The organism is Serratia sp. CY47280 (assembly GCF_052168655.1).
GTDB classification, from domain to species: domain Bacteria; phylum Pseudomonadota; class Gammaproteobacteria; order Enterobacterales; family Enterobacteriaceae; genus Serratia; species Serratia bockelmannii.
On the sequence record NZ_JBJNMG010000007.1, the window covers coordinates 170,330 to 226,533 of the forward strand.

Annotated in this window: 53 protein-coding genes and 1 other RNA gene (2 of these 54 running past the window's edge); 25 read left to right on the forward strand and 29 right to left on the reverse strand. The window is 61.1% G+C overall.

Annotation, left to right across the window (positions count from 1 at the left end):
• The 6 genes from mlaE to murA form a co-directional block, all read left to right on the forward strand.
• On the forward strand, positions 1 to 94 hold the 3' portion of the coding sequence (gene mlaE, locus ACJ8J4_RS21575; protein ID WP_004937059.1) for a lipid asymmetry maintenance ABC transporter permease subunit MlaE. It extends 689 nt beyond the left edge of the window; 94 of the gene's 783 nt are visible here — the last part of the coding sequence; its start codon lies off the left edge, out of view; it ends in the stop codon at positions 92 to 94.
• 4 nt (positions 95 to 98) lie between these two features.
• Positions 99 to 647 (forward strand): outer membrane lipid asymmetry maintenance protein MlaD, encoded by a 549-nt coding sequence (gene mlaD / locus ACJ8J4_RS21580; protein WP_025304373.1) that lies wholly within the window; start codon positions 99 to 101, stop codon positions 645 to 647.
• Between the two features lie 14 nt (positions 648 to 661).
• A complete protein-coding gene (gene mlaC, locus ACJ8J4_RS21585) occupies positions 662 to 1,291 on the forward strand; it encodes a phospholipid-binding protein MlaC (protein ID WP_025304372.1) in 630 nt (209 codons plus the stop codon).
• Positions 1,291 to 1,593 carry a lipid asymmetry maintenance protein MlaB gene (mlaB, locus tag ACJ8J4_RS21590; RefSeq protein WP_025304371.1) on the forward strand — a complete coding sequence of 101 codons (303 nt, stop codon included), beginning with the start codon at positions 1,291 to 1,293 and terminating at the stop codon, positions 1,591 to 1,593. The genes mlaC and mlaB overlap by 1 nt, the downstream gene beginning before the upstream one ends.
• Positions 1,594 to 1,733: 140 nt before the next feature.
• A complete protein-coding gene (ibaG, locus tag ACJ8J4_RS21595) occupies positions 1,734 to 1,988 on the forward strand; it encodes a BolA family iron metabolism protein IbaG (RefSeq protein ID WP_025304370.1) in 255 nt (84 codons plus the stop codon).
• A gap of 55 nt (positions 1,989 to 2,043) precedes the next feature.
• Positions 2,044 to 3,303, forward strand: a complete 1,260-nt coding sequence (murA, locus tag ACJ8J4_RS21600; protein WP_004937068.1) for a UDP-N-acetylglucosamine 1-carboxyvinyltransferase — start codon at positions 2,044 to 2,046, stop codon at positions 3,301 to 3,303.
• Between the two features lie 71 nt (positions 3,304 to 3,374).
• Here murA and degS read toward each other — a convergent pair whose 3' ends face one another.
• The 3 genes from degS to zapG all read right to left on the reverse strand — a co-directional run bounded on the left by degS (position 3,375) and on the right by zapG (position 6,468).
• Positions 3,375 to 4,433, reverse strand: a complete 1,059-nt coding sequence (gene degS / locus ACJ8J4_RS21605) for an outer membrane-stress sensor serine endopeptidase DegS (protein ID WP_025304369.1) — start codon at positions 4,431 to 4,433, stop codon at positions 3,375 to 3,377.
• Positions 4,434 to 4,521: 88 nt separating this feature from the next.
• Positions 4,522 to 5,892 (reverse strand): serine endoprotease DegQ, encoded by a 1,371-nt coding sequence (gene degQ / locus ACJ8J4_RS21610; protein WP_025304368.1) that lies wholly within the window; start codon positions 5,890 to 5,892, stop codon positions 4,522 to 4,524.
• A gap of 174 nt (positions 5,893 to 6,066) precedes the next feature.
• Positions 6,067 to 6,468, reverse strand: a complete 402-nt coding sequence (gene zapG, locus ACJ8J4_RS21615) for a Z-ring associated protein ZapG (RefSeq protein ID WP_004937074.1) — start codon at positions 6,466 to 6,468, stop codon at positions 6,067 to 6,069.
• Between the two features lie 231 nt (positions 6,469 to 6,699).
• Here zapG and zapE point away from each other — a divergent pair, with 231 nt between their 5' ends.
• From zapE to sspB, 5 genes are all read left to right on the forward strand, one after another.
• On the forward strand, positions 6,700 to 7,827 hold the full coding sequence (gene zapE / locus ACJ8J4_RS21620; protein ID WP_264383754.1) for a cell division protein ZapE: 1,128 nt from the start codon (positions 6,700 to 6,702) through the stop codon (positions 7,825 to 7,827).
• Between the two features lie 275 nt (positions 7,828 to 8,102).
• The gene (gene rplM / locus ACJ8J4_RS21625) at positions 8,103 to 8,531 is read left to right on the forward strand and encodes a 50S ribosomal protein L13 (protein ID WP_004937079.1); all 429 of its coding nucleotides are present in this window, start codon (positions 8,103 to 8,105) and stop codon (positions 8,529 to 8,531) included.
• Between the two features lie 15 nt (positions 8,532 to 8,546).
• Positions 8,547 to 8,939, forward strand: coding sequence for a 30S ribosomal protein S9 (rpsI, locus tag ACJ8J4_RS21630; protein WP_004937080.1), 393 nt, complete (start codon positions 8,547 to 8,549; stop codon positions 8,937 to 8,939).
• A gap of 325 nt (positions 8,940 to 9,264) precedes the next feature.
• Positions 9,265 to 9,906 (forward strand): stringent starvation protein SspA, encoded by a 642-nt coding sequence (sspA, locus tag ACJ8J4_RS21635; protein WP_025304366.1) that lies wholly within the window; start codon positions 9,265 to 9,267, stop codon positions 9,904 to 9,906.
• Between the two features lie 5 nt (positions 9,907 to 9,911).
• Positions 9,912 to 10,412 carry a ClpXP protease specificity-enhancing factor gene (gene sspB / locus ACJ8J4_RS21640; RefSeq protein WP_025304365.1) on the forward strand — a complete coding sequence of 167 codons (501 nt, stop codon included), beginning with the start codon at positions 9,912 to 9,914 and terminating at the stop codon, positions 10,410 to 10,412.
• A gap of 62 nt (positions 10,413 to 10,474) precedes the next feature.
• Here the strand turns inward: sspB and ACJ8J4_RS21645 are convergent, their stop codons facing one another.
• The 3 genes from ACJ8J4_RS21645 to gltB form a co-directional block, all read right to left on the reverse strand.
• On the reverse strand, positions 10,475 to 10,954 hold the full coding sequence (locus ACJ8J4_RS21645; RefSeq protein WP_025304364.1) for a hypothetical protein: 480 nt from the start codon (positions 10,952 to 10,954) through the stop codon (positions 10,475 to 10,477).
• A gap of 164 nt (positions 10,955 to 11,118) precedes the next feature.
• Complete coding sequence (locus ACJ8J4_RS21650) at positions 11,119 to 12,537, reverse strand: glutamate synthase small subunit (RefSeq protein ID WP_043141970.1); 1,419 nt, start codon at positions 12,535 to 12,537, stop codon at positions 11,119 to 11,121.
• 14 nt (positions 12,538 to 12,551) lie between these two features.
• Positions 12,552 to 17,012 (reverse strand): glutamate synthase large subunit, encoded by a 4,461-nt coding sequence (gene gltB, locus ACJ8J4_RS21655; RefSeq protein WP_025304362.1) that lies wholly within the window; start codon positions 17,010 to 17,012, stop codon positions 12,552 to 12,554.
• 691 nt (positions 17,013 to 17,703) lie between these two features.
• Between gltB and ACJ8J4_RS21660 the strand changes: the two genes are divergently transcribed.
• The 4 genes from ACJ8J4_RS21660 (at position 17,704) to mtgA (ending at position 22,693) form a co-directional block, all read left to right on the forward strand.
• Positions 17,704 to 18,642 (forward strand): TIGR01212 family radical SAM protein, encoded by a 939-nt coding sequence (locus ACJ8J4_RS21660; RefSeq protein ID WP_060434639.1) that lies wholly within the window; start codon positions 17,704 to 17,706, stop codon positions 18,640 to 18,642.
• A gap of 92 nt (positions 18,643 to 18,734) precedes the next feature.
• Complete coding sequence (gene arcB / locus ACJ8J4_RS21665) at positions 18,735 to 21,074, forward strand: aerobic respiration two-component sensor histidine kinase ArcB (RefSeq protein WP_025304360.1); 2,340 nt, start codon at positions 18,735 to 18,737, stop codon at positions 21,072 to 21,074.
• A gap of 237 nt (positions 21,075 to 21,311) precedes the next feature.
• Complete coding sequence (gene elbB, locus ACJ8J4_RS21670; protein WP_193402403.1) at positions 21,312 to 21,965, forward strand: isoprenoid biosynthesis glyoxalase ElbB; 654 nt, start codon at positions 21,312 to 21,314, stop codon at positions 21,963 to 21,965.
• Entirely contained in the window at positions 21,962 to 22,693 is a 732-nt protein-coding gene (gene mtgA / locus ACJ8J4_RS21675) for a monofunctional biosynthetic peptidoglycan transglycosylase (RefSeq protein WP_025304358.1), read from the forward strand. Before elbB ends, mtgA begins: the two co-directional genes overlap by 4 nt.
• Positions 22,694 to 22,732: 39 nt before the next feature.
• On the opposite strand, the gene dolP is transcribed toward mtgA, so the two are convergent.
• The 4 genes from dolP to ACJ8J4_RS21695 are packed head-to-tail and all read right to left on the reverse strand — an operon-like array spanning position 22,733 to position 26,349.
• The gene (dolP, locus tag ACJ8J4_RS21680; RefSeq protein WP_197836058.1) at positions 22,733 to 23,308 is read right to left on the reverse strand and encodes a division/outer membrane stress-associated lipid-binding lipoprotein; all 576 of its coding nucleotides are present in this window, start codon (positions 23,306 to 23,308) and stop codon (positions 22,733 to 22,735) included.
• 9 nt (positions 23,309 to 23,317) lie between these two features.
• Complete coding sequence (gene diaA, locus ACJ8J4_RS21685) at positions 23,318 to 23,908, reverse strand: DnaA initiator-associating protein DiaA (protein ID WP_004937103.1); 591 nt, start codon at positions 23,906 to 23,908, stop codon at positions 23,318 to 23,320.
• A gap of 51 nt (positions 23,909 to 23,959) precedes the next feature.
• Positions 23,960 to 24,313 carry a YraN family protein gene (locus ACJ8J4_RS21690; protein ID WP_015379164.1) on the reverse strand — a complete coding sequence of 118 codons (354 nt, stop codon included), beginning with the start codon at positions 24,311 to 24,313 and terminating at the stop codon, positions 23,960 to 23,962.
• Positions 24,310 to 26,349: a penicillin-binding protein activator gene (locus tag ACJ8J4_RS21695; protein ID WP_043141990.1), complete on the reverse strand. Its 2,040-nt coding sequence runs from the start codon at positions 26,347 to 26,349 to the stop codon at positions 24,310 to 24,312. The genes ACJ8J4_RS21690 and ACJ8J4_RS21695 overlap by 4 nt, the downstream gene beginning before the upstream one ends.
• A 62-nt stretch (positions 26,350 to 26,411) precedes the next feature.
• Here ACJ8J4_RS21695 and rsmI point away from each other — a divergent pair, with 62 nt between their 5' ends.
• Positions 26,412 to 27,275 carry a 16S rRNA (cytidine(1402)-2'-O)-methyltransferase gene (gene rsmI, locus ACJ8J4_RS21700; protein ID WP_264383752.1) on the forward strand — a complete coding sequence of 288 codons (864 nt, stop codon included), beginning with the start codon at positions 26,412 to 26,414 and terminating at the stop codon, positions 27,273 to 27,275.
• A gap of 41 nt (positions 27,276 to 27,316) precedes the next feature.
• Positions 27,317 to 27,694: RNase P RNA component class A (gene rnpB, locus ACJ8J4_RS21705), an RNA gene on the forward strand.
• Between the two features lie 58 nt (positions 27,695 to 27,752).
• Here the strand turns inward: rnpB and ACJ8J4_RS21710 are convergent.
• On the reverse strand, positions 27,753 to 28,454 hold the full coding sequence (locus ACJ8J4_RS21710; RefSeq protein WP_049204376.1) for a pirin family protein: 702 nt from the start codon (positions 28,452 to 28,454) through the stop codon (positions 27,753 to 27,755).
• A 107-nt stretch (positions 28,455 to 28,561) separates the two neighbouring features.
• Between ACJ8J4_RS21710 and ACJ8J4_RS21715 the strand changes: the two genes are divergently transcribed.
• A complete protein-coding gene (locus tag ACJ8J4_RS21715) occupies positions 28,562 to 29,458 on the forward strand; it encodes a LysR family transcriptional regulator (protein ID WP_025304355.1) in 897 nt (298 codons plus the stop codon).
• A 50-nt stretch (positions 29,459 to 29,508) separates the two neighbouring features.
• On the opposite strand, the gene ACJ8J4_RS21720 is transcribed toward ACJ8J4_RS21715, so the two are convergent.
• The 11 genes from ACJ8J4_RS21720 to ACJ8J4_RS21770 form a co-directional block, all read right to left on the reverse strand.
• Positions 29,509 to 30,495 (reverse strand): glutathione S-transferase family protein, encoded by a 987-nt coding sequence (locus ACJ8J4_RS21720; protein WP_049208330.1) that lies wholly within the window; start codon positions 30,493 to 30,495, stop codon positions 29,509 to 29,511.
• Between the two features lie 71 nt (positions 30,496 to 30,566).
• Complete coding sequence (locus ACJ8J4_RS21725; protein WP_004937119.1) at positions 30,567 to 30,962, reverse strand: DoxX family protein; 396 nt, start codon at positions 30,960 to 30,962, stop codon at positions 30,567 to 30,569.
• 295 nt (positions 30,963 to 31,257) lie between these two features.
• Positions 31,258 to 31,545, reverse strand: a complete 288-nt coding sequence (locus tag ACJ8J4_RS21730; RefSeq protein WP_004937121.1) for a YqjK-like family protein — start codon at positions 31,543 to 31,545, stop codon at positions 31,258 to 31,260.
• Positions 31,542 to 31,943 carry a phage holin family protein gene (locus tag ACJ8J4_RS21735; protein WP_015379160.1) on the reverse strand — a complete coding sequence of 134 codons (402 nt, stop codon included), beginning with the start codon at positions 31,941 to 31,943 and terminating at the stop codon, positions 31,542 to 31,544. Before ACJ8J4_RS21735 ends, ACJ8J4_RS21730 begins: the two co-directional genes overlap by 4 nt.
• Positions 31,944 to 31,945: 2 nt before the next feature.
• The gene (locus ACJ8J4_RS21740) at positions 31,946 to 32,251 is read right to left on the reverse strand and encodes a DUF883 family protein (RefSeq protein ID WP_004937125.1); all 306 of its coding nucleotides are present in this window, start codon (positions 32,249 to 32,251) and stop codon (positions 31,946 to 31,948) included.
• Between the two features lie 164 nt (positions 32,252 to 32,415).
• The gene (locus tag ACJ8J4_RS21745; protein WP_025304353.1) at positions 32,416 to 32,787 is read right to left on the reverse strand and encodes a DUF1090 domain-containing protein; all 372 of its coding nucleotides are present in this window, start codon (positions 32,785 to 32,787) and stop codon (positions 32,416 to 32,418) included.
• Positions 32,788 to 33,029: 242 nt separating this feature from the next.
• On the reverse strand, positions 33,030 to 33,404 hold the full coding sequence (gene mzrA / locus ACJ8J4_RS21750; protein WP_004937130.1) for an EnvZ/OmpR regulon moderator MzrA: 375 nt from the start codon (positions 33,402 to 33,404) through the stop codon (positions 33,030 to 33,032).
• Positions 33,401 to 34,081, reverse strand: coding sequence for a DedA family protein (locus ACJ8J4_RS21755; protein WP_025304352.1), 681 nt, complete (start codon positions 34,079 to 34,081; stop codon positions 33,401 to 33,403). The genes mzrA and ACJ8J4_RS21755 overlap by 4 nt, the downstream gene beginning before the upstream one ends.
• 136 nt (positions 34,082 to 34,217) lie before the next feature.
• The gene (locus ACJ8J4_RS21760) at positions 34,218 to 34,664 is read right to left on the reverse strand and encodes a hypothetical protein (protein ID WP_025304351.1); all 447 of its coding nucleotides are present in this window, start codon (positions 34,662 to 34,664) and stop codon (positions 34,218 to 34,220) included.
• 186 nt (positions 34,665 to 34,850) lie between these two features.
• The gene (gene exuR / locus ACJ8J4_RS21765) at positions 34,851 to 35,627 is read right to left on the reverse strand and encodes a transcriptional regulator ExuR (RefSeq protein ID WP_025304350.1); all 777 of its coding nucleotides are present in this window, start codon (positions 35,625 to 35,627) and stop codon (positions 34,851 to 34,853) included.
• A 118-nt stretch (positions 35,628 to 35,745) separates the two neighbouring features.
• The gene (locus ACJ8J4_RS21770) at positions 35,746 to 37,044 is read right to left on the reverse strand and encodes an MFS transporter (RefSeq protein WP_264383751.1); all 1,299 of its coding nucleotides are present in this window, start codon (positions 37,042 to 37,044) and stop codon (positions 35,746 to 35,748) included.
• A 284-nt stretch (positions 37,045 to 37,328) separates the two neighbouring features.
• Here ACJ8J4_RS21770 and uxaC point away from each other — a divergent pair, with 284 nt between their 5' ends.
• Entirely contained in the window at positions 37,329 to 38,741 is a 1,413-nt protein-coding gene (gene uxaC, locus ACJ8J4_RS21775; RefSeq protein ID WP_089181367.1) for a glucuronate isomerase, read from the forward strand.
• 20 nt (positions 38,742 to 38,761) lie between these two features.
• Positions 38,762 to 40,249, forward strand: coding sequence for a UxaA family hydrolase (locus ACJ8J4_RS21780; protein ID WP_025304347.1), 1,488 nt, complete (start codon positions 38,762 to 38,764; stop codon positions 40,247 to 40,249).
• A gap of 52 nt (positions 40,250 to 40,301) precedes the next feature.
• Here the strand turns inward: ACJ8J4_RS21780 and sstT are convergent, their stop codons facing one another.
• The 5 genes from sstT to ACJ8J4_RS21805 form a co-directional block, all read right to left on the reverse strand.
• Complete coding sequence (sstT, locus tag ACJ8J4_RS21785; protein ID WP_025304346.1) at positions 40,302 to 41,537, reverse strand: serine/threonine transporter SstT; 1,236 nt, start codon at positions 41,535 to 41,537, stop codon at positions 40,302 to 40,304.
• A 262-nt stretch (positions 41,538 to 41,799) separates the two neighbouring features.
• Positions 41,800 to 42,768, reverse strand: coding sequence for a TerC family protein (locus ACJ8J4_RS21790; protein WP_025304345.1), 969 nt, complete (start codon positions 42,766 to 42,768; stop codon positions 41,800 to 41,802).
• 252 nt (positions 42,769 to 43,020) lie between these two features.
• The gene (locus tag ACJ8J4_RS21795; RefSeq protein WP_060434620.1) at positions 43,021 to 43,752 is read right to left on the reverse strand and encodes a glutamine amidotransferase; all 732 of its coding nucleotides are present in this window, start codon (positions 43,750 to 43,752) and stop codon (positions 43,021 to 43,023) included.
• Between the two features lies 1 nt (position 43,753).
• Positions 43,754 to 44,734 (reverse strand): Gfo/Idh/MocA family protein, encoded by a 981-nt coding sequence (locus ACJ8J4_RS21800; protein ID WP_197836052.1) that lies wholly within the window; start codon positions 44,732 to 44,734, stop codon positions 43,754 to 43,756.
• Between the two features lie 50 nt (positions 44,735 to 44,784).
• Positions 44,785 to 45,291: a M48 metallopeptidase family protein gene (locus ACJ8J4_RS21805; RefSeq protein ID WP_004937154.1), complete on the reverse strand. Its 507-nt coding sequence runs from the start codon at positions 45,289 to 45,291 to the stop codon at positions 44,785 to 44,787.
• Between the two features lie 149 nt (positions 45,292 to 45,440).
• On the opposite strand from ACJ8J4_RS21805, the gene rlmG reads away from it, so the two are divergent.
• A complete protein-coding gene (gene rlmG, locus ACJ8J4_RS21810; protein ID WP_060434619.1) occupies positions 45,441 to 46,580 on the forward strand; it encodes a 23S rRNA (guanine(1835)-N(2))-methyltransferase RlmG in 1,140 nt (379 codons plus the stop codon).
• Positions 46,581 to 46,772: 192 nt separating this feature from the next.
• Here rlmG and ACJ8J4_RS21815 read toward each other — a convergent pair whose 3' ends face one another.
• A complete protein-coding gene (locus tag ACJ8J4_RS21815; protein WP_197836050.1) occupies positions 46,773 to 48,794 on the reverse strand; it encodes an oxidoreductase in 2,022 nt (673 codons plus the stop codon).
• Positions 48,795 to 49,101: 307 nt separating this feature from the next.
• Between ACJ8J4_RS21815 and ACJ8J4_RS21820 the strand changes: the two genes are divergently transcribed.
• Positions 49,102 to 50,721, forward strand: coding sequence for an ABC-F family ATP-binding cassette domain-containing protein (locus ACJ8J4_RS21820; RefSeq protein ID WP_197836048.1), 1,620 nt, complete (start codon positions 49,102 to 49,104; stop codon positions 50,719 to 50,721).
• 13 nt (positions 50,722 to 50,734) lie between these two features.
• Here the strand turns inward: ACJ8J4_RS21820 and pdxR are convergent, their stop codons facing one another.
• Positions 50,735 to 52,225 (reverse strand): MocR-like pyridoxine biosynthesis transcription factor PdxR, encoded by a 1,491-nt coding sequence (pdxR, locus tag ACJ8J4_RS21825; protein WP_197836046.1) that lies wholly within the window; start codon positions 52,223 to 52,225, stop codon positions 50,735 to 50,737.
• A gap of 121 nt (positions 52,226 to 52,346) precedes the next feature.
• On the opposite strand from pdxR, the gene ACJ8J4_RS21830 reads away from it, so the two are divergent.
• The 3 genes in view from ACJ8J4_RS21830 to ACJ8J4_RS21840 are tightly spaced (at most 58 nt apart) and all read left to right on the forward strand, a layout consistent with a single transcriptional unit that may run on beyond the window.
• Positions 52,347 to 53,612 carry a 4-aminobutyrate--2-oxoglutarate transaminase gene (locus ACJ8J4_RS21830; protein WP_197836044.1) on the forward strand — a complete coding sequence of 422 codons (1,266 nt, stop codon included), beginning with the start codon at positions 52,347 to 52,349 and terminating at the stop codon, positions 53,610 to 53,612.
• Between the two features lie 12 nt (positions 53,613 to 53,624).
• The gene (locus ACJ8J4_RS21835; protein WP_264383750.1) at positions 53,625 to 55,079 is read left to right on the forward strand and encodes an NAD-dependent succinate-semialdehyde dehydrogenase; all 1,455 of its coding nucleotides are present in this window, start codon (positions 53,625 to 53,627) and stop codon (positions 55,077 to 55,079) included.
• 58 nt (positions 55,080 to 55,137) lie between these two features.
• Positions 55,138 to 56,204 carry the 5' portion of an aromatic amino acid transport family protein gene (locus ACJ8J4_RS21840; protein WP_197836040.1) on the forward strand. Its footprint extends 175 nt past the window's final position, so 1,067 of the gene's 1,242 nt are visible here — the first part of the coding sequence; it begins with the start codon at positions 55,138 to 55,140; its stop codon lies off the right edge, out of view.

Below are 56,204 nucleotides of genomic sequence, written 5' to 3' on the forward strand. Positions count from 1 at the left end.
GATTAGCCGGGCGACGACGCGTACCGTGGTGCATTCGTCACTGGCGGTGTTGGGATTGGATTTCGTGCTGACAGCACTGATGTTTGGGAATTGATTCGATGCAAACGAAGAAGAGTGAAATCTGGGTTGGGGCATTTATGCTGATCGCGCTGTGCGCCATCGTGTTTATCTGCCTGCAGGTGGCGAACCTTAAATCGATCGGCAGCGAGCCGACCTACCGCATTTACGCAACGTTCGACAACATCGGCGGCCTGAAACCGCGTTCGCCGGTGAAGATTGGCGGCGTGGTGATCGGCCGCGTGGCTGACATCGAACTCGATTCGAAAACCTACACGCCGCGCGTGGCGCTGGATATCCAGAAAAAGTACGACCAAATCCCAGATACCAGCTCGCTGGCGATCCGCACCTCCGGCCTGCTGGGCGAGCAATACCTGGCGCTTAACGTGGGCTTTGAAGATCCTGAGATGGGTACCACCATCCTGAAAGACGGGGGTACCATTCAGGACACCAAATCAGCCATGGTTCTGGAAGACCTGATCGGCCAGTTCCTGTATAAAAGCGGCGGTCAGGACAGCGCCAAATCGGGAGACGCGGCCGCTGAGCCGGCTGCCGGCGCCGCACCGCAACCCGCTGTTCCAAATCATTAAGAGAGGATACCTGCATGTTTAAACGTTTACTGATGGTGGCTCTGCTGGTGGTTGCACCGCTGGCGAGCGCAGCCGACCAAACCAATCCTTACAGCATGATGCAAGACGCGGCGCAGAAGACTTTCAGCCGTTTGAAGAACGAACAGCCGAAGATCAAGCAGGACCCGAACTACCTGCGTGCCATCGTGCATCAGGAACTGATGCCGTTCGTGCAGGTGAAATACGCCGGCGCGCTGGTGCTGGGGCGTTACTACAAAGAGGCAACGCCTGCGCAGCGCGAAGCTTACTTCACCGCCTTCCAGGCTTACCTGGAGCAGGCTTACGGCCAGGCGCTGGCGATGTATCACGGCCAGACTTACCAGATCGCGCCTGAACAACCGCTGGGCAATGCCGACATCGTGGCTATTCGCGTCACCATCATCGACAACGGCGGCCGTCCGCCGGTGCGTCTGGATTTCCAATGGCGCAAGAACAGCAAAACCGGCTACTGGCAGGCGTATGACATGATCGCCGAAGGCGTCAGCATGATCACTACCAAGCAGAACGAGTGGGCGTCTACGCTGCGTACTCAGGGCATCGACGGCCTGACCAAACAGCTGCAGGCCGCCGCCGCGCAGCCTATCACGCTGGACAAGAAAAACTGATGTCGGCAGCGCTCAGCTTCGAATCAGAGCAGCAGACGCTGATCCTGCGCGGTGAACTGGATCGGGAAACGCTGCAGCCGCTGTGGCGGCAGCGCGACGCGCTGATGGCGGATAAAACCGCGATCGACGTGGCGCAACTGCAGCGCGTGGACTCCGCCGGGCTGGCGCTGTTGCTGCATCTGCAGGAAGAGCAGCGCCAACGCGGCGTAGCGCTGAAAATTTTCGGCGCCACCGAGCGCCTGAAAACGCTGATCGCGCTCTACAACCTGCAGGCGATAATGCCTGTCGATACCGTCGGTTAGCGGCGTTTTACGCCGCCATTGCGTGGTAAAACGATACAAAGCCCCTGTTATGCAGGGGCTTTTTCTTTAGTTTAAGAAAACATCGTATTCCACTAAGATACTAGGCTGTTTATGATCCTTTAGCGGCAGAACTGGATACTATGGAAACCAACGAGATTAAAGACGTGCTGATGCAGGCATTGGCACTGGATGAAGCACATGTGACGGGCGACGGCAGCCATTTTCAAGCGATCGTGGTCGGTGAACTGTTCGCCGGCATGAGCCGCGTCAAAAAACAGCAGACGGTTTACGCACCGCTGATGGAATACATTGCTGACAACCGCATTCATGCCTTGTCTATCAAGGCGTACACCCCTGAAGAGTGGCAGCGAGACCGCAAACTCAACGGATTTTAAGGCTGTTTGCCCTGCTGGGCGGGCAGCTTCAGATTAGATAACAGAGAGTAGTCAGATGGATAAATTTCGTGTGCAGGGTCGGACCCGCCTGAGCGGTGAAGTGTCTATTTCCGGGGCCAAAAACGCCGCCCTGCCGATCCTGTTCGCCGCCCTGTTGGCGGAAGAGCCGGTCGAGCTGCAGAATGTCCCGAAGCTGAAGGACATCGACACCACCATTAAACTACTCAACCAGTTGGGTACCAAGATTGAGCGTAACGGTTCGGTCTTCGTGGACGCCAGCGGCGTGAACGAGTTCTGCGCCCCTTACGATCTGGTGAAAACCATGCGCGCTTCCATCTGGGCGCTGGGGCCGCTGGTGGCGCGCTTCGGCCGCGGTCAGGTTTCCCTGCCGGGGGGCTGCGCGATCGGCGCGCGTCCGGTCGATCTGCACATCACCGGCCTGGAGCAATTGGGTGCCGAGATCAAGCTGGAAGAAGGCTACGTTAAGGCGTCCGTCGAGGGCCGTCTGAAGGGCGCGCACATCGTCATGGATAAGGTGAGCGTGGGCGCGACCGTAACCATCATGAGCGCCGCGACTCTGGCGACCGGCACCACCGTTATCGAGAACGCCGCACGTGAGCCGGAAATTGTCGATACCGCCAACTTCCTCAATACGCTGGGCGCGAAGATCAGCGGCGCCGGTAGCGACAAGATCACCATCGAAGGCGTCGAGCGTCTGGGCGGCGGCGTGTATCGCGTGCTGCCTGACCGCATCGAGACCGGGACCTTCCTGATCGCCGCCGCGGTTTCCGGTGGCAAAGTGATGTGCCGCAACACCCGCCCGGATACGCTGGATGCGGTGCTGGCCAAGCTGCGCGAAGCCGGTGCCGATATCGAAGTGGGTGAAGACTGGATCAGCCTGGACATGCACGGTAAACGCCCGAAAGCGGTCACCGTGCGCACCGCGCCGCACCCGGGCTTCCCGACCGACATGCAGGCCCAGTTCAGCCTGTTGAACCTGGTGGCGGAAGGCACCGGCGTTATCACCGAGACCATCTTCGAAAACCGCTTCATGCACGTGCCGGAATTGATCCGCATGGGCGCACACGCGGAAATCGAGAGCAATACCGTGATCTGCCATGGCGTTGAGCAGCTGTCCGGTGCTCAGGTGATGGCGACCGATCTGCGCGCTTCCGCTAGCCTGGTGATCGCCGGCTGTATCGCCGACGGCGTTACCGTCGTCGATCGCATCTATCACATCGATCGCGGCTATGAGCGTATTGAAGACAAGCTGCGCGCGCTGGGTGCGAACATCGAGCGTGTGAAAGGCGAGTAAGGCATTAGCGCCGGCGCGGCTGCGTCGGCAGGATGAAAATCAAAGGGCCGGCTATCAATGCCGGCCCTTTTTTAATTGCTGTCTTCCGGGAATTCACCCACCGTCATTTTCAGCGTAATGCGTTTGCCGTCGCGCAGCACGATGACCGGTATCTCGGTGCCCGGTCTGATCTCCGCTACCTGATCCATGGTTTCCAGCACGGACACCGCCGGTTTGTTATCCACGTTGATGATGATGTCGTTGATCTGGAAACCGGCGCTGCTCGCCGGGCCGTTCGGCGTAATTTCGGTCACGATGATGCCCTGCAGGCGATCGATGCCGGAATTGGAGGAGCGCAGCGGAATGATCTCTTTGCCCTGAATGCCGAAATAGCCACGGATCACGCGGCCGTCGCGGATCAGCTTGTCCATGATTTTGGTGGCCAGCTCGATCGGAATGGCAAAACCGAGCCCCTCCGGCGTTTCGCCGTCGGTGATTTTGTCATAGGTCAGGGTATTGATGCCGATCAGCTCACCCAGCGAGTTGACCAGCGCGCCGCCGGAGTTGCCGCGGTTGATTGAGGCGTCGGTCTGCAGGAACGTCTGGCGGCCGGTGGTGCTCATACTGATGCGCCCGGTAGCGCTGAGAATGCCCTGAGTCACGGTTTGCCCCAGGTTATACGGGTTGCCGATTGCCAGCACCACGTCGCCGACGTGGGCAACGCGATTTTTATTGGTCGGGATCACCGGTAAATTGCCGGGATCGATCTTCAGCACCGCCAAATCGGTCAGGCCGTCGGAGCCGACCAACAGCGCTTCGTAGCGGCGGCCATCCTGCAACACCACGGTGATCTGCTGAGCGTCTTTGATCACGTGGCGGTTGGTGATGATATAGCCGCGTTCGTTCATGATCACGCCGGAACCGAGCGACAGCACGTTGGCGGCGCCGTTCAGATTGCGGTTGTAGATGTTCACCACGGCGGGCGCGGCGCGGCGCACCGCCTTGTTGTAGCTCACCGGCGTTTCGTCGCTGGTATTCTCGGTTTTCTCTGCAAACAGGCCGTTGGAAGAGCGCAGCATGGGCAGAGCGACCAACAGCAGGCCGGCAACGATGAGACCGATAACGACAGAACGCAAGAGCTTAGCAAACATGGAGTTTTCGTGGTGTGGTGAACGATGTTCGGAGGATAGCATGAGTTAACCGGGCGCAGTATGTCACCGAGCCCGGTTTTTGCACAAATTAACGCAGTAGCAGATAAATGGTTTCGTTACCGCGCACGATATTGAGCGCCATCACCGGTGGCTTGGCCTCCAGCACTTTGCGCAGCGTAGTGATGTTGTCCACGCGCTGACGGTTGACGCCGATGATCACGTCGCCTTTCTGCAGGCCGATCTGCGCCGCCGTTGACCCTTTATCCACGTTCTCCACCTTCACACCCTTGTCACCGCTCGGCAACGCGCCGTTACTGAGGGAGACGCCCTGCAGCGCCGGCGACAGCGTTTCGGCATTGGTCGAGGCGCTCTCGCTGTTGTCCAGCGTGACCGAGACTTCCTGCGGTTTGCCATCGCGCAGCAGGCCCACCTTGAGGGTTTTGCCCGGCGCGGTGGTGCCCACCTTGGCGCGCAGTTCGGCGAAGCTGCTCACCGGTTTACCGTCGACGGAGACCAGGATATCCCCAGCCTTGATGCCCGCCTTGGCGGCGGCGGATTTCGGCAGCACTTCGCTGACGAAGGCGCCGCGCTGCGCGTCGGTGTTAAAGGCTTTGGCCATATCCGGGGTCATTTCGCTGCCCTTGATGCCCAGCAGGCCGCGTTTCACTTCGCCGAATTCAATCAGCTGCTGGCTCAGGTTCTGCGCCATATTGCTCGGAATGGCGAAGCCGATGCCGACGTTGCCGCCGCTCGGCGCCAAAATGGCGGTATTGATGCCGATCAGCTCGCCATTCAGATTAACCAGCGCGCCGCCGGAGTTACCGCGGTTGATGGAGGCGTCGGTCTGAATGAAGTTTTCCAGCCCTTCCAGATTCAGGCCGGAACGCCCCAGCGCCGAGATAATGCCGGAGGTGGCGGTTTGGCCCAGGCCGAACGGGTTGCCGACCGCGACGGCAAAGTCGCCGACGCGCAGCTGATCGGAGTCGGCCATCTTGATGGCGGTCAGATTCTTGGTGTCACTGAGCTGCAGCAGGGCGATGTCGGATTGCTCATCGCGGCCAACCAGCTTGGCGTCCAACTCGCGCCCGTCGTTCAACTGCACGCGAATTTTATCGGCGTTGTTGATGACGTGGTTGTTGGTCAGCACGTAGCCTTTGGCGGCGTCGATGATCACGCCGGAACCCAGCCCCTCAAACGGGCGGGAGCTCTGCTGTTGGCCGGGGAAGTTAGGGCCGAAGAAGCGTCTGAACTCTTCCGGCAGCTGTTGACGCTGCACCTGAGTGCCGGCGACATGCACGCTCACTACGGCCGGCAAGACTTTTTCTAGCATCGGCGCCAGGCTCGGCAGCGGCTGCCCCTGAACGGCGACGGGCAGGGCCGCGTTGGCCACCGGTACGGAGCTGAGCGTCAGGCCGAGGCTCATTGCCAATGCACTAAGAATTAACGACTTTTTCTTCATTGATTATAACTCTCTCAATACCTGCCGATGAAAATTTGATGATAAGGCAATCACCTTGTCATAGTGAAGGGTAAGACCGTGAATTTGCGTGCAAAGTTCAGTAAAGGTAATGCGAGGGAAGGTCAAGACGGTAAACGCGAGGAAGCCCGCGGGTGGCCCCGCGGGCGAAGGGGATCAGTCGCGGCGCGCGCTTTGCCCGCGCAGCAGGCCGGAGGCACCTTCCGAATAGTCGCGCGGCATTTCCACCGGCGCTTGATCGTTGTCTGCTTCCGCTTCGGTCAGGCGATAGCGGAACGGATTTTCCTGCATCGGCAGATCCGGCAGCAGGTTGTTCGAGCTTTTCGCCATGTGCTGATACAGCTGACGATAATCGCGCGCCATGTTGTCCAGCAGCTCGGCGCTGCGGGCAAAGTGGCCGACCAGCTCCTGACGGTACTCTTCCAGCTCGGTTTTGCTCTTGTCCAGCTCGTTCTGCAGGACTTGTTGTTGACGTAATTTACGGTTGCCAAAACGCATCGCCACCGCACCAATCACGATACCGACGACCAAACCAATCAGCGCATACTCCCAGGTCATGATGACTCCTATTTTGACTTCGTTGTTCCGCAGGGATTTTTCACTTAATAATATCCACTATAACCGTTAACCTTGTCCGAGTGGAATCCTGATGCGCTTCCACCTAATTTTTACAGGGTTTTCAGCGGCGCCCGCAGCGGGTATTTGTGGCGATAACGGTGCGAATCGGCATCAACTTGCCGCCAACGTTGGCTAAATAATTTCTAAGCGTTCTTAGGGAACATCGAACAGATGCAGGCACTATCACCGTTATCTCGCTACCAGCAGGCGCTGGATGCGGGTGAATATCAGGCCGATGAGGTTCAACGCCGGGCCGTGACTCAACTGGATCGCATTTATCAGGCTCTGCTGCAAAAGCCGGCGGCGAGCGCGCCTGCCGGCGGGCTGCGCGGCAAGCTCAGCCGCTTGCTGGGCAAGGGCGGCGACACGGCGCCACAGCGCCCGGTGCAGGGGCTGTATATGTGGGGCGGCGTCGGGCGCGGCAAAACCTGGTTGATGGATATGTTCTTCCACAGTTTGCCGGGCGATCGCAAAATGCGTCTGCACTTCCATCGCTTCATGCTGCGGGTGCATGAAGAACTGACCGAGTTGCAAGGGCGGGAAAACCCGCTGGAAATCGTCGCCGACGGCTTCAAGGCCGAGACCGATGTGTTGTGCTTCGACGAATTCTTCGTGTCCGACATCACCGACGCCATGCTGCTGGCCACGCTGCTGCAGGCGCTGTTCGCGCGCGGCATCACGCTGGTGGCCACGTCGAACATCCCGCCGGACGATCTGTACCACAACGGTCTGCAGCGGGCGCGTTTCCTGCCGGCTATCGATCTGATCAATGAGTACTGCGACGTGATGAACGTTGACGCCGGTATCGATTATCGTCTGCGTACTCTGACCCAGGCGCACCTCTACCTGACGCCGCTGAGCGACCAGACGCGCGAAACGCTGGACCGGATGTTCGTCAAGCTGGCGGGCAAGGCGGGGGAGGAGGCGCCGATGCTGCAGATCAACCATCGGCCGCTGCAGGCGATCCGTTCGGTGGACGGCGTGCTGGCGGTGGATTTCCACACGCTGTGCGAAGAGGCGCGCAGCCAACTGGACTACATCGCGCTGTCGCGGCTGTATCACAGCGTGATCCTGTATAATGTGCAGGTGATGGGGCCGCTGAAAGAGAATACCGCGCGCCGTTTCCTGGCGTTGGTGGACGAATTCTACGAACGGCACATCAAGCTGGTGATCGGCGCCGAAGCGTCGATGTTCGAGATCTATCAGGGGGTGCAGCTGAAATTTGAATTCCAGCGCTGCCTGTCGCGCCTGCAGGAAATGCAGAGCGAAGAGTACCTCAAGCTGCCGCATCTGCCCTGAGTCTGCCGGGCTTGCCGCCGCCATATCGCCGGTTGTCCGCCGCCGGCGATAAATTTATTTTCCATTCAAAAACCGTTCGATCTTTGTGAGCGACTTCTCTATAATCTTGCGACCCCACGTTACAACAAAGTTTTTTTTCCCAAAAACTTTATAGTGCCGGCAATGGCTATTCGAAGGGGTAGGTTTGCTGGACTTGTATGGTCGTGTGAGCCTCAACTGTTTTCGAGCGTTTGGGTGTTCACCAACGTGTAACTAATTATTGGGTAAGCTTTCTAATGAAAACTTTTACAGCTAAACCAGAAACCGTAAAACGCGACTGGTACGTTGTTGATGCAGATGGTAAAACTTTAGGCCGTCTCGCTACTGAACTGGCTCGTCGCCTGCGCGGCAAGCATAAAGCGGAATACACCCCGCACGTGGATACCGGTGATTACATCATCGTTCTGAACGCTGACAAAGTTGCTGTAACCGGCAACAAGCGTACAGACAAAGTGTACTACCACCACACCGGCCACATCGGTGGTATCAAGCAAGCGACCTTTGAAGAGATGATTGCCCGCCGTCCTGAGCGCGTGATTGAAATCGCGGTTAAAGGCATGCTGCCAAAGGGCCCGCTGGGTCGTGCTATGTTCCGTAAACTGAAAGTTTACGCGGGCACCGAGCACAATCACGCGGCACAGCAACCGCAAGTTCTGGACATTTAATCGGGATTAATGGCAATGGCTGAAAATCAATACTACGGCACTGGTCGCCGCAAAAGCTCCGCCGCTCGCGTCTTCATCAAGCCGGGCAACGGTAACATCGTTATCAACCAGCGCAGCCTGGAACAGTACTTCGGTCGCGAAACTGCCCGCATGGTAGTTCGTCAGCCGCTGGAACTGGTCGACATGGTTGGCAAACTGGATCTGTACATCACCGTTAAAGGTGGTGGTATCTCCGGTCAAGCTGGCGCTATCCGTCACGGTATCACCCGTGCACTGATGGAGTACGATGAGACTCTGCGTTCTGAACTGCGTAAAGCTGGCTTCGTCACCCGTGACGCTCGTCAGGTTGAACGTAAGAAAGTCGGTCTGCGTAAAGCACGTCGTCGTCCGCAGTTCTCCAAGCGTTAATTTTCGCTGCTTCGGCAGTGCGATTTACGCAAAAAACCCGGTGCTTCACCGGGTTTTTTTATGCCTGAAATCCGCCGTCCCCGACTAAAATCTGTGGCATATCAGACAATTCAACATGAATTCGCCGCACTGCCCCCACAAAACAAGCAAAATCTGGTAAACTATCACCCACTTTTGCGCCTGTTCGCCGTGCAGTTGACCTCCTGGGCCGGTTTTTTATGGGTTCGGGTCGCGCTGCGTGCTGCCGGCCTGCGGCAAGATTATTCAGGATAGCAGCCTGTCAGTTGGCTATTCGCAGTATTTTCTAGATAACTTGGAGGTTTTCATGGCTGTCGCTGCCAACAAACGTTCGGTAATGACGCTGTTCTCTGGCCCGACCGACATTTTTAGCCATCAAGTACGTATCGTACTGGCGGAGAAAGGTGTCAGCGTCGAGATCGAGCAGGTCGAAATGGATAACCTGCCGCAAGATCTGATTGACCTCAACCCTTACCAGACGGTGCCTACGCTGGTCGATCGCGAACTGACCCTGTATGAATCCCGCATCATCATGGAATATCTGGATGAGCGCTTCCCGCACCCGCCGCTGATGCCGGTTTACCCGGTTGCCCGTGGTGAGAGCCGTCTGATGATGCTGCGCATCGAGAAGAACTGGTACTCGCTGATGGACAAGATCGAGAAGAGCAGCGGTCAGGAAGCGGAATCCGCCCGTCGTCAGCTGCGTGAAGAGCTGTTGGCGATCGCGCCTATCTTCGGCCAGACGCCGTATTTCATGAGCGAAGAGTTCAGCCTGGTGGATTGCTACCTGGCACCGCTGTTGTGGCGTCTGCCGCAGCTGGGCATCGAATTGAGCGGCGCCGGCTCTAAAGAGCTGAAAGGCTACATGACCCGCGTCTTCGAACGCGACGCTTTCCTGGCTTCCCTGACCGAAGCCGAGCGTGAAATGCGCCTGCAAACCCGGGGCTAAGCGCGATGGACATGTCTCAGATGACGCCGCGTCGCCCGTATCTGCTGCGGGCGTTCTACGACTGGCTGCTGGATAACCAGCTGACGCCGCACCTGGTGGTCGACGTGACTCGCCCGGATGTTCAGGTGCCGATGGAGTTCGCGCGTGATGGCCAGATCGTGTTGAATATCGCGCCGCGCGCGGTAGGCAACCTGGCGTTGGGCAACGAAGACGTGCAGTTTAACGCACGTTTCGGCGGCGTGCCGCGTCAGGTTTCGGTGCCGATGGCAGCCGTACTGGCGATTTATGCGCGTGAAAACGGCGCCGGCACGATGTTCGAACCGGAAGCCGCCTACGACGAGAGCGAAGGCGTGTTCGAAGGTCTGGACAATGAGACGATCCCGTCGGAAACCCTGATGTCAGTGATCGACGGCGATCGCCCGGATACCGCGGAAGATGACGGCCCGGACGACGAACCGCCGCAGCCGCCACGCGGTGGCCGACCGGCGCTGCGTGTGGTGAAATAAGCCCGCGTGAACAAACGAAAAAGCACCCCGTGGGGTGCTTTTTTTTGCCCGGACGAAGCGGATCAGCCTTTCAAGGCGGCAATGCAGGCATCGCGCGGCGCGCTGAGATCGCCTACGCGCACGGTGGACAGCGCGTGGGCTGCACGCTCACGGAAGCTGGTGATGGCGGTGTCGCCTTGCACTTCCGGTGGCGCGGTGCAGATGTCATTGAGCGGCAGATCGTTGCCTTTGTTGAGCGCCTGCAATACCGCCGCCGGGTTGTAGATCAGGGCCGCGGAGAGGGCAGATTTAATGCCGGCGGTAAATCCGGCATTGCCGCCGCCGGCCAGCTTGGGCGCCAGAGCAATCCAGTTGTCGTCCCCCAACCGGATGCTGTTTTCCACGGCGCTGAACTGCCCGGCCTTGCCCAACTGCGCCACGACCGGCCGCGCGCCGCGCGCTTCGATATTGTAACCGACCTCCTGCGAATCCAGCGCCAGGGCTGAGGCGCTGAAACTGACGGCCAGCAGCGCGCCGGCCAACAGGGAAATGGAGCATTTCATGTTCGCTATCCTTATCTCGGTGTCAGGCGCAGCCGCGCCCTGCAATGGTGCTAACTCAATACTATAGCGCGTTGAGGCAGTGAGGAGAGGGGCGGTTGTTACAAAGCGTGGCCGGTTAAAACAAAGGCCCGGCAACGTGCCGGGCCTTTGGCGGTACGGAAGGTTTACACTTCCAGGTAGTTCATGATGCCGTCTGCCGCTTTGCGGCCTTCGGCGATCGCCGTCACCACCAGGTCGGAGCCGCGGACCGCGTCGCCACCGGCGAAGATTTTCGGGTTGCTGGTCTGGAATGCGTTGTCGCTGCCTTCCGGCGCCACGATGCGGCCCTGTTTATCGAGCTGCACGTCGTGCGCCGCCAGCCAGTCCATACGGTGTGGGCGGAAGCCGAACGCCATCACCACCGCGTCGGCGTCGATAACGTGTTCGGAACCCGGTACCTGCTCCGCCGCCTGACGGCCGTTGGCATCCGGTGCGCCCAGCTGAGTGCGCACCATTTTCACCCCGGCCACGCGGCCGGCGCTGTTCAGTTCGATGCTCAGCGGCTGCAGGTTGAACTGGAAGTCCACCCCTTCTTCCCGCGCGTTCTTCACTTCGCGCTTGGAGCCCGGCATGTTGGCCTCGTCGCGGCGGTAGGCGCAGACGACCTGCGTCGCGCCCTGACGCACCGAGGTACGCACACAGTCCATGGCGGTATCGCCGCCGCCCAGCACCACTACCCGCTTGCCTTCCATGCTGACGTAAGGCTCGTGCTGCTCGGTTTCATAGCCCATCAGCTGCTTGGTGTTGGCGATCAGGAACGGCAGCGCGTCGTACACGCCCTGCGCTTCCTCATTCTCCAGGCCGCCGCGCATCGACTGATAGGTACCGACGCCGAGGAACACCGCATCGTACTCGCTCAGCAAGGTCTCCATGCTGATGTCTTTGCCCACTTCGGTGTTCAGCTGGAACTCGATGCCCATCTCGCTGAAGATGCCGCGGCGTTTGACCATCACTTCCTTTTCCAGCTTGAAGGCCGGGATACCGAAGGTCAGCAGGCCGCCGATCTCAGGATGACGGTCATACACCACCGCTTTGACGCCGTTGCGGGTCAGCACGTCGGCGCAGGCCAGCCCGGCAGGGCCGGCACCGACGATCGCCACGCGCTTGCCGGTCGGCTGCACGTGCGACATGTCCGGCTTCCAGCCCATTTCGATGGCCTTATCGCTGATGTAACGCTCGATATTGCCGATGGTGACCGCGCCGAACTCGTCGTTCAGGGTGCAAGACCCTTCGCACAGGCGATCCTGCGGGCATACGCGGCCGCACACCTCCGGCAGGCTGTTGGTCTGATGCGCCAGGTCCGCCGCTTCCATGATGCGGCCTTCGTTGGCCAGTTTCAGCCAGTTCGGGATGTAGTTGTGCACCGGGCACTTCCACTCGCAATACGGGTTGCCGCAGGACAGACAGCGGTCCGCCTGGGCCTTGGCCTGGGTTTCCGAAAACGGTTCGTAGATCTCGACGAACTCGATTTTGCGGATCTTCAGCGGTTTCTTTGGCGGATCAACACGCTGCAGGTCGATAAATTGATAAACGTTCTGGCTCATTAATGACCTACCTCTTACTGCGCCTGCACCCGCAGCTCGGCTGCGGAGCGGCTACGGTGACCCAACAGCGCTTTGACATCGCTAGACTTCGGTTTGACCAGGGCGAACTTTGGCGCCCACTCCGGCCAGTTGGCCAGGATCTCTTCCGCGCGGGAAGAGCCGGTCGCCTGCACGTGTTCGGTGATCAGGCCGCGCAGGTGCTCCTCATGGATCGCCAGCTGATCGACATCCAGCACTTCCACCAGCTCCGGGTTTACGCGCTTGCGGAACTCGCCGTCTTCGTCCAGCACGTAGGCGAAGCCGCCGGTCATGCCGGCACCGAAGTTGATGCCGGTTTTACCCAGCACACAGACGATGCCGCCGGTCATGTATTCGCAGCCGTTGTCGCCGATGCCTTCCACCACGGTGATGGCGCCGGAGTTGCGCACCGCGAAGCGTTCGCCCGCGCGGCCGGCAGCGAACAGCTTGCCGCCGGTGGCGCCGTACAGGCAGGTGTTGCCGACGATACTGGCTTCATGGCTGCGGAAGGCGGAGCCGATCGGCGGACGCACTGCGATGCTGCCGCCGGCCATGCCTTTGCCGACATAGTCGTTGGCATCGCCGGTCAGGGTCAGCTCGACGCCGCCGGCGTTCCAAACGCCGAAGCTCTGCCCGGCGGTGCCGGAGAAGTGCGCCTTAATAGGATCGGCCGCCATGCCCTGATCGCCGTGCACGTCGGCGATCGCGCCGGACAGCATGGCGCCCACGGAGCGGTCGGTGTTGCGAATGTCGAAGTAGAAGGTTTTACCCTGCTTCGCTTCGATGTACGGCTGCGCCTGCGCCAGCAGCTCTTTGTTCAGCAGGCCCTTGTCGAACGCCGGGTTGCTGCTTTCGGTGCAGTACACCGCTTTGCCCGGATGCGGCGTGGCGGTTTTCAGCAGCGGCGACAGATCCAGCTTGTTCTGCTTGGCGGAGATGCCGTCCAGCTCGGTCAGGAACTCGGTGCGGCCGATCAGATCCACCAGTTGGCTCACGCCCAGTTGGGCCATGATCTCGCGGGTTTCACGCGCGATAAACTGGAAGTAATTCGTCACGCGTTCCGGCAGGCCGTGGTAGTGATCGCGGCGCAGCTTGTCGTCCTGAGTCGCGACGCCGGTCGCGCAGTTGTTGAGGTGGCAGATGCGCAGGTATTTGCAGCCCAGCGCCACCATCGGCCCGGTGCCGAAGCCGAAGCTTTCCGCGCCCAGGATCGCCGCTTTGACGATGTCCACGCCGGTTTTCAGGCCGCCGTCCACCTGCAGGCGGATCTTGTGGCGCAGGCCGTTGGCCACCAGCGCCTGCTGGGTTTCCACCAGGCCCAGTTCCCACGGACAGCCGGCATATTTCACCGAGGACAGCGGGCTGGCGCCGGTGCCGCCGTCGTAACCGGCGATGGTGATCAGATCGGCATAGGCTTTCGCCACGCCGGTGGCGATGGTGCCGACGCCCGGCTCGGACACCAGTTTCACCGAAATCACCGCCTTCGGGTTGACCTGCTTCAGGTCGAAGATCAGCTGCGCCAGATCTTCGATCGAGTAGATGTCGTGGTGCGGCGGCGGGGAGATCAGCGTCACGCCCGGCACTGAATAACGCAATCTGGCGATGTACGGAGTGACTTTGTCGCCCGGTAGCTGGCCGCCTTCGCCCGGCTTGGCGCCTTGCGCGACCTTAATTTGGATCACGTCGGCGTTCACCAGGTAGGCCGGCGTCACGCCGAAGCGGCCGGAGGCCACCTGTTTGATGCGCGACACCTTGTTGGTGCGGTAGCGCGCCGGATCTTCGCCGCCTTCGCCAGAGTTGGAGAAGCCGCCGAGACCGTTCATGGCGATCGCCAGCGACTCGTGCGCTTCCGGGCTCAGTGCGCCGATCGACATCGCCGCGGTGTCGAAGCGTTTGAACAGCGACTCCGCCGGTTCGACCTGATCGACCGGGATCGGTTCACCTTTCGGCGTGATGGCCAGCAGATCGCGCAGCATGGCGATCGGCCGCTCGTTCACCAGCTTGGCGTAGGCCTGGTAGTCGCTGTACTCGCCGCTGTGCACCGCTTTTTGCAGCGAGTTCACCACGTCCGGGTTGTAGGCGTGGTATTCGCCGCCGTGTACGAACTTCAGCAGGCCGCCTTGCTCCAGCGGTTTGCGTTTCAGCCAGGCGCGCTTGGAGAGGTTCTGCAGATCCTGCTGGAAGTCGCTGAAGCTGGCACCGCCGATGCGGCTGACCACGCCCTGGAAGCACAGATCCGCCAGATCGCGGTGCAGGCCGACCGCTTCGAACAGCTTGGAGCAGCGATAAGAGGCGATGGTCGAGATGCCCATCTTGGACATGATCTTGTACAGGCCTTTGTTGATGCCGTTGCGGTAGTTCAGCATCACGTCGCGGTATTTCTTGTCGATCGCCTGGCTGTCCACCAGCTTGGCCAGGGTTTCATAGGCCAGGTACGGGTAGATGGCGGTCGCGCCGAAGCCGAGCAGCACGGCGAAGTGGTGCGGATCGCGGGCGCTGGCGGTTTCAACGATCAGGTTGGCGTCGCAGCGCAGGCTCTTCTCCACCAGGCGGGTTTGCACGGCGCCCACAGCCATCGGAGCCGGTACCGGCAGGCGGCCGGGCGCGATGGCGCGGTCGGACAGCACCAACAGAACTGCGCCTTCGCGCACCTTGCGTTCCGCTTCGTCGCACAGGGCGCGAATGGTCTGCTCCAGATCCTGCTGCTGCGGATCGAAGGTCAGATCGAGCGTCTCGGCGCGATAGTATTCGCCTTCCAGCGTGGTGAGCTGTTTGAAATCGGAGTACAGCAGGATCGGCGATTTGAAGCTCAGGCGGTGCGCCTGGCCTTCGGCTTCGCAGAACACGTTCATTTCACGCCCGATGCTGGTGGCCAGCGACATGACGTGCGCTTCGCGCAGCGGATCGATCGGCGGGTTGGTGACCTGCGCGAACTGCTGGCGGAAGTAGTCGTAAACGATGCGCGGCCGGCTGGAGAGCACGGCGAACGGGGTATCGTCGCCCATCGAACCGGTGGCTTCCTGGCCAATCTCGCCCAGCACGCGGATCACCTGATCCAGCTCTTCGCTGCTGTAGCCGAACTGTTTCTGGTAGGTTTCGAGCTGCGCGTCGTCGAGCTCGCGGCTGCCGACCTGATCGTCCGGCAGATCTTCGAACGGCACCAGGCGTTTGACGTTTTTCTCCATCCACTCTTTATACGGGTGGCGGCTTTTCAGATCGTTGTCGGTTTCCGCTGAGTGCAGGATGCGGCCGCTGCGGGTGTCGATCACCATCAGCTCGCCGGGGCCAACGCGGCCTTTTTCCACCACTTCATCCGGCTGGTAATCCCAGATGCCGACTTCGGAGGCGCAGGTGATCAGCTTGTCTTTGGTGATCACGTAGCGCGCCGGGCGCAGGCCGTTGCGATCGAGGTTACAGGCGGCGTAGCGGCCGTCGGACATCACGATGCCGGCCGGGCCGTCCCACGGCTCCATGTGCATCGAGTTGAAGTCGAAGAAGGCGCGCAGATCGCCGTCCATGTCCGGGTTGTTCTGCCAGGCCGGCGGCACCAGCAGGCGCATGGCGCGGATGAGATCCATCCCGCCCGCCAGCAGCAGCTCCAGCATGTTGTCCAGCGAACTGGAGTCGGAGCCGGTTTCGTTGACGAACGGCGCGGCGGCTTGCAGATCCGGGATCAGCGGCGTTTGGAATTTGTAGGTACGGGCACGCGCCCATTGGCGGTTGCCGGTGATGGTATTGATTTCGCCGTTGTGCGCCAGGTAGCGGAACGGCTGCGCCAGCGGCCAGCGCGGCACGGTGTTGGTGGAGAAGCGCTGGTGGAACAGGCATATGGCCGACTCCAGGCGCAGGTCCGCCAGATCGAGATAGAAGCGCGGCAGATCCGCAGGCATGCACAGGCCTTTATAGATCGTCACCAGGTTAGAGAAGCTGCAGACGTAGAAACTGTCGTCCTGCACGCGTTTCTCGATGCGGCGACGCGCCACGAACAGGCGGCGCTCCATATCGCGCGGGCGCCAGCCGGCCGGGGCGTTAACGAAGATTTGCTCGATGCGCGGCAGGGAGGAGAGGGCGATTTCACCCAGCACGTCCGGGTTGGTCGGCACTTCGCGCCAGCCGACGATCGACAGCGTTTCGTTTTGCAGCTCTTCTTCCACGATGCGGCGGCTGAGGCGCGCTTCCTCTTCATTCTGGCTGAGGAACATCATGCCGACGGCGTAGTTCTTGGCCAAACGCCAGCCGCGCTCTTCCGCCACCATGCGGAAGAAGCGATCGGGTTTTTGCAGCAACAGGCCGCAGCCGTCGCCGGTCTTGCCGTCGGCCAGGATCGCGCCGCGGTGCTGCATGCGGGCCAGCGCGTGAATGGCGGTGCGCACCACCTTGTGGCTAGGTTCGCCTTCTATGTGGGCGATCAGGCCGAAACCACAGTTGTCCCTCTCTTGGGATTTATCGTACAACATATCGTGAACCTCCCCAGGCTCTGCGTGACTCTCACAACCTACTGCGAGGGGGCTTCCCAATTTCAGGCAGAAGTCCAATCAGCAAGTTAACCCCGCCAATCTGCTTTTCCGCCCTCCATCAATGGCCTCTCGTGACGGTCTCACAAGTGGTATAGGACTTGTTTTAAGAGGGAGTCTTCAATTACTGCATAAATATGACGAGACGTTTGCCCGTCCAGAAAGCTTCCAGCGGACTTCCAACTTAGCGAGAAAGAATTCGCAGGTCAAATGTGGGCTTAAGATAGATTCTTATCGAATTAATGATGTTTATTTATTTGATAAATAAGTAATTTAATGCATTTTTGCACTGTCGTGGGGCAACACCGATCCCCGCAGAAGTGTGAGCTGTCTCACTATAGTGCAACCCCTTAATCTCTGCACCATGCTAGTGCGGGGGTTAATGCCAGAATTTTATTCTATAAGATATTGCTTGGCTGATGTTTATGACTATTTTTCACCGTGTTGTCATATTGCCGTTAACGGTTGCGTGACGATTAGAATAATTCATCAGAATTATAGTGAATTGATTTGCGTTTATGATGAATAGTTATGCCTGGTGGCGCCTTGCGGGGAAAGCGTTGATCTCTGTCATCGCGGGAAAAGCCGTTTCTTATTAGCATCGCGGCTTTGAACACAGAGAATCACCAAGATTATGCAGTTGCCGCAATTAGTCAATATGTTTGGCGCAGATCTCCAGCGCCGCTATGGCGAAAAGATCCATAAACTCACGCTGCACGGCGGATTCAGCTGCCCTAACCGCGACGGCACGTTGGGGCGCGGCGGCTGTACGTTCTGCAATGTCGCCTCGTTCGCCGATGAAGCGATGCAGCGCCAGAGCATCGACGAACAGCTGGCGCAACAGGCCGCGCGGGTCGATCGGGCGCGGCGCTATCTGGCCTATTTCCAGGCCTATACCAGCACCTATGCGCAGATCGAACGGCTGGCGTCGATGTATCGGCAGGCGTTGGCGCAGAGCGCCATGGTCGGCCTGTGCGTCGGCACCCGGCCGGACTGCGTGCCGCCCGCCGCGCTGGATCTGCTGGCGGGATACCGCGAGCAAGGCTATGAAGTGTGGCTGGAGCTGGGGCTGCAGACGGCGCACGATAAAACGCTGAAGCGCATCAATCGCGGCCATGATTTTCGCTGTTATCAGCAGACGGCGCGGCTGGCCCGGCAGCGCGGGCTGAAGGTGTGCTGCCATCTGATCGTCGGGCTGCCGGGAGAAACTCAGCGCGATCATCTGCTCACGCTGCAGCGGGTGGTGGAGACTGGCGTGGATGGCATCAAACTGCATCCGCTGCACGTCGTGACCGGCAGTACCCTGGCCCGCGCGTGGCGCGCCGGGCGCTTGTCCGAACTGGCGTTGGAGGACTACGCCGTCAGCGCCGGGGAGATGATCCGCCACACGCCGGGCGAGGTGGTGTATCACCGTCTTTCCGCCAGCGCCCGTCGGCCGACGCTGCTGGCGCCGCTGTGGTGCGAAAACCGCTGGAGTGGCATGCAGGCGGTCGGTGCTTATCTGCAACAGCGCGGTGGGCAGGGCAGCGCGCTGGATGAAAAGTGGCGCTACCGCCCTGGAATGCCGCTCTGAAGTGCAATCTTTGCCACACTTCGGCGTTTGCCGCCTTATCTCACCGCGGTTTTACGGTATGATTCAAAAGATTGTGTCTGATGGGAGCCGCTATGAAGCAAATCCGGGTGTTGGCCCAGTACTACGTTGATTTAATGGTGAAACTGGGGTTGGTACGCTTCTCGCTGCTGCTGGCCTCGGCGCTGGTGGTGCTGGCGATGGTGGTGCAGATGGCGGTGACCATGCTGCTGCGCGGCGAAGTGGAAAGCATCGACGTGGTGCGTTCGATCTTCTTCGGCCTGTTGATCACCCCGTGGGCGGTCTATTTTCTCTCGGTGGTGGTGGAACAGTTGGAAGAGTCGCGCCAACGGCTGGCGCGGCTGGTGGACAAGCTCGAAGAGATGCGCCACCGCGATCTGGAGCTCAATCAGCAGCTCAAAGACAATATCAGCCAGCTGAATCAGGAGATTGCCGACCGTATCAAGGCGGAAGAAGAGCGCCTGCAGGTGATGGAAAAGCTGACCGAAGAGATGGAACAGCGCGAGCTGGCGCAGATTGAGCTGGGCCAGCAATCGGCGCTGTTGCGTTCCTTCCTCGATGCCTCGCCGGATCTGGTCTACTACCGCAACGAAGACAAAGAGTTCTCCGGCTGCAACCGCGCGATGGAGCTGCTGACCGGCAAAAGCGAGAAGCAGCTGATCGGCCTGACGCCGTTCGACGTCTACGGCCAGGAGATCGCCGAAAAGGTCATTGAGACCGACGAGAAGGTGTTCCGCCACAACGTCTCGCTGACCTACGAACAGTGGCTGGTGTATCCCGACGGCCGCAAGGCCTGTTTCGAGCTGCGCAAGGTCCCGTTTTACGACCGGGTGGGCAAACGCCACGGGCTGATGGGCTTCGGCCGCGATATTACCGAGCGTAAGCGCTACCAGGACGCGCTAGAGAACGCCAGCAGGGAGAAGACCACCTTTATCTCCACCATCAGCCACGAGCTGCGTACGCCGCTTAACGGCATCGTCGGCCTGAGCCGCATCCTGCTCGATACCGAGCTGAATGACGAGCAACTGAAATACCTGAAGACCATCCACGTCAGCGCCATCACCCTCGGCAATATCTTCAACGACATTATCGAAATGGATAAGCTCGAGCGGCGCAAGGTGCAGCTCGACAACCAGCCGGTGGACTTCACCGGTTTCCTGGCAGATCTGGAGAACCTCTCCGGCCTGCTGGCGCAGCCGAAAGGGCTGCAGTTCATCATGGATCCGCAGACGCCGCTGCCGCAGCAGATCGTGACCGACGGCACGCGCCTGCGGCAGATTCTGTGGAACCTGATCGGCAACGCGGTGAAATTTACCCAGCAGGGGAAAATCGTGGTGCGCGTGCGGCGCGAGGCGCAGGAGAAGCTGGTGTTCGAGGTGGAAGATTCGGGCATGGGCATCCCGCAGGACGAGCAGGACAAGATCTTCGCCATGTATTACCAGGTGAAAGATCAGCGCGGCGGCCGTCCGGCCACCGGCACCGGCATCGGGCTGGCGGTCTCCAAGCGGCTGGCGCAGAGCATGGGGGGTGACATCACCGTGCGCAGCGAACAGGGGCACGGTTCTTGCTTCACTCTGACCATCCAGGCGCCGGCGGTGCAGGAAGCCGTCAGCGAGGTATCGGAGGAAGAGGAGCTGCCGTTGCCGGCGCTGCACATCCTGCTGGTGGAGGATATCGAACTGAACGTGATCGTGGCGCGATCGGTGCTGGAGAAATTGGGCAACAGCGTCGATGTGGCGATGAACGGCCACGATGCGCTGGCGATGTTCGACCCGGACGAGTTCGATCTGGTACTGCTGGACATCCAACTGCCGGACATGACCGGGCTCGATATCGCCCGGGCGCTGCGCGAACGCTATGCCGGGCAGGCGCTGCCGCCGCTGGTGGCTTTGACCGCCAACGTGCTGAAAGACAAAAAAGAGTATCTCGAGGCGGGCATGGACGATGTGCTGAGCAAGCCGTTGTCGGTGCCGGCGCTGACCCAGGTCATCAAACACTATTGGGATCATCAACCTTCTCACACTTCAAAGAAAACGGAGCACAAGGCGATGCAGATTAATGAGTCGTTACTCGATACCGCGATGCTGGAACAGTACATGGATCTGGTTGGCCCGCAGCTGATCCACCAAAGCCTGGAGATGTTCGAACAGATGATGCCGGGCTACCTGGCGGTGCTGGACTCCAATATGACGGCGCGCGATCAGAAAGGCATCACCGAGGAAGGGCACAAGATCAAGGGCGCCGCCGGTTCGGTCGGTCTGCGCCATCTGCAGCAGCTGGCGCAGCAGATTCAAACGCCGACGCTGCCGGCCTGGTGGGATAACGTGCAGGATTGGGTGGATGAGTTGAAACAAGAGTGGCGCAACGATGTGCAGGTACTGCGGGCTTGGGTTGAGAACGCTGAAAAAAAATGACCCCGACCTAAGCCGGGGTGCGCGAATATTGCGCCAACACCAGGGAAATTGTGAACCTGCGTATTGGTTTCAGTGTTCTGGTCGAGCAGGTTGTTGCGAATTCCTAAACATCATACAGCCAACAACATAGCAAATGTAAGCGCTCTTGTTAGAAGATTCATTAAAATGTGTGATGTAGATTAGTGTTTGTCAACTCAGAGCACGAACCAGTTGACAGCAGCGACAGGAGTAAGAGTGATGAAAAAGGTGGGTGTAGTCCTCAGCGGCAGCGGCGTTTATGACGGTACGGAGATCCATGAAGCGGTGCTGACGCTGCTGGCGTTGGACCGTGCCGGCGCCCAGGCGGTGTGCTTTGCGCCTGATAAACCACAATGCCATGTTATTAATCACTTATCGGGTGAGGAGATGGCGGAGTCGCGCAATGTCCTGATTGAATCGGCGCGCATTGCCCGCGGGGCAGTGCAGCCGCTGGCGCTGGCGGAAGCCGCCCAGCTGGATGCGCTGATCGTGCCCGGTGGCTTTGGCGCCGCCAAGAATCTCAGCAATTTCGCCGAAGCCGGCGTGGAATGTTGGGTCGATGAAGATTTGGCGCGTCTGACGCGCGAGATGCATAAGGCCAACAAACCAATTGGCCTGATGTGCATCGCGCCGGCGCTGTTGCCGAAACTGCTGGATCAACAAGCGCGGCTCACCATTGGCAACGATCCGGACCTGGGGGAAGTGATTGACGCCATGGGCGGCGAGCCGGTGATTTGTCCGGTGGACGACATCGTGGTGGACAGCGAGCACAAGATCGTGACTACGCCAGCCTATATGCTGGCGCCGTCGATCGCGCAGGCGGCCCTCGGCATCGATAAGCTGGTGGCGCGGGTGCTGGAACTGTCTGAATGAGAAAATCGCTCGGCGGATGGCGGCGGCTGCGCCCGTGGTATTGGCTGAAGCGCGGCGTCATCGCGATTATCGGCCTGTGGGTGTTGGGCATTGTGCTCTTTGCCTTCCTGCCGGTGCCGTTTTCCGCCGTGATGGTGGAGAGGCAAGTCAGCGCCTGGCTGAGCGGCGACTTCGGCTACGTCGCCCATTCGGACTGGGTGTCGATGGACGATATCTCGCCGCAAATGGCGCTGGCGGTGATGGCGGCGGAGGATCAGAAGTTTCCAGACCATTGGGGCTTCGATGTGGCGGCCATTGAAAAGGCGCTCAGCCACAACGAGAAACGCCCGACGCGCATCCGCGGCGCATCCACGCTGTCGCAGCAGACCGCTAAAAACCTGTTTCTGTGGGATGGCCGCAGCTGGCTGCGCAAAGGGCTGGAGGCCGGGCTGACGTCGGGCATCGAGCTGGTGTGGACCAAGCGACGTATTCTGACGGTGTATCTGAACATCGTCGAGTTCGGCGACGGGGTGTTCGGCGTGGAAGAGGCTTCACAGCGCTTTTTCCATAAGCCGGCCAAACGTCTGAGCGCGGCCGAAGCGGCGCTGCTGGCGGCGGTATTGCCGAATCCGCACCGCTTCAGGGCCGATGCGCCGTCCGGCTATGTGGTGCAGCGTCAACAATGGATTATGCGCCAAATGCGGCAACTGGGCGGGGAAGCGTTTTTACGCGAGAACAAGCTGGATTAAACGGGCGGGAGCGGCACGGTGCCGCTCCCGCCAAGCGGCTTATTTCACATAGGTAAAGGCGGTAGTGACGTGCTTCACGCCGCTGACCTGGCTAGCAATCTGCGCCGCTGACTGCCCTTCCTGCTGCGTGACCAGGCCCAGCAAGAACACTTCGCCGTTTTCGGTAGTAACCTTCACGTTGGACGATTTCACCGTATCGCTGGTGAGCAGCTGCGAACGCACCTTGGTGGTGATCCAGGTGTCGGAGGACGCGGTGCTCAGGCTGACCGGCGTGCCCTGACGGATCTCGTTATACACTTCGGTCGTGCCTTCCACGCCCATGGCGATCTGCTTGGCGCGCGCGGTGAGATCGGCGTTAGGCGACTGGCCGCTCAACAGCACCTTGCCCTGATAGGCGGTGGCGACCACCCGGGCATCTTTCTTCAACTGCTGGTCTTTGCTCAGGGCGCTTTCGACCCTGGCTTCCAGCGTGCCGTCATCCACCTGGGTCCCGACGCTGCGCGGGTCGGTGGCGGTTTTGGTCGCGACGGCCGCACTGCCGACGACGACGCCGGCGATACAGCCTTGCAACAGCAGGGCGCTGGACAGCACTGCAAATGTGGCTTTTAGCTTCATCTCAGTTCCTTAATCGTCCTGGTGGGGGAATAACGTATTGTCTATCAGGTCGCACAGGCAGTTTACGGTCAGCATATGCATTTCCTGAATGCGCGAGCTGCGGTGCGACGGGATGCGGATCTCGACATCCTGCTGGCCGAGCAACCCGGCCAGTTCGCCACCGTCGTAGCCGGTGAGCGCGACGATGGTCATATCGCGGGTCACGGCCGCCTCGACCGCTTTCACAATATCACGGCTGTTGCCGCGGGTGGAAATCGCTAGCAGCACGTCACCGGTGTGCCCAAGTGCGCGCACCTGCTTGGCGTACACTTCGTCGTGCAACCGATCGTTGCTGATCGCCGTCAGCACCACGTTGTCGGCGTTGAGGGCGATGGCTGGCAGGCTGGGGCGCTCGGTTTCAAAACGGTTGATCATGCTGGCGGCGAAGTGCTGCGCGTTGGCCGCCGAGGTGCCGTTGCCGCAGCACAGGATTTTGTTGCCGTTGAGTAAGGATTGAACCAGCGTCATCGCAGCGCGGGAAATGGCGTCCGGCAGTGCTTCCGCCGCCGCGATCTGGGTTTGGATGCTTTCGGTAAAACAGACTTTAATTCTATCCAGCACGTTGTATTAATCCACTAAGTCAAAGGGCCGGTCTGCGCCGCAAAACCCCAATTAATCCGCATTGAAGGCGTTGGGTATCCATTCTAACTGGCTACCGGTAATGGCCAAAACATCAAAACGGCAAGATGATGTGTCAAAACTGGCTCCGCGCCCCGCCAGCCAGACGGCGGCGGCGTGCAGCAACCGCTGTTGTTTGCGAAAGGTGACGCTGGCGGCCGCGCCGCCGAAGGCGTCGTTGCGGCGGTAGCGCACTTCGACGAATACCCAGGTAGTGCCGTCGCGCATGATGAGGTCGAGCTCACCGCCGCGCACCGCGACGTTGGCGGCGCAGAAGGTGAGCCCGGCGTGTTCCAGGTGACGGCGGGCCAGTAACTCGTAGCCCGCCCCGGAGGCGCGTGGGTTCAAGAGACCGGAACGACCGTACCCTGACGGTATTGCAGCCAAGGCAGCTTGCGGTTGATCACGCAGTTCGGCGATGCGCTCAGCGTACCGGTGGTGCCGGAAACCTGGAAACCCGGCAGCTGGCGCATTTCAGCAAAGTGGTTGGCCAATGTCCAGGCATCCATCCCCATTGCATACAGGCGCACCAGCGAGTAATCGTTGCGGAAGCGCGCGCTGGCCTGCTGCAGCAGCTGAGGGTTTGAGCCGGCCAGCAGCGGGATATCGCTGAACTGCAGGCCTTCCATTTCCAGACGGAAGTCCGGGCCGGCGCCGGCCTGGTAGCTGCGCGAGCTGGCGTACATCGCCGGTTTGCCGCGCGAGCTGGTGGCCATGTCGATCATCGGTTTGATCAGCGTCAGTTGGGACTGGGTAGCGACGATATACACCGCGTCGACGCTGCCGCCGGTGGCGGCGGGCACGTCGCTCGGCGGCGCAGGAATGGTCAGCCCGGCGATGGTGACGCTCTGCGGCGCCGGGGCGCTCGACATCGGCGTGCCGGTCATGCGGATGCCGCCGCTGTTCACCATCTGGCGCAGCTCGCCGGCAGAGCCGATGTCCTGACGCAGCACGGTTTGCCCGCCTTGCTTCTGCCATTCCTGGTTAAAGGCCTTGGCGACGCGATCGCCGAAGGCGCCGCGCGGCACCAGCAGCAGCGGTTGACGCTTCTGCTGTTCCCAGATGTGGCGGGCGGCGTCGCGCGCTTCATCTTCCGGCGACAGGGCGAAGTAACAGATGTTCAGGTTGTCCTTCGGCGTTTCCGGCTGGTTGAGCGCCAGCACGTTCAGCGTGGTGGTGCTGGCGGACAGCTGATCGACGTTCTCTTTGAGCAGCGGCCCGACCACCAGAGTAGCGCCATCCTGCTGCGCCTGGCTCAGCAAGGCGGCCAGCGGCTGGCTGGTGGTGTCGTACACTTTGACCTGCGCATTAGCGGCCTGCAGCGGCGTTATCGGCGCGCTGGACGGTGCAGCGGGTTGCGCGGCGGTCACGGCCGGCTGGCTCTCTTGCGCCGAAGGGCTGACGGCGCCGTTGGCGTTGATGTCACCCGCTGCGGCCTGATCGGCCGGCGCCGTTTGGGCCGGTGCGCTGGCAGGTTGCGCGGCTTGAGGTTGCGGCGCCGGCATGGAACCGCCGTTTTTCGCCGCTTCGAAGCCTTGCTGGATGGCGTCGGCGAACACTTTCGCCTGGCCGTTCAACGGCAGCAGCAGGGCGATTTTCGAGGTGGAGGCCTGAGTGAAGTTCAGCACCTGGTTCAGGCGAGCCGGCAGCGTTTTGGCTGCCGGGTTCTTCGGATAACGGTTCTGCCAATCTTTGATGCCGGCCTTCAGCAGATCGGGATCCTGCTTGTTGTCCTGATAGACGCGCAGCAGATCCAGCCAGCCTTGCAGCACGTTCTCGTCGGCGTTGATCACCAGGCTGTTCATCTCCTGCGGCGTCAGCTGCAGCAGGGCCTGCCAGGTTTGATCCAGATTGTCCTGGTGCGGTTTGCCGGTCAGCAACGGCTCCTGAGCGATATAGGCGCGGATCAATGGCAGCGACGCTTTGCCTTGATTGGCGGCGATCTGCGCCTGGTAGTAGCGCACCTTCTGATTCGGCGACAGCGCACCGCTGTCCAGGTGGCCCAGCGTGCTGCGGGCGCTGACGTAGCTCTTGTTGGCGATCTGCAGTTCGGCGGTCAGCAACTGGCGCTCAGTCTGCTGTGCGCCGCTGAGGTTTTTCGGCAGCTGATTCAACTGGTCGCCGGCCTGCGGCAGTTTTCCTTCGCGCAGCAAGGCGCGAATAGCAAGTAATTGCCAGTCAGCCTTGTTATCATCGCTGCTTTGCTGCAACTGCTGCAGGTAGTAATCGGAGCTGGCGCTCGCTTCGTCCTGTATATTGGCGGGCGGCGTTTGCGGGGCCCGACTTGGACAGCCTGCCAGGAAAAGGGCGGCCGCGATGACTGCGGTAAGTCGGACAGGCTTGGAACGCCCTGCTTTGGTACGAACGAATGTTGAGGAAAGCATACTGTATCCAGTGATGTTTTTTTCAAGATGCTCAATATTAAATCGGCAACCCGGATGAAACAATGAATCAACACCAACAATCAGTCATTTCTGCATCAACGCTGTATGTGGTGCCCACCCCCATCGGCAATCTGGGCGATATCACTCACCGTGCGTTAGATGTACTGAAAAGCGTTGATCTGATCGCGGCGGAAGACACGCGCCATACCGGATTGCTGCTGCAACACTTCGCGATCAACGCGCGTCTGTTCGCGCTGCATGACCACAACGAACAGCAAAAGGCCGATCAGCTGCTGGCGAAACTGCAGGAAGGCCAGAGCATCGCGCTGGTGTCCGACGCCGGCACGCCGCTGATCAACGATCCCGGTTATCACCTGGTGCGCCGCTGCCGCGAGGCCGGCATTCGCGTGGTGCCGCTGCCGGGCGCCTGCGCCGCCACCACCGCGCTGTGCGCTGCGGGTGTCGCTTCCGACCGCTTCTGCTACGAAGGCTTCCTGCCGGCGAAAACCAAGGGGCGCAAGGATACGCTGATGGCGCTGGCGGAGGAACCGCGCACGCTGATTTTCTACGAATCCACTCACCGTCTGCTGGAAAGTCTGCAGGACATGGTCACCGTTTGGGGCCCGCAGCGTTATGTCGTGCTGGCGCGCGAGCTGACCAAAACCTGGGAATCTATCCACGGCGCGCCGGTGGGCGAGCTGCTGGCGTGGGTGCAGGAAGATGAAGTGCGCCGCCGCGGTGAGATGGTGCTGATCGTCGAAGGCCACAAAGCGCAGGAGGATGCGTTGCCGCTCGAGGCGCTGCGCACGCTGGCGCTGCTGCAAAAAGAGCTGCCGTTGAAAAAGGCGGCGGCGCTGGCGGCGGAAATCCACGGCGTGAAGAAAAATGCGTTGTATAAGCACGCGCTGGAGCAACAACAGCCGTAAAGCGGTTGACCTGCCGCCGCCGCAACGCTACTATCCGCGCCGGAGTTGACCAGACAGTCGCCGCTTCATTGCCGTCCTCTTCGGGGAGACAGATGGAGGGGAGGAAAGTCCGGGCTCCATAGGGCAGGGTGCCAGGTAACGCCTGGGAGGCGCAAGCCTACGACTAGTGCAACAGAGAGCAAACCGCCGATGGCCCGCGCAAGCGGGATCAGGTAAGGGTGAAAGGGTGCGGTAAGAGCGCACCGCGCGGCTGGCAACAGTTCGTGGCACGGTAAACTCCACCCGGAGCAAGGCCAAATAGGGGTTCACATGGTACGGCCCGTACTGAACCCGGGTAGGCTGCTTGAGCCAGTGAGCGATTGCTGGCCTAGAGGAATGACTGTCCACGACAGAACCCGGCTTACCGGTCAACTCCCTCGACAAAAGAAAACCCCGCGCAACTGGCGTTGCGCGGGGTTTTTCGTTTTCCGGCCGGCCTTACACCGGCAGGTCAATCAACAGCGCGCGCAGCGGCGTCTCGGCGCGGATCGTCAGGCGGTTCTCCTCGCGCACGAAGGCACCGTCGCCGCAGGTCAGGCGCTGTTCCTCGTGGCGCTCGCCGGTGGCGGCGATGGTACCGTGTATCGACTGCAGATAAGCGCGCGGCCCATTAATCGTCAGCGTGTGTTCTTCGCCCGGCTGCAGATCGAGATGATGGATCCAGACCTGCTGGCGCAGCTGCAGGCTGCCCTGCGCGCCGTCAGGCGAGGCCAGCAGCAGGTTGCCTGCCGCCGGCAGCGTCAAACGCTGCACCCGCTCGTTGTTGCGTTCCGGGCAGGCATCCAGCCACAGCTGCAGACGAGTCAGTGGCGTATCGCTGCTGACGTTCTGTTCGCTGTAGCTCAGGCTTGGCTGGGTGGCCAACAGCAGCGCTTCGCCGGCTTTGGCGCGTGCGGTGTTGCCGTCGCTGTCGCGGTATTCCGCCTCGCCCTGCAGGATCAGGTTCAGGATATCGACGCTGGGATAGGTGCGCGGCTGGAACGACGCGCCCGGCGCCAGCACCTCCTGATTCAGCACGCGCAGCGACGCGTAGCCCATCAGTTTGGGATCGAAGTAATGACCAAAGGAAAAGGTGTAGCGAGCCTGCAGCCAACCAAAGTCAGCTTGCCCGCATTGTTGTGCTGTTCTGCATGTAATCATGGCAATCGGCTCTCTAAATTCATTATCCAAATGGTAAGCATCTGGACGTCGGATTGTTAGCCAGTTAATCTGGTCGGCATATTCAAATTTCCTGACAGAGGGATGCGATGGCCAGAGATCGGGCGCTCACGCTTGAGGCACTAAGGGTGATGGATGCAATCGACCGGCGCGGCAGTTTCGCCGCGGCCGCCGACGAATTGGGCCGGGTGCCGTCGGCACTCAGCTACACCATGCAAAAATTGGAAGAAGAATTGGACGTGGTGCTGTTCGACCGTTCGGGCCACCGCACCAAGTTCACCAACGTGGGGCGCATGTTGCTGGAACGCGGGCGGGTGCTGCTGGAAGCGGCCGACAAGCTGACCACCGACGCCGAGGCGCTGGCGCGCGGTTGGGAAACTCACCTGACCATCGTCAGCGAAGCGCTGTCGCCGCCGAGCCTGCTGTTCCCGCTGGTGGACAAGCTGGCGCTGAAGGCCAACACCCAGGTGTCGATTTTCACCGAGGTGCTGGCGGGCGCCTGGGAGCGGCTGGAGCAGGGGCGCGCCGACATCGTGATCGCGCCGGACATGCATTTTCGCGCGTCGTCGGAGATCAACACCCGCAAACTGTATAAGGTGATGAGCGTTTATGTCGCCGCGCCGGATCATCCTATCCACCTGGAGCCGGAGCCGCTTTCCGAAGTGACCCGCGTGAAATACCGCGGCATCGCGGTGGCGGATACCGCTCGTGAGCGCCCGGTGTTGACCGTACAGCTGCTGGACAAGCAACAGCGTCTGACGGTGAGCACCATTGAAGATAAACGTCTGGCGCTGCTGGCCGGGTTGGGGGTGGCGACCATGCCGTATCCGATGGTGGAGAAAGATATCGAGGCCGGGCGGCTGCGCGTGGTGGGGCCGGAATACAGCCGCGAAGCCGATATCATCATGGCCTGGCGGCGCGACAGCATGGGGGAGGCGAAAGCCTGGTTCCTGCGCGAAATTCCGCGCCTGTTCGCGCAGCGTTAAGTCGGTTGGATGACATCCCCTTGCCGGGCGGCAAGGGGATTTTTTTCGCCTTAACCGAAGCGCTGGTCGCGGCCGTGCGGCTCGTCCAGATCCTGCGCCGGCCCGATGGAAATGATGCCGTGCGGGTTGATGGTGGCGTGGCTGCGGTAGTAGTGGTTGCGAATGTGCGGCAGGCTGACCGTCTCGTCGATGCCCGGCATCTGGTAGATGTCGCGCAGGAAGCCGTACAGGTTGAGGTAGTCGCTGATGCGGTGTTTATCGCACTTGAAGTGGGTGACGTACACCGGATCGAAACGCACCAGCGTGGTCCACAGACGCAGGTCGGCTTCGGTCAGCCGATCGCCGGTCAGGTAGCGATGCTGCCCCAGGATCTGCTCCAGGCGCTCCAGCGCGTTGAATACCCCGTTGACCGCTTCGTCATAGGCTTCCTGGCTGGTGGCAAAACCGGCTTTGTACACGCCGTTGTTCACTTGATCGTAAATCCAACCGTTCAGCTCATCGATCTTGCCGCGCAGCGCGGTCGGGTAGTAGTCGCCTGCCCGAGCGCCGACGCCGTCAAATGCGCTGTTGAACATGCGGATGATGTCGGCGGATTCGTTGCTGACGATGGTTTGCCGCTGTTTATCCCACAGCACCGGCACGGTCACGCGCCCGCTGTAGTGCGGATCGGCCCGCAGGTAGATCTGGTACAGGAAGTCGGCGTGATACAGCGGATCGCCGGTGGTTTCCGGAAAATCCTGGCCGAAGGTCCAGCCGTTTTCCAGCATCAGCGGGTGCACCACCGAGACCGGAATGATCTGCTCCAGCCCTTTCAGTTTGCGCATCAGCAGCGTGCGATGCGCCCAAGGGCAGGCGAGAGAAACATAAAGGTGATAACGGCCCGCTTCGGCCTGGAAGCCGCCCACGCCGTGTTCGCCCGGCTGACCGTCGGCGGTCACCCAATTGCGAAACTGAGCGGTTGAACGTTTGAAACGGCCGCCGGTAGATTTGGTGTCATACCAGATGTCTTGCCAAACGCCATCGACGAGTTGTCCCATGGGAATCTCCTTGGTGTCCGAGTTAAAAAACGACAGAGCCCGGCATGCCGGGCCCTGAATGACAGTTTAGATTACCATTTCTTGTTCAGAAGACGGTCGATGCTGAAGCCGCCCGGGCCTGCGACCGCCAACACGATGAAGCCGCCGGCGATGGTCAGGTTTTTCATGAACATCAGCTGGTTTACGCCTTCCGCAAAGTCAGTGTGGAACAGCAGCGCGGTCAGGATGGTGAAACCGGCAGTGAACAGCGCCACGGTGCGGGTCAGGAAACCGAACAGGATCGCCAGACCGCCGCCAAATTCCAGCAGGATGGTCAGCGGCAGCAAGAAGCCAGGCACGCCCATCGATTGCATGTACTGTTGGGTACCGGCATATGCGTCACCCATTTTGCCGTAGCCTGCCACGATAAACAGGATTGGCATCAGAATACGAGCAACCAACAAACCTGTATCTTCTAATTTTTTCATCATCTACTCCAAAGTGTTTTTGTGCGCCTGTTCGGCGGTAGTCATATCAACGGGCGGCGTAGCGGGTCTCTGACCCTGTCCGCTCCGTATCGTATTGATGGAGTGAATGTTAAGCGGGAAGTGCTCAGGTTGTTAGCAAGTAAAACTGTCGTAATTTTTCAAAAAATCTGAATCTTTAGCGTGCTAATAAAATGCCGCCGATCAGCAGGTTGCCCGGCCCCGGGGTTGGACGCGTTGTATCAAGGGAGAAAATGCGGGCAGAGCAACAGGAGGTTTGAAGGAAAGACTAAGCGGCTTACTTGGCGGAAAACGTCTTTTTAAACAGACGGATAGCGCTCCATGCGCCGAAAGCGCGACGCGACCAGCGGATCATCTTGCTGGGATGGCGGATGCCGTACAGCGCCATGACGCTGGAACCGAGCACCAGATAGCGGCGCAGGCCAAACACCGTTTGCCAGCCGCGGTCGATGCGTTCGGTCTTTTCCAGCCACAGAGACTTGTGTTCGGCCAGATCCAGACGCTGTTGCTGGATCTGCCGAATCAGCCTCTCTTTTTTCCATTCCAGATAGCGGCGGCGGCTCATGGCTCGCGCTCCAGTTCGGCGCGGTCGAGTTCCAGCTGTTTGCGCGTGGCACCGAGCAGCGTGGTGCGACGGGCCTTGACCAGCGTCCAGATGGTGCCGACCACGGCGAGGAACAGCAGCACGCCGGTTGTCGCGCCCAGCGCCACCAGCCGGTAGACCGGATCGATGGCCCAGAAGATCAGGATCAGCAGGCTCATCAAACCGAAGGCGGTGAACAGCAGCGTCATGCCGGCCATGATCAGCAGCTGAATGAGGTTGGCTTTCTCCTCTTCCAGCTCGACCACTGCCAGCCGGACGCGGGTTTCCACCATGCCGACCAGGATCGTGATGATGCGCTGACCGATATCCAGGACCCCTTTAGCGGGGCCCTGCGCGCGCACTTGCGGTTGTTCAGCCATGATTAACGACGCGCGAGCAGCACGCCCAACACGACGCCGACCGCCGCGCCGATACCGATGCCGGTCCACGGGTTGTCGCGCACGTAGTCGTCGGCCTGGCCGGCGATCTGCTTGGTTTGCGAAGCCAGCTTGTCACCGGCGTCGCTCAGGCGAGCGCGGGTCTCTTTCAGCGCGCCTTCCGCTTTCGAGCGCAGCTTCTCCAGCTCGGCTTTCGGCTTGTCGGTGGAGGAGTTCAGCACTTCCTCCAGCGTATCGGCTAAGGACTTCAGTTCAGCGCGTAAGTTTTCTGCATTTGAATCATGTGCCATGTGATTATTCCTTAACGTTTATTTCGACAGACTTTTAACATAGCGGATTTTTTCGCCGGAGCAAAGGGGTGATGGCCAGCAGATAACACCAGACATCAATTTCATATGCTTAAGAAATCCCGTGTGATGGGGCTCTCATCGATAAATCCGCTGGTGTGAAAAAATTATTCCGCCTGGGCGCGTTTCAACTCAGCCTGCGCTTCCGCCAGCTTTTGCTGCTTCTTGGCGACCTTGTCCAGCTTGCCGGTTTGCTGCGTTTCTTTCAGTTCCTGCCGGCGCTCGTCGACCTTGCGCTGTTTCTCTGCGATGTTTTTTTGGCGTTCGGCCTGCAGGCCGGCTTCGGTGCAGTGAGTCTGCACTTCGCTCAGCGCTTTTTTTAGCCCGTCCACGCGGTGGGTGTTACCGTGCTGGGTGGCGTAGTCGATTTGCTGTTGGATGTTTTGCGCTTTGGCGGCACAACCGCCCTCAGCGGCCGCAGCGAGGGCCGGCAGCGTGCAGAGAGGCAACAGCAGTAACAGGGAGTGGCGTAATTTCATCTTTCAGTTCCTTTTCATGGGGTACCTGAACAGGCACCCGCTTTCCTGGCTGCCGAAGGTGGCAGCGCGAGAGGAGGGCGTTCATTGCCGGCTGAAGTTATCCTTCAGCATAGTCATGAAACCGGCGTGCCCCCAAAGAATCAGCCGTGACTCAGTGCTGACTGATTAATTCTTGAGCTAATCGGTGCGAATGAAAATGAAGATAATGGCAGTGAAAGGAAACCCCTTCATCTGAAGGGGGATTATCCCAGATTGAGTGGGGAACGCGCAAATTCGCGCACCCAATGCGATGGCACGGGGGATTCGCTCAACGCGATGTGGTAACCGGGCGGCAGGATGGTTTGCAGCGCTTCGCGCGCCAGCAACTGCTGCTCCGGCGAATCCAAACGGATGACCAGGCCATCACCTTCCGGCGTGATGCTTTTGATGCGGATGCCGCGCTCATCCAGGCGCTGGTAGACGTAAAAGCCGTCGGGCAGCGACAGCCCTTGCTGGCTGGCGCGAATGCGCAGCTCGCTCTCGGTGCGCACCATACAGGGCACCAGCAGCGTCGCCAACGCCAGTAGGGCGAGCGCGATCATCAAGACGTATTGCCAGCGCGGGCGCTTTGCTGTCACGCCCCTTTCCCCGGGTTCTGGCCGCTGGCGCGTTTCTTGCGCCACAGCACGATCAGCGAGCCGACCAGCCCAACCACCAGCAACACCAGCGGCAACATCATCAGGCAGAACATCAGCTGATCTTCATACTTGCGGAACACCGGGGTTTTCCCGAGGGCGAAGCCCAGCGTCGTCAGGATCAAGACCCACAGCAGGCCGCTCATCCAGTTGAAGAACTGGAAGCGCGCGTTGTTCAGGCCGGACAGGCCAGCGATGGTTGGTAGCAGGGTGCGCACGAAGGCCAGGAAGCGGCCGACCAGCAGGGCGGAAAGGCCGTGGCGGTGGAACAGGTTATGCGCACGCTGATGGTAGTGAGCCGGCAGATGCGAAAGCCAGCCTTGCACCGTTCGCGTATTGCCGAGCCACCGGCCCTGTATATAGCTGACCCAGCAGCCCAGGCTGGCGGCGACGGTCAGGATAACGATGGTCAATGGGAAGCCCATGGTGCCTTTGGCGATCAGCACGCCGACCAGGATCAGCAGGCTGTCGCCCGGCAGGAAAGCGGCCGGCAGCAGCCCGTTTTCCAAAAACAGGATCATGAACAGCAGGATGTAGAGGGTCCACACCAGCGAAGGGTTCGCCAGCGTCTCAAAATCCTGCTGCCATAAGGCATGTATCAGTTCTTTAATGATATCCATCCGGTGTTCCTAAAACGTCATTGTTTATTTTTATCTCAGCGGTGGAACGGGCGTGGGCTGAAAACGCGCGGCGATCCTGAATGCTGATAACGATGAAACGGCGTTGCTTTAAGGTTTCTAAGCGGTGCGACACCGGTCATAGGTGGTAAGTCAGCGTGCCACGGTACTGCATGTTACTTTCTTTCCAGCCGGCCTGCCGACTCTGTTGCCTGGAGGCGTCCAGCATCCCGTCGACCTGGGCAAGCCGGTTGGGAGCCGGCGTGTCCTGGCGGGGGAAGCGAATTCGGTAGCCCGGCTCTGCGGCCAGGGTATAGACCGGCACCGGCAGGGAGGAGGCGAGCAGCGAGCCGGAGAAAGAGTGCGCTCTGGGCAGCAGCAGCGGCAACTTGCCGGGGGCTTTGCGGCGCGCTTCGGCCGGCGCCCGATACACCTGATCATAGGGGGAAAGCGCCGGCTCCGCCAACAGCGGCAGGCTGCTCAGCGCGCTGGGGGTGGGCTTGGGTGACGCCACGCATAGCTGTGGGCCGGAGACCGAACCGGTCCAGCAGAAAACAGCAATCAGCATGGCAAACAACCAGCGCATTTATTCGCGTCCCGCCCCCGCAGCAATGGGTAAAAAAGTGGGCTAACTCTACCAAAATAGCACGATTGGCAACAGGGAAATCTACGTTGCCGACGGTGAAATAGTACACGGCAAACGGCGGTTCCGGCATCGATTCAGCGGATTTTACATTACCTGACATAAGCCGACGGTTTTTGACCGCCGTGGCTATTTCGGCTCGTGGCCCACGCCATCCAGATGCACCACCGGATTCTCGGCGAACAGGTAGCGATCGGCGTTGTATTCGAAGTCGTCGCTGGTGGCGTTGAACAGCATCTGCTTGGTGTTTTCCAGGTGCTGCCACATCGCCAGTTTGGCGGCGTAAGGATCTTTGCGCATCAGCGCCTTGAGGATCTGATCGTGATCGTCGCACCAGCTGGCGATCGAACGTTCGTCGATATGCTCGTGCAGTTTCTTCCAGTAAGGGTTGTTGACCCGCTGCACCCACATTTTTTCCACGATGGTGGCCATGGCGGTGTTCTGGGTGGCCAGCGCCACCTGCACGTGGAACTTCAGATCCCACTGCGAGTCGCGGAAACGATCCTCTTTGCGGGCATGCTCCTGGATCTCCATCAGTTGCACGATATCCTGCTTGGTCACCTGGGTGGCGGCAAATTCGGCGATGTTGCTTTCTATCAGTTGGCGCGCCTGCAGCAGCTCAAACGGGCCGGCGGTGGCGAACTCGATGCTGTCGCCCGGCACCACCAGGTGTTTTTGCTGGTTGGACACCACGTGGATCCCGGATCCCTTGCGCACGTCCACATAGCCTTCGACTTCCAGCATGATGATCGCCTCGCGCACCACGGTGCGGCTGACATTCATCTCTTCGGCGATGTATCGCTCGGCCGGCAGCTTGTCGCCTACCGGATAACGGCCGCTTTCGATGCGTTGCTTCAGCTCGGCGGCCAGTTGCTGATACAGGCGTCTGGTTTCAGTGAATTCCATAGTGAATGCTCTATACGGTGCGGTGGGAAGGGGCGCGTGGCCATCGGATTTGTTATACCACTTATTCGGCACCGCTGCCAGAGGAGCAAGGGGCCCGGCGCAGCGGCCGGGCGGGGGATCAGCTGCGCGCCGGGGTGGGCTGCAGCGCGGCGGGTTGCGGTTCGGTGGCCGGGCGGTTTTGCAACACCGTCCAGATGACGATGGCGCCGAGAATGTCGAAGACCGACAGCGCGGCGAACAGTGGGCTGAAGCCGAGGGTGTCCGCCAGGGCGCCGACCACCAGGGCGAACAGCGTGCTGGCGGTCCAGGCCGCCATGCCGGTCAGCCCGTTGGCGGTCGCCACCTCATTGCGGCCGAACACGTCGGAAGAGAGGGTGATCAACGCGCCGGACAGCGCCTGATGGGCGAAGCCCCCGACGCACAGCAGCGCGATAGCCGCGTAAGGGCTGGTGAACAGGCCGATCATGCCGGGGCCGATCATCAACACCGCCCCCATCGTCACCACCAGCTTGCGCGAGACGATCAGGTTGACCTTGAAATACTTCTGGAACAGCGGCGGCAGATAACCGCCGACGATGCAGCCGAGATCGGCGAACAGCATCGGCATCCAGGCGAACATGGCGATCTCTTTCAGATTAAAACCGTAGGCCTTGAACATGAACAGCGGGATCCAGGCGTTGAAGGTGCCCCACGCCGGTTCCGCCAGAAAGCGCGGCAGCGCGATGCCCCAGAACTGGCGGTTGCGCACGATCTGCCAGGCGGACATCTTTTTGGCGTTAGAGGTCTGGTGCTGCGCTTCCTGGCCTTCGAGGATGTAACGGCGTTCTTCCTGGCTCAGTTTCTTCTGATCTTTCGGGTGTTTGTAGAACAGCAGCCAGCAGATGGCCCAGATCAGGCTCAGCACGCCGGTGATGATGAACGCCATCTCCCAGCTGTGCGCGACGATGGCCCATACCACCAGCGGCGGGGCGATCATGCCGCCGATCGACGAGCCCACGTTGAAATAGCCGACGGCGATCGAACGCTCTTTGGCCGGGAACCATTCGCTGCTGGCCTTCAGCCCGGCGGGGATCATTGCCGCTTCCGCCATGCCGACCGCGCCGCGCGCCAACGCCAGCCCGCCCCAACTGTTGGCCAGTGCGGTGCCCATGCAGAACAGCGCCCACAAAATGGCGAACATGGCGTAGCCGACCTTGGTGCCCAGCACGTCCAGCACGTAGCCCGCCACCGGTTGCATCAAGGTGTAGCACGCGGAGTAGGCGGCGACGATATAGGAATACTGTTGGGTGGTGATGTGCAGCGTATCTTCCAGCGTCGGCGCCGCCACGGCAATGGCGTTGCGGGTCAGGTAACCCAGCACGGTGCCGATGGTCACCAGTCCGATCATGTACCAGCGTAACCCTTTAATTTTACGCATCCGAAGTGTCTCCCCGTTTGAAGGTGTGGCCGTCGATGCGGCTGGCGAGACAATAACCTGTCATACAGGTTTAAAAGTTGAGTGATATCACAAAAGGAATTATTCGCCTGAGCAATACTGTGGCCGGTGAAACAGGGCATTTTTGCCGGTAAATTGAGCGAAAAAGGGCGTAGAGAGAGGATGAACGGCAGACCTCGGGAAAAATCTGCTGGACGTTAGTGAAAATTGGTGTGATAACTTTTGTGATTCGAACCCCGTGCCGCACGGCAAGTAAGGAGCCCGAGATGGCGACGTTTTTGAGCGAAGATTTCCTGCTGGACAGCGAATTTGCCCGGCGCTTGTATCACGATTACGCGGCGCAGCAGCCGATTTTTGATTATCACTGTCATTTGCCGCCGCAGCAGATCGCGGAGAATACCCGCTTCAGCAACCTGTACGATATCTGGCTGCGGGGCGATCACTACAAATGGCGGGCGATGCGCACCAACGGCGTGGCGGAGCGGTTGTGCACCGGCGATGCGGGCGATCGCGAGAAATTCGACGCCTGGGCCGCCACGGTGCCGCACACCATCGGCAACCCGCTCTATCACTGGACGCATCTGGAGCTGCGCCGGCCGTTCGGCATCACGGATACGCTGTTGTCGCCGGCCACGGCGGATGAAATCTGGCAGCGCGGCAATGCGCTGCTGGCGCAGGATGAGTTTCGCGCACGTGGCATCATGCAGCAGATGAATGTGAAAATGGTCGGCACCACCGACGATCCGATCGACGATCTGCGCCATCATCGGGCGATCGCCGACGATCATAGCTTCGATATCAAGGTGCTGCCGAGCTGGCGGCCGGACAAAGCTTTCACTATCGATGCGTCCGGCTTCAACGACTATCTGCGGCAGCTGGAGGCGGCGGCGGACACCGCCATCGGCCGCTTCAGCGCGCTGTGCGACGCCCTGTACAAGCGCATGGATCACTTCGCCACTCACGGTTGCAAAGTGGCCGATCATGCGCTGGACGTGGTGGTGTTCGGCGAGGCCGATGAAGCGGCGCTGGATGCGATACTGCTGCGCCGCCTGAACGGCGAGCTGCCGACGCCGGAACAGAGCGCCCAGTTCAAAAGCGCTGTGCTGCTGTTTTTGGCTGGCGAATACCGGCGCCGAGGCTGGGTGCAGCAGTATCACATTGGCGCGCTGCGCAATAACAACAGCCGCATGTTGGCCGCCGTCGGGCCGGATATCGGCTTCGACTCGATCAACGACCGGCCGCTGGCGGAACCGCTGTCGCGGCTGCTGGATGCTCAGGCGCGGCAGGGCGGTCTGCCAAAAACCATTCTTTATTGCCTCAATCCGCGCGATAACGAAGTGATCGGCACCATGATCGGCAATTTTCAGGGGGAAGGTACGCCGGGCAAGATGCAGTTCGGCTCCGGTTGGTGGTTCAACGATCAGAAGGACGGCATGCAGCGCCAAATGACGCAGCTGGCCCAGCTCGGGTTGCTGAGCCGCTTCGTCGGCATGCTGACCGACAGTCGCAGCTTCCTGTCGTATACGCGGCATGAATACTTCCGCCGCATCCTTTGCCAGATGATCGGCCGCTGGGTGGCGGACGGCGAAGCGCCGGCGGATATCGCGCTGCTGGGCGAGATGGTGAAAAACATCTGCTTCGACAACGCCAAAAACTATTTCGCCATCGAACTGGCGTAGCCGTTATCCGGGACTGGTTTATGCAAAGTACGATAAAGATTCACGAGCAGGATAACGTGGCGGTGGCGCTGCGCGATCTGGCCGCCGGAGAAATGCTTGAGTTGGGCGGGGAGCGTATTCAGCTGGCGCAGCCGGTGGCGCGCGGGCACAAGTTTGCGCTCGGCCCGATCGCCGAGGGCGAAGACATCATCAAATACGGCCAGCCGATCGGCCATGCGCTCGCGGCCATTGCGCCTGGGGAGCACATTCATTCGCAAAACGCCAAAACCAACCTGAGCGATCTGGACAGCTACCGTTACCAGCCGCAGTTCCCGGCGTTGCCGCCGCAGGCGGCGGATCGCGAGGTGCAGCTGTACCGCCGGGCCGGCGGCGACGTGGGGATCCGCAACGAGCTGTGGATCGTGCCGACCGTCGGCTGCGTCAACGGCATCGCCCGCCAGATCCAGCAGCGCTTTTTGCAGCAAACGCAGGCGGAGGGGATCGACGGCGTGCATCTGTTCAGCCATCCGTTCGGCTGCTCGCAGCTGGGGCAGGATCATGCCAACACCCGCATCATGCTGCAGAACATGGCGCGCCATCCCAATGCCGGCGCGGTGCTGGTGATCGGGTTGGGGTGCGAGAACAATCAGGTAGATGCTTTTCGCGCCACGCTGGGGATGGCGGACGAGCGGCGGCTGCGCTTTATGGTGTGCCAACAACAGGACGACGAGGTGGAAGCCGGGCTGGCGCTGTTGCACGAGCTGTACCGGGAGATGCGCTACGATCGCCGCGAGCCGGGCCGCCTGAGCGAGTTGAAGTTCGGCCTGGAGTGCGGCGGTTCGGACGGATTGTCGGGTATCACCGCCAACCCGCTGCTGGGGCGGTTCTCCGACTATGTGATAGCCAACGGCGGCACCACGGTGCTGACCGAAGTGCCGGAGATGTTCGGTGCCGAGCGCATTCTGATGAGCCGCTGCCGCGATGGGGAGACCTTCGAAAAAACCGTCGATATGATCAACGATTTCAAACGCTATTTCATCGCCCATCAACAGCCAATTTACGAGAACCCATCGCCGGGCAACAAGGCTGGCGGCATTACCACGCTGGAAGAAAAATCGCTCGGCTGCACCCAAAAAGCGGGCCTGAGCCAGGTGGTGGACGTGCTGAAGTACGGTGAGCGGCTGCGCGTGCCGGGGCTGAATCTGCTCAGCGCGCCGGGCAACGATGCGGTGGCGACCAGCGCGCTGGCCGGTGCCGGCTGCCATATGGTGCTGTTCAGCACCGGGCGCGGCACGCCGTACGGCGGCTTTGTGCCGACGGTGAAGCTGGCGACCAACAGCGAGCTGGCGGCGAAGAAACCGCACTGGATCGATTTCGACGCCGGCGGCCTGGTTCACGGCGTGGCGATGGAGACGCTGCTCAGCCGCTTCATCGATCTGATTGTCGAGATCGCCAGCGGTCGCCCGGCGCGTAATGAAACCAACGATTTCCGCGAGCTGGCGATCTTTAAGAGCGGGGTGACGCTGTAAAGCTGACAAAAAAGGCGCTCGAGGGAGCGCCTTTTTATGAAGCAACGCGCGATTAACGCACCTTCAGCGGGTCCTCGTTCGCCAGCCGTTGATCTTCCGCCTGGCAGGCCGCGGCGGTGAACAGCACGTCGGTGGAGGAGTTGAGGGCGGTTTCCGCCGAATCCTGCAGCACGCCGATAATAAAGCCGACCGCCACCACCTGCATCGCCACGTCGTTCGGAATGCCGAACATGTTGCACGCCAGCGGGATCAGCAACAGCGAGCCGCCGGCCACGCCGGAGGCGCCACAGGCGCACAGGGCGGCCACCACGCTCAGCAGCAGAGCGGTCGGGACGTCCACCGCGATGCCCAGCGTGTTCACCGCCGCCAGCGTCAGCACGGTGATGGTGATCGCCGCGCCAGCCATGTTGATGGTGGCGCCCAGCGGGATGGAAACCGAGTAGGTGTCCTCATTCAGGTTCAGCTTCTTGCACAGCTCCATGTTCACCGGAATGTTGGCGGCTGAGCTGCGGGTGAAGAAGGCGGTCACGCCGCTCTCGCGCAGGCAGGCGAACACCAGCGGATACGGATTGCGGCGGATTTTCCAGTAAACGATCAGCGGGTTGAGTACCAGCGCCACCAGCAACATGCAGCCGAGCAGCACCATCAGCAACTGGGCGTAGCCCCACAGCACACCGAAGCCGGTTTCCGCCAGCGTGGAGGCCACCAGGCCGAAGATGCCAAGCGGCGCACAGCGGATCACCGCGCGCACCACCAGCGTAACCGCATGGGACATGTCGTTGATCAGCCCCTTAGTGGTTTCGGAAGCGTGGCGCAGCGCCAGCCCCAGCCCGACGGCCCACGCCAGAATACCGATGTAGTTGGCGTTAATCAGCGCATGGAACGGGTTGGCCACCACGCTCATCAACAGACCCTTCATCACCTCCACAATGCCGCCCGGCGGGGTAATGTCCGTCGCGCCGGTGGTCAGCGCCAGCGTAGAAGGGAAGATAAAGCTGACGACGACCGCGACCAGCGCGGCGGCAAAGGTGCCCAGCAGGTAGAGGAACAGGATCGGGCGAATGTTGGTCTTCTGCCCCTGTTTATGGTTGGCGATCGAGGCCATCACCAGAATCAGCACCAGCACCGGCGCCACCGCTTTCAGCGCGCCGACGAACAGGGAACCGAGCAGGCCGACGGCCGCAGCGGCCGCCGGCGAAACCAGCGCCACCAGAATGCCGGCCACCAGGCCGACCATGATTTGTTTGACCAGGCTACCCTGCGTGATCCTTTGTAATAGTTTTTGCATAGTGCTTTCTTCCTGATGTTATCTGGCCGCCACGGCGGGAACGACGTCGGGCAGCTTTATATGATTCTGTAACTAAGTGTGTTTGCCGAATTAGTATTCAGCAATCGAATGAGGTTGGAAAGAGGCGAGGGTGAAATTCTGAGCGCGGATCAACACTTGATAACATACTGGTTACATTTGTGTGATCGCAATAACGTTTGGCGTTTTGGGGGAATTGCCAAACAATCGCGGGGCGACTAGCGCCCCGGATAACAGATTATGGTTATTTCTTCGCCAGGCGATCGTTGCGGCGATTGACCCAGGCGTTGATCAGCAAAGTGAGCGTCAGGATGCCCGCCACCACGCCGAGCGAGATGCCGATCGGGATGTGGAAGAAGTCGATAATCAGCATCTTGATACCGATAAACACCAGGATCACCGACAGGCCGTATTTCAGCATCGAGAAACGTTCCGCCACGTTGGCCAGCAGGAAGTACATGGCGCGCAGGCCCATGATGGCGAACAGGTTAGAGGTCAGCACGATGAACGGGTCGGTGGTCACGGCGAAGATCGCCGGAATGCTGTCCACCGCGAAAATCACGTCGCTCAGTTCCACCAGGATCAGCACCAGCACCAGCGGGGTGGCGAACAGGATGCCGTTGCGGCGCACGAAGAAACGCTCGCCTTCCAGGCTGTCGGTCATGCGCAGGCGGCTGCGCAGCCATTTCACCAGCGGCTTGTCGCCGATCGCCGAATCATCTTCCTTCGCCAGCGCCATCTTGATACCGGTGAACAGCAGGAAAGCGCCGAACAGATATAGCAGCCACTGGAACTGGCTGACCAGCCAGCTGCCGGCGAAGATCATGATGGTGCGTAGCACGATCGCCCCCAGCACGCCGTAGATCAGCACCCGCCGTTGCAGGTTGGCCGGCACGGCGAAGTAGCTGAACAGCATCAGCCAGACGAACACGTTATCCACCGCCAGCGCTTTTTCGATCAGGTAGCCGGTCAGGAAGGCCAGCGCCTGGGTATCGGCGACGGCGCGCCCGGCGGTTTCATTCAGGTAGTACCAGAAACCGAAATTGAACAGCAGAGAGAGGCTGACCCACACCAGCGACCAGCTGGCGGCCTGCTTCAGGGTCATGGTGTGCGCGCCTTTACGGCCCTGCAACAGGAGATCGATTGCGAGCATCACGACTATGACGGCGGCGAAGCTGCCCCATAACCACGGTGTGCCAACGGAATTCATCATCAGAGGTATCCTTCAAAAACAAAAACGGCCAACGTCGGAAGACGCCAGCCGCTCTGTGAACGCTGCAAGCAAACCTCGCCTTCCGGCAAGGTCTCACTTACAACGTTGATGAAGGTGATTACACCTTTGACATCAGGTTGCCCGGTAACCGGATGCTTGCGCATCGTAATGACGATTGACCGGCAATGAAGTTACTCCCCTTTGCAGAGCAGAAAGTAATGCAAAATGTGTCGGCGGTCAACGTGAATCGCGTTAGCCGGCCATCGCTTTTTGCGCGCCGAGGCTGACGACGAATCCCTGCAGCAGCAGGCGGCTGAACGGCGTGTCGCTAACCTGTTGTTGTTGCTGCTGATAGCGGGCCTGCTGCTCGGGATGCAGCTCGCCGAGCCACTGCAGATACTGGCTCATCACCGCGCCGTTGAATTCCGGGTGGAACTGGGTGGTCAGGGCATGATCGCCATAGCGCAGGATCTGGTGCGCATCCTGCTGCGAACGCGCCAGCGTCTGCGCGCCGGCGGGCGGCGTCAGCACGCTCTGCGAGTGGATCAGGTTGGCTTTGAAGCGCGGCGGCAGCAGGGTGAGCCGCCGGTCTTCGGCCGCGGCGGGCAGCAGTTCGATCTCAAGCGTGCCGACCTCCATGCCCTGCGGGTGGTAACCCACTTCGCCGCCGAGCGCGTAGGCCAACAGCTGGTGGCCGTAGCAGACGCCGAACAGCGGCAGTTTGATCGCCATTGCCTGGCGCAGCCATTCGGCGGCCTCCTCGCTCCACGGCAGCCGTTCGGTCACCATCGCCGGCGAGCCGGTGATGACCACGCCGCAATAGGCGGCCGGCGGCAACGGCCGCTCGCCGGCGGGCAGATGCACGATGTGCGCGCGTTCGGCGTCGATGTTGCCCTGTTGCAGAAACATGCCTTCAAAGTTGGCCAATTCCTGACGAATGGCCTGCGGCGCGTCGCCGGTTTGCATCACGAGCAGCGGTTTCATCTCATTCTCCGTCGGCGGGGAAAACGACGCTGGTCTGGCGGCGGATGTCGGTCAGCAGGCGGGCGACGATCAGCGAATTCTCCAGCCCTGGATGTTCCACCTGACGCTTCTCAACCAACTCGGCGAAGGCCAGCGCCTCATACAACATGGTGTTGATGTGCTGCGGCTGGCTCAGATCCTGGCGGTTGCCGCCGCGCGGCGTCAGCGCCACGCCCTGGCACTCGGAAATCTTGTCGATAATCAGCGTGCCTTCCTCCCCCTGGATCTCGCTGGGGATCGCCGAGTCGCTGACCTTGGAATGGGAAAGCGTGACGTCGAAATCGCCGTAGTTCAGGCAGACGGTGCCGTGGGCGTCCACGCCGGTATCGAGCAGCGTGGCGCTGGCGAGCACCGACTGCGGCGCGCCGAACAGCGCCACCGCGCTGGCCAGGCAGTAGTAGCCGATGTCCATGATGGAGCCGTTGGAGAACTGTGGATTAAAGGTGTTGGGGTTCTCGCCGGCCAGGTAGCGCGGGTAGCGCGAAGAGTATTGGCAGTAGTTGATGAAGGCTTTGCGCAGCCGGCCGATTTTCGGCAATGCCTGTTGCAGCGCCAGAAAATTCGGCAGATAGGCGCTTTTGAACGCCTCGAACAGCACCACCTGATTTTCCCGCGCGCAGGCTACCAGCTGTTCCGCTTCGCGCTGGTTGGAGGCCAGCGGTTTTTCGCAGATCACGTGCTTTTTATGGCGCAGGAACAGCAGCGATTGCGGGCAGTGCAGGGAATTGGGGCTGGCGATATACACCGCGTCTATGGCGTCGGACTGGGCCATTGCCTCGAGAGAGTCGAAAAACTGCGTGACCTGATAGTTGGCGCCAAACGCCTGCGCCTGTTCCAGCGAGCGTGAATACACGGCGCTCAACTTGAGTTTGCCGCTTTCATGGGCGGCATCGATAAAACGTTCCGTAATCCAGTTGGTGCCGACGACGGCAAAGCGAATCATGGCGAGCTCCGGTCCAGGCTTAAAACCGCAGATTATCACGCCCTCACGCGCTATGCATACAGCTCGCCGAACAGCGAAAGGTGCGTCAGATACAGCCGGGTATCGAATTCCAACTGGTGGTAATCCGGCTCCATATGGCAGCACAGACTGTAGAACGCTTTGTTGTGATCTTTCTCTTTCAGGTGCGCCAGCTCATGCACCACGATCATGCGCAGGAACGGTTCGGGCGCGACCTTGAACACCGTCGCCACGCGGATTTCCGCCTTGGCCTTCAGCTTGCCGCCCTGCACGCGCGAGATAGCGGTATGCAGGCCGAGCGCGTGCTTCATGACGTGGATCTTGCTGTCGTAGGCCACCTTGCTCAGCGGCTGGGCGTTGCGCAGATACTGGTTTTTCAGATCGACGGTAAACTGATACAGCGATTTGTCGGTCGTGCAGTCGTGCACCTGCGGATAGCGCTGCAGCAGCACGTCCCCCAGCCGATTCTGATGGATTAGTTGCTGCACCTGGCTTTGCAGATGCGTTGGGTAGCCTTGCAGGTAGGTCAATTCAGACATTCTTGTTCCGTATCAACGGCCATTCAGCCGGTCATTCTATGCTGTTTTTTCGCTCAAATCCTGACATACGCAATTTATCCGAAAAAACATTTTACTGACGGGCGTTTTTAGGGGATAAACAGCCCAAATTTTATCAGTCAGGAGGGGCAATGAGCCAACTCGATCTGGGAACACAGCAACTTGAGCTGGAGCGTTATCCCCAACAGGAAGAATCCACCCAGCTGCAGGCGTGGGAAGCGGCGGACGAATATCTGCTGCAACAGCTTGAAAACGTAGATATCGGCGGCCGCCCGGTGCTGATTTTCAACGATAACTTCGGCACCCTGGCCTGTGCGCTGCACGCGCATCGCCCTTACAGCGTCAGCGACTCGTACATGAGCCAGCTGGCGACGCGTCACAACCTGAAACTCAACGGATTGGATCCTGAGCAGGTCACGCTGTTGGACAGCCTGGCCGAGCTGCCGGCAGCGCCGGCGGTGGTGCTGATTCGCGTGCCGAAAGCGCTGGCGTTGCTGGAACAGCAGCTGCGCGCGCTGCGCCACGTCGTGACCGAAGACACGCTGATCGTCGCCGGCGCCAAGGCGCGCGACGTGCATACCTCGACGATGCAGCTGTTTGAAAAGGTGCTGGGCCCGACGCGCACCAGCCTGGCGTGGAAGAAGGCGCGCCTGATCTTCTGTCAGGCGGCGGACATCGTCCCGCCGGCGGCAGCGGAAACCACCAACTGGACGCTGGACGGCACCGATTGGCTGATCCACAACCACGCCAACGTCTTCTCGCGTGGCAGCCTGGATATCGGCGCGCGCCTGTTCCTGGATCATCTGCCGCGTGGCCTGAACGGCCATATCATCGATCTGGGCTGCGGCAACGGCGTGATTGGCCTGGCGGCGCTGGCGCAAAACCCGGAAGCGCAGATGACCTTCGTCGATGAATCTTACATGGCGGTGGCTTCCAGCGAGCTGAATGTGGAGCACAACCTGCCGCAAGAGCTGGATCGCTGTCAGTTTGAGGTGAACAACGCGCTGGCGGGCATCGAGCGCGAAAGCGTGCAGGCGGTGCTGTGTAACCCGCCGTTCCACCAGCAGCACGCCATTACCGATCACACCGCCTGGCAGATGTTCTGCGACGCCAAGCGCTGCCTGCAGGTGGGCGGCGAATTGCGCATCGTCGGCAACCGTCACCTCGACTATCACCAGAAGCTCAAGCGTCTGTTCGGCAACTGCACGCTGGTGGCCTCGAACAAGAAGTTCGTGATCCTGAAAGCGGTGAAATCCGGCGCGCGTCGCTGAGTGAATAACCAGGGGCGCCGGGCGCCCCTCAGTCTGTAGACAAAGGGGGAAAAAGCGTGGTTTTTCCCCCTTTGTGGTTATCAGCCGAAAATCAATAAATTGATTTTCCTTGTTTTCTTTTCGCTGGTCTCTGCCAACCCGGCATGGGGATGAGGTTTGTCATCAATATCAGGGGCGCCGGGCGCCCCTTTTTTACAGCGCCATCGCCAGCCGCGTCCCCTGATCGATCGCACGGCGGGCGTCCAGCTCGGCGGCCACGTCGGCGCCACCGATCAGGTGCACGGTTTTCCCCATCGCCAGCAGTGGTTGCTGCAGTTCGCGGCGCGGCTCCTGCCCGGCGCAGACGATCACCGTGTCCACCGGCAGGCAACTTTCCTGCTCGGCGCGGGTGATGTGCAGCCCTTCATCGTCGATCAGCCGATAGCTGACGCTGTTGAGCATCTTCACGCCGCGCATCGCCAGGCTGGCGCGGTGGATCCAACCGGTGGTTTTCCCCAAGCCTTCGCCCACCTTGCTGGTTTTACGCTGCAACAGATAGATCTGCCGCGCGGCACGCGGTGCCTGCGGCCCTTCTGCCGCTAGCCCGCCGCGTTGCTCAAGGCGACCATCGATGCCCCATTCGCGGTTGAATTCCGCCTGATCCAGGCTACTGGACATGCCGTGCTGGCTGAGGTACTCGGCGGTGTCGAAGCCGATGCCGCCGGCGCCGATGATCGCCACCCGCTGGCCGACCGGTTTTTTATCGCGCAGCACGTCCAGATAGCTCAGCACCTTGGCGTGCCCGATGCCGGGGATGTCCGGGGTGCGCGGCACGATGCCGCAGGCGAGGATCACTTCGTCGAATTCGCTTAAATCCGCCGCCTCGACCTTGACGCCCAACCTGACCGTCACTTCGCGCAGCGCCAGCTGGCGGCGGAAGTAACGCAGGGTTTCATGGAATTCTTCCTTGCCGGGGATTTGTTTGGCGATGTTGAACTGGCCGCCGATCTGTTCGGCGGCGTCGAACAGCGTCACCTGATGGCCACGGCTGGCGGCGGTGGTGGCAAACGCCAGCCCGGCGGGGCCGGCGCCGATCACCGCCAGCTTTTTCGGTTTCTCCGCCATCGTCAGCGGCATTTCGGTTTCGCGGCAGGCGCGCGGGTTGACCAGGCAGGAGGTCAGCTTGCCTTCAAATATCTGGTCGAGGCAGGCCTGGTTGCAGCCGATGCAGGTATTGATCTCGTCGGCGCGCCCCTCGGCGGCTTTCTGCACAAAGGCGGCGTCGGCAAGGAACGGGCGCGCCATTGACACCATGTCGGCGCAGCCGTCCGCCAGCACCTGCTCGGCCACCGCCGGATCGTTGATGCGGTTGGTGGTGATCAGCGGGATGCTGACCTTGCCCATCAGCTTGCGGGTTACCCAGCTGAATCCGGCGCGCGGCACCATGGTGGCGATGGTCGGGATGCGCGCTTCGTGCCAGCCGATGCCGGTATTGATGATCGTGGCGCCCGCCTGTTCGACCGCCAGCGCCAGCTGTTCGATCTCCTGCCAGCTGGAGCCGTCCTCCACCAGATCGAGCATCGACAGCCGGTAGATCAGAATGAATGCCGGGCCCACGGCCTGGCGCACCGCCCTGACGGTCTCGACGGCGAACCGCATGCGGTTGGTGAAGCTGCCGCCCCATTGGTCGTCGCGCTGATTGGTACGCGTCGTCAAGAATTGGTTGATCAGGTAGCCTTCGGATCCCATCACCTCAACGCCGTCATAGCCGGCCTGCTGCGCCAGCGCCGCGCAGCGGGCAAAGTCGGCGATAGTCTGCTCGATCTCCGCTGCGCTGAGCGCGCTCGGCGTAAACGGGTTGATTGGCGCCTGCAGCGCGGAAGGGGCCACCAGCTTGGGTTGATAGCTGTAGCGGCCGGTGTGCAGGATCTGCAGCGCAATTTTGCCGCCCGCCCGGTGGACGGCCTCGGTTACCGGGCGGTGGTGAGGCAATTGCGCCTCGCTGTTGAGGATCGAACCGCCGCGAAACACCACGCCCTGTTCGTTCGGGGCAATGCCGCCGGTGACGATCAGCGCCACGCCGGCGGCGGCGCGCTCGGCATAGAACGCGGCCAGGCGCTGCGGGCCGTCGGGCAGCTCTTCCAGGCCGGTATGCATCGATCCCATCAGCACCCGGTTTTTCAGGGTGGTGAAGCCGAGATCCAGCGGCGCCAGCAGGTGAGGGTAATTGCTCATTGCACTCTCCATCGGGTGAAATCGGGGCCCGTTGTTATAATTATGTGAACACAAGTGGTCGGATGAGATAAATCTAGCCGTTGTCATGCCGCTTGGGAATCTGCGTTGCGCCGAATGTGATAGACGTCATGAATCTCAGACTCTGTTTGCATAACGAACAAAAGATCGGTTAACCTTTGCGCGTTGTAAATTCCTTCTCTCTGCGGAGCCACTACCGAAAATGAACACCCACACCTGTTGATATCTGGTCCCACGCTGTGCGCTCTTGCGCCCTGTGGGGATGTTTTGATCTCATTCAGGAGTGCTTATGGCTCATTTTGCGCAGTCCCCTTATTTCGTTTTACATCAACTGACCTGCCAATTTGCTGACGGCGAAACGCTGTTCGGCCCGCTGGATCTCGCTTTCGATCGGCAGCGCTGTGGCCTGGTGGGGCGCAACGGCGTCGGCAAAACCCAGCTGCTGCGCCTGATCGCCGGGTTGGATCGGCCGGGTAACGGTCACGTCGAATCCCATGCCGCATTGGCTTACGTTGCGCAGCAGCCGGAGATCGCCGCGGACACCACGCTGGCCCAGCTGTTGGGCTATGGCGAGGTGTTTGCCGCGCTGGCGCGTCTCGAGCAGGGGCGGCCGCTGGCGGACGATATCGATCGTCTGGAAGGGCGCTGGGATCTCAACGATCGCCTGCAAAACGCCTTCGCCGCCGCCGGGCTGCCGGCCTTCGATCCGTTGCGATCCGCAAGTTCTCTGAGCGGCGGCGAGCGAATGCGCGCGGCGCTGTGCGGCGCCTTGATCGGCGAGGGGGATTTTCTGCTGCTGGACGAACCGACCAACCACCTCGACAGCGTCGGGCGTGCCTGGCTGTATCAGCAGCTGGATCAGTGGCGCGGCGGGCTGCTGATCGCCAGCCATGACCGGCAGCTGCTGGCGCGCATGGCGCGCATTGTCGAACTGACACCCGGTGCGCTGCGCAGCTACGGCGGCAACTACGATGACTACCGGCGCCAGCGCGACACGGAACAGCAGGCGGCGCGCGCCGATCTGGAGCATGCGCGCGAGGAGCGTCGCCGCACCCGCGCTCGCCAGCAGAAAGAGCACGACATGAGCCAGCGGCGCTCGGCGCAAACGCTGCGCGTCGTCGATACGCTGAATATCGCCTCTTTTGAGCGGGTGGCCTACAAGTCGGCGGCGAAGGAGAGCCTTGGCACGCTGCGCAAACAGCATCAGGATCAGCGCGACGGCCTCGATGCGGCGGTGCGCGAAGCCTATCAGCGGGTGGAAGAGGAGCAGCCGGTGTTGCTGGCGCTGCCCGGCAGCGAAGTGAGCGCGAACAAGCAGGTGCTGGTGCTCGAGCAGCTGCAGCTGCCGTTCGTCAGCGCGCCGCCGCTGGATCTGCGTATCGACGGCCCGATGCGCGTGGCGTTGACCGGCCCCAACGGCTGTGGCAAGTCCACCTTGCTGAAGACCGTTCTCGGTCAGCTGACGGCGCTTTCCGGCCATTGTCATTGCCCGCTGCCGACGGCCTACCTCGATCAAACCCTGTCACAGCTCGACCCGAATCTGTCGGTGATGGAGCATCTGGGGCTGCAGGATTCGCCGCTGGCGGAAGGCGCGTTGCGCACCCGGTTGGCGCAGCTGCAGCTTGGCGCAGATCGCATCGCGCTGCCGCTGGGCTCGCTGAGCGGCGGTGAACGGCTCAAGGCGGCGTTGGCCTGCGCGCTGTGGCGACAGCAACCGGCGCAGCTGCTGTTGCTCGACGAGCCGACCAACCACCTGGATCTGGCGTCGTCGCTGGCGATCGAAACTGCGCTGGCGGATTTCCCCGGCGCGATGCTGGTGGTGTCGCACGACGAAGACTTCCTGCAGGCGCTGCGGCCGACGCACCGCCTGCACCGGCAGGCGGATGGCTGGCGGCTTCAGGCCTGGTAATGCGTAGGCGACCTTAAGGAGCCGCCTTTTTCATTGCAGGTACGTTGATGCACGCCAGCAGCTGGGTGAAGGCCGCGGCCATCTGCTCTTCCGGCACGCAGGCAAACCCCATCAGCAGGCCGCGCCGGCGGTTGGGCAGCATGTAGTAGCGCGACAGCGGCCGCACCAGCACCCCCTGCGCGCCGGCGGCGGCGGCGATCGCCACGTCGTCGGCCTCGTCCGGCAGGTTGAGGATCAGGTGCAATCCGGCGTTGCTGTTGAATTCGCTGAGCGCCTGTTTGCCGAGGTGCTGTACGATCAGGCCGGTCAGGAAGGCGCGCCGCCGGGCGTACAGCAGCCGCATGCGGCGGATGTGCGCGGTGTAGTGCCCCTCTTGGATGAATTCCGCCAGCGCGCTCTGGATCAGCAGGTGCCCGCCGCGATACAGCTCGGCGTGGGCGGTTTTCAGCGGCTGCACCAGCGGCGGCGGCAATACCACATAGCCGAGGCGCAGCGCCGGGTAGAGCGTTTTGCTGAAGGTGCCGATGTAGATCACCGGCGCGTCGGCCTCCAGCCCTTGCAGCGCCGGGATCGGTTGGCCGGAAAAGCGGAATTCGCTGTCGTAGTCGTCCTCGACGATCCAGCCGCCAGCGTTGCGCGCCAGCGCCAGCAGCCGTTGGCGGCGCGCCAGGCTCATCACCGAGCCGAGCGGATACTGGTGCGACGGGGTGACGAAAATCAGGCGGGGTGGCGTCGTTGGCTGCTCCGGCGGCACCAGCCCGGCCTCGTCCACCGCCAGCGGGCAGATGTTCAACGCATTGATGCGCAGGATATTGCGGATCCCCCAATAGCCCGGTTCTTCGATCCAGGCGTCATCCCCCGGATTGCACAACATGCGCGTCACCAGATCGATCGCCTGATGGATGCCTTCAGTGATCAGGATCTGTTCCGGCGAGCAGCGCACCGAGCGCGCCACCCGTAAATACTCCACCAACGCATGCTGTAGCTCCGGGCTGCCGCCCTGATTGCTGTAGGTCAGCCGCTGCGGCGTCGGGCGGCGGCTGAGGCGCGCCTGGATCTTGCTGAACAGCTGATGAGGAAAGGCGTTGACGTCGGGCACGCCGGGAATGAACGCCCCCCACTGTTTTGGGCTGGCGCTGGCGTGGTGCAGCAGCGTGGCGCCGCGCTCCGACAGTTCGACGCGCCGCGGTTGCCCGCTGCCGTCCGCCGGAGTGCCGCCGGTGGATAGGCAGCTGTCCGGCACCGTGTCGGCGACGAAGGTGCCGCTGCCGGCGCGCGCCGACACGTAGCCTTCCGCCAGCAGTTGTTCATAAACGGTTAACACAGTGTTGCGGGACAGGCTGAGCTCCTGCGCCAGATCGCGTGAGGCGGGCAGGCGGCTGGAGGGCGGCAGGCTGCCGTCGAGAATGCTGGTGCGGATCGCGTTGTAAAGCCGCTTGTGCAGCTTGTCATCGGGCTGTTCGCCGAGGCGCTGCAGCAACAGATCACCACTCAATGAGCGCAATTGGATCCCTCAATTATTCGTAACTGGCACTCGATTATAGGGCCACATCCTGTGTAAATAAACGGCATTGTTTCACGAATGTGAACGAAACGTGTAACTGGCACCGACCGGAGAGAACAGCATGAAAAACGCAGAATTGAACCAACGCCGTCAGGACGCCACCCCGCGCGGAGTGGGCGTGATGTGTGGTTTTTACGCCGAGCGCGCAGAGAACGCCACGCTGTGGGATGTGGAAGGCAAAGAAGTGATCGACTTTGCCTCGGGGATCGCCGTGCTGAACACCGGCCACCGCCACCCGAAAGTGATCGCCGCAATTGAAAAGCAGCTGCAGGCCTTCACCCACACCGCCTATCAGATCGTTCCTTACGAAAGCTATGTCTCGTTGGCGGAGCGCATCAACCAGCGCGCGCCGATCGCCGGTCCGTGTAAAACCGCTTTCTTCACCACCGGCGCGGAAGCGGTGGAAAACGCGGTGAAGATCGCCCGCGCTTACACCGGCCGTCCGGGCTTGATCACCTTCGGCGGCGGCTTCCACGGCCGCACCTATATGACCATGGCGCTGACCGGCAAAGTGGCGCCTTACAAACTGGGCTTTGGCCCATTCCCCGGCTCGGTGTTCCACGGCCAGTACCCGAACGCGCTGTACGGCGTGACCACCGAAGACGCGATGAACAGCCTGGATCGCCTGTTTAAAGCGGATATCGATCCCAAGCAGGTGGCGGCGATCGTGCTGGAGCCGGTGCAGGGCGAGGGCGGTTTCAACGTGGCGCCGGCCGAGTTCATGCAGGCGCTGCGCGCGCTGTGCGACCAGCACGGCATCCTGCTGATCGCCGACGAAGTGCAGACCGGCTTCGCCCGTACCGGCAAGCTGTTCGCCATGGAGCACTACAGCGTTAAGCCCGATTTGATCACTATGGCGAAAAGCCTGGCGGGCGGCATGCCGCTGTCGGCGGTGGCGGGCCGCGCCGAGGTGATGGACGCGCCGGCGCCGGGCGGGCTGGGCGGCACCTACGCCGGTAACCCGCTGGCGGTGGCCGCCGCGCACGCGGTGCTGGACGTGATCGACGAAGAGCAGCTGTGCCAGCGCGCTCAGCGCTTGGGGCAGCACCTGGTGGAAGTGCTCCAGCAGGCGCGCAAAACCAGCCCGGCGATCGCCGATGTGCGCGCGCAGGGATCGATGGTGGCGGTGGAGTTCAACGATCCGGCTACCGGTAAACCTTCAGCCGATATCACCCGTCAGGTGCAGCAGAAGGCGATGGCGGAAGGGCTGCTGCTGCTGAGCTGCGGCGTGAACGGCAACGTGATCCGCTTCCTCTACCCGCTGACCATCCCGGACGATCAGTTCACCAAGGCGATGGGCATTCTGTCCCGCGCGCTGGCCCACTAAGGAGCGAACGGCATGAAATTGAACAATCCCGAGCTGCTGTGCAGCCAGTGTCTGATCAACGGCGAATGGTGCGATGCCCTGAGCGGCAAACGCGAAGCGGTGATCAATCCGGCCACCGGTGCCGAACTGGCCAGCATTCCGCTGGTCAGCGAAGAGGAAACCCAGCAGGCGATCGCGGCGGCGCAGCGGGCGCAAAATGACTGGAAACAGCTGACCGCCAAGCAGCGTTCTGCGCTGCTGTTGGCCTGGGCCGACAAGGTGTTGGCCGCGCAGGAAGATCTGGCGCAGCTGATGACCGCCGAGCAGGGCAAATCGCTGGCGGAAGCGCGCGGCGAAGTGGCCTACGCCGCGTCGTTCATCACCTGGTTTGCCGAAGAGGCCAAGCGGGTGGACGGCGCGGTATTGCAGGCGCCGCAGGCTTCGCAGCGCCTGGTGGTGGTGAAGCAGCCGATCGGCGTGTGCGCGGCCATCACACCGTGGAATTTCCCGGCGGCGATGATCACCCGCAAGGTGGCGCCGGCGCTGGCGGCAGGCTGCGCCATCATCGTCAAACCGGCCGAGCAAACGCCGCTGACCGCGCTGGCGCTGGCCAAGCTGGCGCAGGACGCCGGCATTCCCGCCGGCGTTTTGCAGGTGGTGACCGGCGAAGCGGCGCAGGTGGGCAAGGTGCTGTGCGACAGCCCGGTGGTGCGCAAGCTGAGCTTTACCGGCTCGACCGAGGTCGGCCGCATCCTGATGGCGCAGTGCGCGCCGAGCATCAAGAAACTGTCGCTGGAGCTGGGCGGCAATGCGCCGGTCATCGTGTTTGACGACGCCAATCTGGACGCGGCGGTGGCGGGCATCATGGCCTCCAAATTCCGCAACAGCGGCCAGACCTGCGTGTGCGCCAACCGTATCTACGTGCAGGACGGCATCTACGAGCGGCTGGCGGAGAAGCTGGTGGCGGCAGTCGAGCAGCTGAAAGTGGGAGACGGCAGCCACGAAGGCACCACCCAGGGGCCGTTGATTGACAGCGATGCGGTAGCGAAGGTGCAGAGCCATATCGACGACGCGCTGATCAAAGGGGCGCAGATCGCCACCGGCGGCCAGCCGCACGCGCTGGGCGGCACCTACTTCCAGCCGACGGTGGTGACCGGCGTAACGCAGAAGATGCGCTTCGCCAAAGAAGAGACCTTCGGGCCGGTGGCGCCGCTGTTCCGCTTCCATGACGAGGCGGAAGCCATCGCCATGGCCAACGACACCGAATTCGGCCTGGCCGCCTACCTGTTCACGCAGAACGCCGCGCGCCAGTGGCGCGTGCCGGAAGCGCTGGAGTACGGCATGGTCGGCATCAACACCGGGCTGATTTCCAACGAAGTGGCGCCGTTCGGCGGCGTGAAACAGTCAGGGCTCGGGCGTGAAGGATCGCGCTACGGGATAGAAGAATATCTGGAGCTGAAATACCTGTGTATCGATGTGAGCTGTTGAGCGTCAGGACGTTAACCCATCCCGGCGGCCAGCGTCGCCGGGCGATAAAGGATGATGCATGTCTGATAATATCTCTGTTTCTCCGGCGCTTGCCGCCGGGGTGCGAGCACCTGCACCCGCCAAATCGTTAAGTTTCCTCGAAGGGGTGGCGATGATCGTCGGCACCAACATCGGCGCCGGGGTGCTCTCCATCGCCTACGCCTCCAGCAAGGCCGGCTTTCTGCCGCTGCTGTTCTGGCTGGTGCTGGTGGGAAGCCTGACCACCATCACCATGCTGTACGTTGCCGAATCCACGCTGCGCACCCGCGCGCATCTGCAGCTGAGCGGGCTGGCGAAGCGCTACGTCGGCGGCCTGGGCGCCTGGCTGATGTTCGCTTCGGTGTGCGTCAACAGCGTTGGGGCGCTCACCGCCTATATGACCGGCAGCGGCAAGCTGTTGCAATCGCTGTTCGGCATCTCGCCGGCGCTGGGCAGCCTGCTGTTCTTCGTGCCCGCCGCCGGCGTGCTGTACCTGGGGTTGAAAGCGATCGGCCGCGGCGAGAAGTTCATCAGCATCGGCATGGTGGTGATGTTGACCGCGCTGGTGGCGGCGACGCTGCTGAAAGACACCACCCAGATGCGCAACCTGCTGGACGGCGACTGGCGCTATATGGTGCCGGTGTTCAACGTGGTGGTGTTCTGCTTCTCGGCGCAGTACATCGTGCCGGAAATGGCGCGCGGCTTCGCCGACAAGCCGGAGCAGTTGCCGAAGGCGATCATCGTCGGCATGGTGGTGACCTTCATTTTGCTGGCGGCGGTGCCGATGTCGGTGATCGCGCTCAGCGGGCTGGATGACATCTCCGACGTGGCCACCATTTCCTGGGGCCAGGCGCTGGGGCAGTGGGCGTTCTTCTCCGCCAACATCTTCGCGCTGTGTGCGATGCTGACCTCGTACTGGGGATTGGGCGGCAGCTTCCTGACCAATATTTTCGACAAGTTCCGGTTGGGCAACGACGAGCTGCCGCTGCGCCGCTTCGGCGTGCTGCTGTTGGTGGTGGTGCCGCCGTTCGTGCTGGCCTACAGCGGGCTGGTGTCGTTCGTCAACGCGCTCTACTTCGCCGGGGTGTTCAGCGGGGTGATCCTGTC

Coding starts and splice junctions, on each gene's coding strand:
- mlaD (WP_025304373.1), top strand. CDS start 99: ATGCAAACGAAGAAGAGTGAAATCTGGGTTGGGGCATTTATGCTGATC.
- mlaC (WP_025304372.1), top strand. CDS start 662: ATGTTTAAACGTTTACTGATGGTGGCTCTGCTGGTGGTTGCACCGCTG.
- mlaB (WP_025304371.1), top strand. CDS start 1,291: ATGTCGGCAGCGCTCAGCTTCGAATCAGAGCAGCAGACGCTGATCCTG.
- ibaG (WP_025304370.1), top strand. CDS start 1,734: ATGGAAACCAACGAGATTAAAGACGTGCTGATGCAGGCATTGGCACTG.
- murA (WP_004937068.1), top strand. CDS start 2,044: ATGGATAAATTTCGTGTGCAGGGTCGGACCCGCCTGAGCGGTGAAGTG.
- degS (WP_025304369.1), bottom strand. CDS start 4,433: ATGTTTGCTAAGCTCTTGCGTTCTGTCGTTATCGGTCTCATCGTTGCC.
- degQ (WP_025304368.1), bottom strand. CDS start 5,892: ATGAAGAAAAAGTCGTTAATTCTTAGTGCATTGGCAATGAGCCTCGGC.
- zapG (WP_004937074.1), bottom strand. CDS start 6,468: ATGACCTGGGAGTATGCGCTGATTGGTTTGGTCGTCGGTATCGTGATT.
- zapE (WP_264383754.1), top strand. CDS start 6,700: ATGCAGGCACTATCACCGTTATCTCGCTACCAGCAGGCGCTGGATGCG.
- rplM (WP_004937079.1), top strand. CDS start 8,103: ATGAAAACTTTTACAGCTAAACCAGAAACCGTAAAACGCGACTGGTAC.
- rpsI (WP_004937080.1), top strand. CDS start 8,547: ATGGCTGAAAATCAATACTACGGCACTGGTCGCCGCAAAAGCTCCGCC.
- sspA (WP_025304366.1), top strand. CDS start 9,265: ATGGCTGTCGCTGCCAACAAACGTTCGGTAATGACGCTGTTCTCTGGC.
- sspB (WP_025304365.1), top strand. CDS start 9,912: ATGGACATGTCTCAGATGACGCCGCGTCGCCCGTATCTGCTGCGGGCG.
- ACJ8J4_RS21645 (WP_025304364.1), bottom strand. CDS start 10,954: ATGAAATGCTCCATTTCCCTGTTGGCCGGCGCGCTGCTGGCCGTCAGT.
- ACJ8J4_RS21650 (WP_043141970.1), bottom strand. CDS start 12,537: ATGAGCCAGAACGTTTATCAATTTATCGACCTGCAGCGTGTTGATCCG.
- gltB (WP_025304362.1), bottom strand. CDS start 17,012: ATGTTGTACGATAAATCCCAAGAGAGGGACAACTGTGGTTTCGGCCTG.
- ACJ8J4_RS21660 (WP_060434639.1), top strand. CDS start 17,704: ATGCAGTTGCCGCAATTAGTCAATATGTTTGGCGCAGATCTCCAGCGC.
- arcB (WP_025304360.1), top strand. CDS start 18,735: ATGAAGCAAATCCGGGTGTTGGCCCAGTACTACGTTGATTTAATGGTG.
- elbB (WP_193402403.1), top strand. CDS start 21,312: ATGAAAAAGGTGGGTGTAGTCCTCAGCGGCAGCGGCGTTTATGACGGT.
- mtgA (WP_025304358.1), top strand. CDS start 21,962: ATGAGAAAATCGCTCGGCGGATGGCGGCGGCTGCGCCCGTGGTATTGG.
- dolP (WP_197836058.1), bottom strand. CDS start 23,308: ATGAAGCTAAAAGCCACATTTGCAGTGCTGTCCAGCGCCCTGCTGTTG.
- ACJ8J4_RS21695 (WP_043141990.1), bottom strand. CDS start 26,349: ATGCTTTCCTCAACATTCGTTCGTACCAAAGCAGGGCGTTCCAAGCCT.
- rsmI (WP_264383752.1), top strand. CDS start 26,412: ATGAATCAACACCAACAATCAGTCATTTCTGCATCAACGCTGTATGTG.
- ACJ8J4_RS21710 (WP_049204376.1), bottom strand. CDS start 28,454: ATGATTACATGCAGAACAGCACAACAATGCGGGCAAGCTGACTTTGGT.
- ACJ8J4_RS21715 (WP_025304355.1), top strand. CDS start 28,562: ATGGCCAGAGATCGGGCGCTCACGCTTGAGGCACTAAGGGTGATGGAT.
- ACJ8J4_RS21720 (WP_049208330.1), bottom strand. CDS start 30,495: ATGGGACAACTCGTCGATGGCGTTTGGCAAGACATCTGGTATGACACC.
- ACJ8J4_RS21725 (WP_004937119.1), bottom strand. CDS start 30,962: ATGAAAAAATTAGAAGATACAGGTTTGTTGGTTGCTCGTATTCTGATG.
- ACJ8J4_RS21730 (WP_004937121.1), bottom strand. CDS start 31,545: ATGAGCCGCCGCCGCTATCTGGAATGGAAAAAAGAGAGGCTGATTCGG.
- ACJ8J4_RS21735 (WP_015379160.1), bottom strand. CDS start 31,943: ATGGCTGAACAACCGCAAGTGCGCGCGCAGGGCCCCGCTAAAGGGGTC.
- ACJ8J4_RS21740 (WP_004937125.1), bottom strand. CDS start 32,251: ATGGCACATGATTCAAATGCAGAAAACTTACGCGCTGAACTGAAGTCC.
- ACJ8J4_RS21745 (WP_025304353.1), bottom strand. CDS start 32,787: ATGAAATTACGCCACTCCCTGTTACTGCTGTTGCCTCTCTGCACGCTG.
- ACJ8J4_RS21755 (WP_025304352.1), bottom strand. CDS start 34,081: ATGGATATCATTAAAGAACTGATACATGCCTTATGGCAGCAGGATTTT.
- ACJ8J4_RS21760 (WP_025304351.1), bottom strand. CDS start 34,664: ATGCGCTGGTTGTTTGCCATGCTGATTGCTGTTTTCTGCTGGACCGGT.
- exuR (WP_025304350.1), bottom strand. CDS start 35,627: ATGGAATTCACTGAAACCAGACGCCTGTATCAGCAACTGGCCGCCGAG.
- ACJ8J4_RS21770 (WP_264383751.1), bottom strand. CDS start 37,044: ATGCGTAAAATTAAAGGGTTACGCTGGTACATGATCGGACTGGTGACC.
- uxaC (WP_089181367.1), top strand. CDS start 37,329: ATGGCGACGTTTTTGAGCGAAGATTTCCTGCTGGACAGCGAATTTGCC.
- ACJ8J4_RS21780 (WP_025304347.1), top strand. CDS start 38,762: ATGCAAAGTACGATAAAGATTCACGAGCAGGATAACGTGGCGGTGGCG.
- sstT (WP_025304346.1), bottom strand. CDS start 41,537: ATGCAAAAACTATTACAAAGGATCACGCAGGGTAGCCTGGTCAAACAA.
- ACJ8J4_RS21790 (WP_025304345.1), bottom strand. CDS start 42,768: ATGATGAATTCCGTTGGCACACCGTGGTTATGGGGCAGCTTCGCCGCC.
- ACJ8J4_RS21795 (WP_060434620.1), bottom strand. CDS start 43,752: ATGAAACCGCTGCTCGTGATGCAAACCGGCGACGCGCCGCAGGCCATT.
- ACJ8J4_RS21800 (WP_197836052.1), bottom strand. CDS start 44,734: ATGATTCGCTTTGCCGTCGTCGGCACCAACTGGATTACGGAACGTTTT.
- ACJ8J4_RS21805 (WP_004937154.1), bottom strand. CDS start 45,291: ATGTCTGAATTGACCTACCTGCAAGGCTACCCAACGCATCTGCAAAGC.
- rlmG (WP_060434619.1), top strand. CDS start 45,441: ATGAGCCAACTCGATCTGGGAACACAGCAACTTGAGCTGGAGCGTTAT.
- ACJ8J4_RS21815 (WP_197836050.1), bottom strand. CDS start 48,794: ATGAGCAATTACCCTCACCTGCTGGCGCCGCTGGATCTCGGCTTCACC.
- ACJ8J4_RS21820 (WP_197836048.1), top strand. CDS start 49,102: ATGGCTCATTTTGCGCAGTCCCCTTATTTCGTTTTACATCAACTGACC.
- ACJ8J4_RS21830 (WP_197836044.1), top strand. CDS start 52,347: ATGAAAAACGCAGAATTGAACCAACGCCGTCAGGACGCCACCCCGCGC.
- ACJ8J4_RS21835 (WP_264383750.1), top strand. CDS start 53,625: ATGAAATTGAACAATCCCGAGCTGCTGTGCAGCCAGTGTCTGATCAAC.